We start from the raw sequence: 57671 nt of genomic DNA on the forward strand, positions 1-57671 counted from the left end.
CCGCAATTGGGGTGGGTTTTTGTCGGCGGACAGTGCCCAGACATCGAGTTCGCCGGACGCTCGCTGACCTAGCGAAACGAGTTGGTTTTCGAGTTCCTGGTAGATCGTGTCGCCCAGATGCAGTTTGAGCAAACGGGCGAAGTCGGGGTCGCTGCTGAAGAAGTTGATGCCCCGGCTGTCGGGAATATTGGACGAGCCGTGTGCCGGCTGCGCGGTGATTTCGCTCATGCGTGTCTCCTTTGTGGAAGGAGCATAGGAGCGGCTTCGATAATCGTCTAATACAACTTATATCCGGTACGATAGACACAGATTATCGATCAAAAGAACTGGAGACAGCCGTGGACCTGAAGCAACTACGCTATTTCGTGGCGGTCGCCGAGGAATTGCATTTCGGCCGGGCGGCCAAGCGGCTGTTCATTTCGCAGCCGGCGCTCAGTTTCGACATCCGCAAGTTCGAGGACCAACTGGGTGTGCAACTGCTTGCGCGCACCAACAAGACGGTGGCGTTGACGAATGCCGGGCAGGTGCTGCTTGGCGAGGCGCGCCGCTTGTTGCTGCAGGCTGGCGAGGCCGAGCGCATTACGGTTCGATCGGCGCACGGATTGGCTGGCCGCTTGCGGATCGGTTTTGTGAATTCGATGCTGTATCGTGGCATGCCGCAGGCGGTGAGCCGTTTTGAGGCTGACTACCCGGGTGTCGAGATCGTGTTGAAGGAGATGAACACCAGTGAGCAGGTGCATGCGATCCAGCGGATGCAGATCGACATGGGTTGTGCGCATTGGGGCAATTTTCCGTCGGGTGTGATTTCCACGCCGATTTTTTCCGAGCCGTTTCTGTGTTGCCTGCCGGCGGATCATCCGTTGGCGCGCAAGCGCAAGGTCGATTTGCGGGCGTTGGCACAGGAGCCGTTTATTTTGTTTCCACGCACGGTATCGCCGCATTATCACGATTTGATTATTGCGCAGTGCGTGGGGGCGGGGTTTAGTCCGTTGATTCGCCATGAGGCGCGGTTATGGCAGACCGTTGTGACGATGGTCGGGTTTGGGATGGGGGTGGCGTTGGTGCCTTTTACCTTGCGGCAGGTGCAGGATCCAAGGGTGTGCTTTTTGCCCTTGCAGGGCGAGACGCTTTTGTCGCAGGTTTTGTTGTTGCGGCGGAGTGGCGACTCGGAGCCGGTCGCTGAGCGGTTTGTTGAGTATCTAGGGAAGTGACTTTCTTTTCGCCTGCCCGGCGGGAGGGGGCCTGCGCGGCGTTTTTTGTTGTCTGGTTCTTTGGCTTTGCTTTGTTCGTGGTCTGTTTGGGGTTGGTCTTTTGGCCTTTCCTTGCTTTGTTAATGGTCTATTAGCGTTGCCCCTGTGCGGGGCGGCACCTACTTCTCTTTGCCGCCGCAAAGAGAAGTAGGCAAGAGAAAGCGGCTCAAACCGCCAATTCTTAAGCGGGTTCCTCGCACAGCCACGGTAGTGGTGCATCTGGAATCCGTGCCCCCGCACACTCCGCGCCGTTGACAAAGGATTCATCAGCTCCCACTCCGCACTGCGTGCGTCGCGGACGGGTCTACCAGGGAAACCCCACCGATGCTTTGCATAACTGATGGTTTTTTGAACCGGGTATCGGCGCGCGCAGCGCCGCCGGAGGTATGACTGCCTTGTCACTAAAGCGGAATGTGCGAGGCGACGGATTCCAGATGCACCACTACCGTTACTGTGCGGGGGACCCGCTTAAGAATTAGCGGTTTGAGCCGCTTTCTCTTGCCTACTTCTCTTTGCGGCGGCAAAGAGAAGTAGGTGCCGCCCCGCACAGGGGCAACGCTAATAGACCGATAAGAGAGCAAGGAAAGGCCAAAAGACCAACCCCAAACAGACCACGAACAAAGCAAAGCCAAAGAGCCAGAGCAAACAACAAAAAGCGCCGCGAAGGCCCCCTCCTGCCGGGCAGGCAAAACCAAAACCTTTAACCCTCCCCCCGATACCCCACCAGCACTTTATGTGCAACCATATCCACTGCAGGCTTCACCAACCCATTCTTGTCAGTCCAAACCTTGGGCGTCAACGCCCCACTAAGCGCCACACTATCCGCATCACCCAGCGCCAGCAACGCCCCCTGCACTTCATCATCAAACGCAATCACATTGACGAAAATCGTATCGCCATCATTGGTGGTTGCCCGGACCTTGCAGGTCACAAACCGCTTGCCATTCTGCCCCGTGCGAATCTGCGCCTCACCGTACAAGCGCCCACCCACCAGCCCATCGATCATCGCCCTGCTCCTCTTATCCCATACCGTGCAACAAGCAATCCCGCTCAGCACGGCCCGTATGATCCCACGATACGCAGCGCATTACGCAAAACCATCAACCACTCGCGCAATAGCGCCATTGACCGCTCGCCTGTACCAACCCACGCGCTTGCCGCTAACCCGCTCCCGCCGCCTCAAAAATATCCCGCAACCACTGCGCAAAAACTCGCACCCGCGACGACAACTGGCGATTGTGCGGATACAGCACTGAAACCGGCATCAGCGGCGGTGGAAAGTCCGCAAGAATGATCTTCAGCCTCCCCGCCGCCAACTCACCCGCAACACGGTATTGCGGCACTTGCACAATGCCAAGACCCGCCACCGCCGAGCCCGTGTATAGATCGGCGCCCGTCACCGATACCGACGACGGCAAGTACATCGCCGTATCGCGGCCATCGACTCTGAATTCGAGCGGCACCGCCTTGCCAGTCGCGCTAGACAGATAATTGACCGCACGGTGCGCTGACAACGCCGCCGGATCGGCCGGTTCTCCGTATGCCGCCAGATAAGCCGGACTCGCCACCGTCACCTGCGGCAAATGCGCCACGCGCCGCCCCACCATCGACGAATCCTGCAGATTGCCCGCCCGCAACACGCAATCGATCCCCTCCCGCACCAGATCGACCAGCCGGTCGTCCTCGCCGATCATCAATTCGATGTCGGGAAACCGCGCAAGAAACGCGGGTAACGCCGGCACAACGAAATGCCGGGCCAGCGTGCCCTGCAAATTCACGCGCAAAAGGCCCTTCGGCGCGAGGTTGGAAAAAGAACCCTCCGCCTCCTCCATGTCGGCAATCAAGCGCACGCAGCGACGGTAATACGCCTCGCCGTCGTGCGTCAGGCGTACCGAGCGCGTGGTGCGCTCGAGAAGCCGCGCGCCAAGCCGCTGCTCCATGCGCTTCATCAGATTGGTAACGGTGGCGCGCGGAATCTGCAGGTCGTCCGAAGCGCGCGTAAAGCTTTGCCGCTCGGCAATCCGGATGAACACGCGCATTTCCTCGAAACGATCCATGGTCAATGCCTTTGTGCCGGGCCGGCGATCCGGCTGGCTGCCAGCCGTCGCCCATAGCCTGCCAATCAATTGTTAAAGCAAATGGAATGATTATGGCAAGTCTAACCCGATTATCTCAGTGACGAAAGCGACCATGATTCGTTTCACCAACCCACCACCCAGAAGGAAACGAATCATGAACACGATCAAAAACGCTCGAGTCGCCATCGTTACCGGTGCATCCCGTGGCATCGGCGCAGCCGTTGCACAACGCCTCGCCAACGACGGCTTCGCGGTCGCCGTCAACTACGCATCGAGCTCATCGGAGGCCGATGCGCTGGTCGCGCAACTCACGGCGGCGGGCACCAGGGCCACCGCGGTGAAGGCCGACGTGGCGAACGCCGACGACGTACGCCGCATGTTCGAGATCACCGAACAGCAACTCGGCAAAGTGGACGTACTGATCAACAACGCCGGCGTACTCAAGACCCTGCCGCTCGCCGACACCAGCGACACGCTCTACGACCAGACGTTCGACATCAACGTACGCGGCACCTTCAATACCCTGCGCGAAGCGGCCGCGCGGATGAATAACGGCGGACGCATCGTCAACTTCTCAAGCACGACGCTGGCGCTGAACATGCCGGGCTACGCGATCTACAACGGCACCAAAGCCGCCGTCGAAGCCTTCACACACGTGTTCGCCAAGGAATTGCGCGGCCGCAACATCACCGTCAACGCAGTGGCGCCCGGCCCGATCGCGACCTCGCTGTTCCTCGACGGCAAGACCGAAGAACAGATCCAGACCTTCGCGAAGATGCCGCCGCTGCAACGCCTCGGCCAGCCTGACGACATCGCCTCGGTAGTGTCGTTTCTCGCCGGTCCGGATGCAGGCTGGGTCAATGGCCAGATCCTGCGCGCCAATGGCGGTGTGGCCTAACCCCGCCTGAAAACGCGTAAAGCGCGTAAAGCGCCGTGCTCACAGCACGTTTAAACGCCATATCACTTTCACGAACGAATCGGAGAGGATCATGCAAAAGAACATCATTCTGGTGACGGGCGCCGGCACGGGCATCGGCAAACTCACTGCGCAATCGTTGGCCGAAGCCGGCCATATCGTCTACGCAACGATGCGCGATGTCGAAGGACGCAACAAGCCGCGCGCCGACGAAATGCGCACGCTCGCCAAAGCGAAGAACATCCAGTTGCATCCGCTCGAACTCGATGTGCTGTCGCAAGAATCCGCCGATGCCGCCGCAGCGACAATCATCCGTGAACACGGACGGCTCGACGTCGTGATGCAAAACGCGGGACATCTGGTGGTCGGTCCGAGTGAAGCATTCACGCCCGAAGAAATGGTGAAGGTGTTCGACACCAACCTGTTTGGCGCGCAACGTGTGAACCGCGCGGTGCTGCCGTATCTGCGCCAGCAGGAAGCCGGTCTGATGTTATGGATCAGCAGCACGACCACCAAGGGCGGCTTTCCTCCGTTCCTCGGCCCTTACGGGGCGGCAAAAGCCGCGATGGATTCTCTCGCGGTCACTCTAGCCTACGAAATCGCGCGCTTCGGTATCGAAACCTCGATCGTGGTGCCGGGCGCATTCACGCGCGGCACCGCACACTTTCCGAACGCCGGGAAACCCGCCGATACGCAACGCGCCGCCGCGTATGCACGCTATGACGGCGTGATGGATCAGATCGGCGAACGTCTGTCCTATCTCACACCGGACAACGCCGATCCGCAAGCCGTAGCCGATGAAATCGTGCGAATCGTCGCCTTGCCTTCGGGGCAGCGGCCGATGCGCTCGGTAATCGATTTCGTCGGTGACGGTGCGCGTGAAGTGCTCGAAGTCTCGGAGCGCGTGCGCATCGAGTTCGCCAGGCGGATCGGCATGGGCGATCTGCTCGAAGCGAACATCAAGCGTTAATCAGGCATGACCGCGCGGAACGCCAAGGGCCGTTGAACCGGCCTGGCGTCCCGCCGCGCCTCTTTCGTTTTTAACCCCACACGCTCATGAAACCCTCAATCCTGGTCGCCTGCGCCGTGTTGCTGCCGTTTCTGATCGCCGCCTGCGATGCAAAACCACCGTCGCCGGACGCACCCGCCGCCACGTGGAGTACGAATATGAAACCCTCTGTGACATACCTTCATTTATTGAAGCACACGCCCTTTTTCACAAGCCTGACGACCGAACAACTGCGCTGGGTGATTGCTCATTCGCATGAATGGGAAGCGCGATCCGGCACGCTAGTCACACAGTGCGACGGCAATGCACACGGTGCCGCAAGTGACCACGGCATGTGGATTCTTCTGGACGGCGGTTGGCAAATCGAATATCGCCAGCAGTCGTATCCGGCCGGTCATGCGAGCGCAGGGAAATGGTTCAGCGCGACAGTGACCGATCAACCTTGCCGCCTCGTCACGACCGAACACAGCTATGTGATGAAGATCGAACGCGCCGACTTCGACGCCATGCTCGAACAAGGTTTCGCATTCGACTCGCATCTCGATGCGGGGTGCCGCTATTACAGCGAACTGTTCACTGCTCCGGCCGACCTCGTTAAGTAGAGGGCGAACCGGAGCGGGTTGTTACTCTGTCTATGCTGCGCAAACCCCAACGAAGCGCACTTAAACCGCCGTCGGATTACGCTCCGCAAATCCTTCCTGATGCCAGTACGGATACGCCGGACGCACAGCGCTGGCAGCATCGAGTTTCGCCACCTGTTCGGGTGTCAGATTCCAGCCCACTGCGCCCAGGTTCTGCCGCAACTGCTCTTCGTTGCGCGCGCCGATCAGCACCGTCGATACGGTAGGCCGCTGCAGCAGCCAGTTCAACGCAATTTGCGGCACGGTCTTGCCGGTTTCGGCCGCAATCTCGTCGATTGCATCGAGCACGCGGAACAGATATTCGTTCGGCACCGGTGGCCCCATGTCGGCAGTTTTATGCAGGCGGCTCGTTTCCGGCAACGGTTGGCCGCGTTTGATCTTGCCGGTGAGACGCCCCCAGCCTAGCGGACTCCACACCACCGCGCCCACGCCCTGATCGACGCCGAGCGGCATCAACTCCCATTCGTAATCGCGGCCGATCAGCGAATAATAAGTCTGATTCGCGACATAGCGCGGATAGCCATAACGGTCCGCGGTGTCCTGCGACTTCATCAGATGCCAGCCGGAGAAATTCGACACCCCGGTGTAGCGGATCTTGCCGGCGCGCACGAGATCGTCGAGCGTCGACATGACTTCGACAATCGGCGTCTTCGCGTCGAAACCGTGCAACTGGAACAGATCGATGTAATCGGTTTGCAGGCGTTTGAGCGCAGCGTCTACCGCCTGAATCAGATGAAAGCGCGACGAGCCGACATTGTTCGGACCGTCGTCGAAACGGAAGGTCGCCTTGGTCGAGATGATCGCTTTGTCGCGCTTGCCCTTGAGTGCTTCACCGAGCACCGCTTCGGAAGCGCCGCTCGAATAGATGTCCGCGCTGTCGAACATCGTGACGCCCGCATCGAAACAGATGTCGATCAGGCGACGCGCTTCGGCCACGTCTGTGGCGCCCCACGCCTGAAAAAATTCACCCTTGCCGCCGAATGTGCCGGTGCCGAAACTCAGGACCGGCACCTTGAAACCGGATGCACCCAGATGTCTGTATTCCATTGCTGAATCTCCGTGACCTAGCCGTCGATAAAGGGACATTCAGTCTACGCGTGTCTGGGAAAACGCGTCAGCTAGCGCTCAACCCGACCAGCGCGTCACGCACGTTTCGAATCACGCTGTCCCAATCACCCAGTGCCGGTTGCCGGAACAATTTCGCTTGCGCATACCAGGGCGTATCGGTGCGCTCCAGCATCCAGCGCCAGCATGTGTCGAAGCGGTTCAGAATCCATACCGGCTTATCCAGCGCACCGGCCAGATGCGCGGTAGACGTATCCACCGATATCACCAGATCGAGGTTTGCCACCAGCGCCGCCGTGTCGGCGAAGTCGTCGAGTTCCTCGGTGTAATCGATCACGTTGAGGTGCGAGTCGTCGTGTTGCAATTGCCGCGCCGCCGGTCCTTTTTGCAGACTGAAGAACCGCACGTTCGGCACATCGAGAATCGGTGCGAGCCGTTCGAACGTAATCGAACGCCGCGCGTCGTTCTTGCGGAGCTCGGCGACATGCGGCCGGTTTCCGCCAGCCCAGACGAGCCCTACTTTCAGGCACTTTTGCGCCGGCGCGGCGATACGTTCATGCCACTCGCGGCTTGCTTGCGGGTCGGCGAACAGATAAGGCGTCTTCGACGGAATACTCGCGAGATCGGTCTTGCACGCGAGCGGCAAACTCAGCAGAGGACAGTGGCAATCGAACGGCGGCAATGCGTGGCCCGCTTCGATCAGCTGGTCCACACCGTCGAGCGTGGACATGAGCCGCATCAACTCGCGCGGTACTTCCAGCACGACCTTTGCGCCGAGCTTCGACACCGTTTCGGCATAGCGGCAAAACTGCAGCGTGTCGCCCAGACCTTGCTCGGCGTGCAGCAGAATGGTTTTTCCGTCGATGGAAAAATCGCCGAGCCACAGCGGTTGTGCAAAGGTGCGCCGGCTTGCCTTGATCCGGCTACGCTCCCAGCGCCATTCGTACTCTGCCCACCCTGCTTTCAGTTGTCCTAGTTGCAGCAGACACAACGACCGGTTCCAATGGGTCTCGGCAGCGGCCGAATTCACGGCCAGTGCGCGCTCATAGCTCTGCAGCGCTTGCGCGTGCTCATTGAGATCGACCTGAGTCAGGCCGAGGTTATTCCACGCGTCGGCAAACGTCGGGGCGAGTTCGAGCGCGCGCTGATAGCTTGCCCGTGCTTCGTGCGGCTGGTTGAGATCGCTCAACGCATTACCGCGATTGCTCCATGCGTCGGGATAGCCCGGCTGCAAGGCGAGCGCGTGATCGCAACTCGCGAGGGCATCGGCGGCCCGGCCCAGATCGCGCAGCACGCAGGCGCGATTGTTCCAGGCGGGTGCGAAATCCGGCGCCAACGCGAGCGCGCGATCAAAGCTGTTGAGTGCTTCGAGCGGCAAATTCAGACCGGCTTGCGCATTACCGCGATTGTTGAGTGCGTCCGGGAATCCGGACTGCAAGGCAAGCGCGCGATCGGCACTCGCCAGTGCTTCGTCGAAACGTTGCAACACATTGAGCGCATAGGCGAGATTCGAATGAAGGGGCGCTTGCTTCGCATTGACGGCGAGCGCCTTTTTCAGGAATTCGATGCCCTCTTGTACACGCCCCGCTTGCAGCGCGAGCGAACCCAATAATTGCAGCGCGTCGAAATGGCGTGGCCTGAGTTCAAGGATCTCACGATAGAGTTCTTCGGCCTCGGTCAATGCGCCGTTCTGCTGTAGCGCGACGGCTTGCCGAAGCATATGGTCCAACTGTTGCGGAAGATTGGCAGGCTTGCCCATGCGGTGAGCTTTGATTGAATGCGCGTGAAATCGGGAAATTGCTGTCGATCTGACTGAGTCATGCCGGGAGGCACGCAGCCTGAGCGAAAGAACGAAGCCGATTATCGCCGAAAAGAACGCATTCGGCCTGCTGCGCGCGTCACGCCGCAACGTGACGCGCGTTTGATGCCGCAAACTATGCGGGGTTGTGACCGGCGTGCGGCTTACTGGGCGAAATGTTTGCGTTTGGCGAGATCCTGGGCCATCGCGTAGTGCTCCTGGATGGTCGGCAGTGCCTTCTTCGCTACGTCCTTCAGCTGTTCGTCACGGCCGGAGGCGATTTCAGCCTGGAATGCCGACAGTGCTTTCTGTTCGCCGGCGAGCGCGACCTGCTCGATGTAGGTCTTGTCGAAGTCGGCGCCACGCAGGTTGTTGATGCTCGCGAGCACCGCTGCATTCGGATCGTTCTTCGGCACGTCGACGCCACGCGGGCTTGCGGCGCGCAGCGCGTCCGAGATTTTCGCGTTGTCGTTCGACACGCGTTCGGCGAATGCCTTCACGTCGCGGTCGGTGGAGCGCGAGGTGGCGATGCGTGCGGCATCGCGCTGCGTGGAGACCGCCGCGGTGGCGTCGGTAATGAAGGCCTGATCGGCGGCATGAATACGCGCGGTGTCCGGCGCTGCCGGCGCGGTCTGTGCATGGGCTGCGGTAGCGACGATCATAAGACTGGCCATGCAGGCGCTGGTGAGGGTGGCGAGAGGCAAGCGGATCATACGTTCTCCTTGTAGTGGAAGCGAAACGACGGCGATACGCGTGCGCCTCGGCCATTGCGTGCGATTGCATTGCTAGCTTGCAAGTCGCTTGCGATTGACTAACGGCGCCGCGCTCTTATCGCTGTGCATTCTAGGAGGCGCATTACCGGGCATGTGCAACCACGCTGTCGCTTCTGTAACGTTAGGTAACCTTCATACAAATTACCTGGCTTTGCCGTAAGGCCGCGGCTCCCTTCCGGTTCCGAAGATCGACCGGGTGTTAACCAGAACGCATCGGTAAACCGCCTGAATTCACTGAATTTTCCTGTCGGTGCGCCGATAACGAAAAGATAGGGCACGCGCCAGGGCCGAACCGACGGTATGCATGGCGCACCACTCGCACCGCAATCCCCGGAGAGTTTCAATGGCAGTCGATCACCGCGTGAACAACGAACGCAGCAACCTGACGAGTTCCAACAAGTTCGAGTTGTTGCTGTACCGGCTGGGCTCTGTTCCTGGCAGCGACGCACATGAGCTTTACGGCATCAACGTCTTCAAGGTGCGTGAAATATCGACGATGCCACCGGTGACGCCGATTGCGGGGTCGTCGCCGTATGTCATGGGGGCGGTGGATATCCGCGGGCAGATTATTCCCGTGATCGATTTGCCGCGCCTGATGGGGTGTGAGCCGACGCGCGGCTTGAACATCTTGCTGGTGACGGAATTCGCGCGTTCGACGCAGGCATTTGCGGTCGAGGAAGTGGATGACATTGTGCGGCTCGAGTGGAATCAGGTGTTGTCTGCCGAAGGCGCGGCCGGTGGCAATCTGGTGACGAGCATTGCGCGGATTGACGGCAACACGGGCGACTCACGACTTGCCCAGGTGATCGACGTGGAGCAGGTATTGCGCGACGTGTTTCCGTCACAGCATCCGAGCGTCGACCCGACCTCTGTGGGCGAAGCGCTTGGCATCCGCCGGGGCGCGAAGATTCTCGCCGCTGACGATTCCGGTTTTGCGCGCAAGCTGATTGAGCAGGCGTTGAGCGCGATCGGCGCGGACTATGTGATGACCAAGACTGGCGAAGAGGCGTGGCATACCTTGCAGCAGGTTGCGCGTGAAGCGCAGGCTACCGGTGCGAGGGCGAAGGACAGTATTGCGCTGGTGTTGACCGATCTCGAGATGCCGGAGATGGATGGGTTTATGTTGACTCGTCAGATCAAGGCTGACGAGCGGACCCGGGATATTCCGGTGATTATTCATTCGTCTTTGACAGGCGCGGCTAATGAGGCGCATGTGAAGAATGCTGGCGCGAATGGGTATGTGGCGAAGTTTGCAGCCGCTGAGCTGGCTGATGCTATTCGTAATGCGTTGGGGGGGGTGCCTGCGGCGGAGGGGGTTGTTGGTTAAGGCGGTTTTTGCCTGCCTCGGCGGAGGGGCCTTCGCGGCGCTTTTTTGTTGTTTGGTCTGGGTCTTTGGCGTTGTCTTGCTGTGTGTTCTTGGTCTGGTCTGGGGTTGGTCTTTTGGCCTTTCCTTGCTTTCTTATCGGTCTATTAGCGTTGCCCCTGTGCGGGGCGGCACCTACTTCTCTTTGCCGCCGCAAAGAGAAGTAGGCAAGAGAAAGCGGCTCAAACCGCTAATTCTTAAGCGGGTCCCCTGGCTTGGAGGGGGTAGCGGTGCATCTGGAATCTGTCGCCTCGCACATTCGGCGCTAGTGACAAGGCAGTCATACCTCCGGCGGCGCTGCGCGCGCCGGTGCCCCGATCCAAAAAACGATCAGTCATGCAAAGCATCAGCCAGGTTTCCCAGGCAGACCCGTCCGCGACGCACGTAGTGCGGAGTGGGAGCTGATGAGTCCTTTGTCAACGGTGCGGAGTGTGCGGGGGCACGGATTCCAGATGCACCACTACCGTGGCTGTGCGGGGGGCCCGCTTAAGAATTAGCGGTTTGAGCCGCTTTCTTTTGCCTACTTTTCTTTGCGGCAGGCAAAGAAAAGTAGGTGCCCCCCCGCACAGGGGGAACGCTAATAGACCACTAACAAAACAAGGAAAGGCCAAAAGACCAACACCAGAAACAGACCACGAACACAGCCAGGCAACGCCAAAAAGAACCAGACCAACAAAAAGCGCCGCGAAGGCCCCCACCTGCCGGGCAGGCAAAAACCCAATTTCTATGTGACCATACCCAAACCCAACCCTGCACGGAGTGCAAACAAGAAAATGCTACAACCTGACCCACTCCACCCCCTGCGCCCCTTCCTGAAAAACTACGTGTGGGAACACGGCCACATCGGCACTCGCTACCTGAACTGCGCCACCGGCGAAATCAGCTTCGATGACGGCAAAAAATCCCGCTTCGCAGCAGAAAAATACCTCTACATCCCGCTAGATAAAAACGCCCCCGACGACCCGCTGGCCACCGGTCCATCAACCCAGGACGCGGCCCTCGCCCGCTTCCTCCGCGCAGCGCAACTCGGCAAACCCGAAGAGGCCGGCTCCGCCGCGGAAGTCCAACGCGCCGTTCACGATTGCGTCGACCTGGCAATCTTCAGCGCCTATCAGCACGACGCGCTGCAAGCAGTCGACCATTACACCCAGGAAGCCATGTTCGACGACGAAATCCGCGCGGCGCTCGTCAGCGATATTCGAAAGGTCTATGGGCCCATGCGCGAACAACTCGCTCTCTACGACTTCACCGTGCTGCATGGCCTGCCCACCCCGCTTCTCTTCAGCGACACACCTTTCATCGACTGGCGCATACGCGTCAAGCCAGCCATGCCGTTCGTCTCGCTGCCCCTCGGACCCTACGCATTGCTGGTCGGCACACCATCTGGCAGAACCAGCCGCGCGGCGCCCGTCGCGTGGAAAACCGCCGTGTCGATGGGCGCGCTAAAGGATCACAATCGCCTGATGGTCGAACGCGCCCGTCTGTGGATCGTCGCCACCAGCGACGATCAACTGGTGTCCATACAGGATCGCTTCAAGAAAGACGACGCATAAGCAGCGTCGTCCTCCCAGCCCTCACGACCCTCACGCCTCGCGGCGTGCATGCGCTGCGAGGTCAAACGAAAATGCCAGATGGCCGATTTCGATGCCCATGGTGTTGAACATCGGCGGCGCATGGAACGCGCTCAATTGCGCACGCTGTTCAGCGCTGCCGATATCGAGCCGCGCAAGCAGTTCGGCAACGGTCGCATACAACACGCCGATGTTGCCGTCCTCCACTTTCACCGCGATACCGAGCGCACCGTCTGCGCCAAGCCGCGCTGTCTGCCGCGAAGCCCGCACACCGATCGCATAGCTGCCGTCGGCGCCGACCTTGCCGATCAGCGCGCCGTCGAATGTCCGCATCAACGTGGTGCAGAAGCGCCCCTCGCCGCCCACCCACTCCGGATGCGCCGCCATCGCCCGGTAGATGCGCGCGAGCGCAACGGTGCGTGGCGAAATCGCAGAAGGGGTGCCCGCAGAAGCGGCGGCGGACGCCGATATCTCATCCTCCGCGGCCGCAAGCTTCGCGAACAGCCGGGCAAGACGGTCAAGGGCAAATGCCGGCGTCGGCAGATTGCAACCGTCGATCGACCATTGCACCCCGTCGTCCGGCAAGTCGCACACCTCGGCGACGGTGTGCTTCACGCGCACCTGCAACGGATGCTCCGGCAGTTCATAACCCGCTATCGCCGCGCCGATCGAACGCGCGCCGGCCAGCATGCCGGCGTGCTTGCCCGAACAGTTGCTGCACACAGCGTCCGGTTTGAAGTCGCGCTTTAACCAGTCGACATACACGGCGTCGGACAACGGGGGATGGCCGCCGCAACGCAGGTCGGCTTCGCTAACCTGCACCTTGGCCAGCATCTGCCGCGTGCGTTCGATGTGCCGCGGCTCGCTGCTATGCGACGCACACATGAGCGCAAGATCGGCTTCGTCGAAGCCGAAGCGTTCGAGCGCGCCGGTTTCCAGCACCGCCAGAGCCTGGGCGGGCTTTGCCGCGGAGCGCACCAGCGTGATGCGCGACGGGTCGCCAAATGAATACAGCAGACGGCCGTCGGCCTGAACCACCGCAACATGGACGATATGGGTGTTCTCGATCGCTTCGCCACGATAGACAGTCGCCGCGATCGGCCCGGTTTCACGCAAGCTCATGTTCGTTCTCCTCCTGATCGCCTCTGTTGTTGCGATCGCTATGAATGGTGTTATGAAGCTTCGTGTAATTGCGCGACAAGGTAATCGATCAGCACTCTCACCTTCGGCGGCAAGAAACGGTTCGGCGGATATAGCAGCCACACCGACCCTACGTAAGCGCGTGCTTCGAGATTCCAGTCTGGCAGCACCTGCACGAGTTCGCCGCTTTGCAGTGCCTCGGTGGCCGCAAACTCAGGCAGATTGGCAATGCCGAAATCCTGCTGCGCGGCCTCGAGCCTTGCGCCGGCATGATTGGCAATGTAGCGCCCTTTCACGTCCACAGTTTGCGTCTCCGTGCCGCGACGAAAACGCCAGCGGTTGTCGTCGGCAGTTTCGCCCAGATAGATGCAATCGTGCTTGAGAAGATCGCGCGGTTGCACCGGCGTGCCGCGCTCACGCACGTAAGCCGGCGATGCAACCAGCAGCCAGCGCACCCTGCCCAGCCTGCGCCCCGCGAGCCCTTGCGGTGGATGCCCGGTCAAACGGATCACCAGATCGACGTCGTCGGCAAGCGGATCGACATCGTGGTCGGTGAAAAGCAGTTGCAGATCGACTTCGCCATAGGCGCGCAGAAAGCCGGGAATCAACGGGTGAATCACCGTCTTCGCAAACGCGGTCGGCGCGCTCACGCGCACCTTGCCTTGCGGTCGGTCGGCCAGTTGCCCCGCGGCATCCACCGCGCCCGATGCCGCGCTCACCATGTCCCGGCAAAAACGCGCCACCTGGGCACCCGATTCGGTGACCCGTACCGTGCGCGTGGACCGTTCCAGCAGGCGTGTCGCCAGGGCGTCTTCGAGGCGCTTGATCTGACGGCTGACCGTGGACGGCGTGCTGCCGAGCTGACGCGCGGCCACTGAAAAGTTGCCGGCATCGACAACGCGCGCGAAAACCGCCATATCCGGCAGCAAAGCGAAAAGGTCGGTTGGGTTCATTGTCGGACGCTCGCGGCTTGAGCCTATTTATGCATCTTCAACACAAATGATATGCACAGCAACCCGATTATCGCTTTCTATACAAAGTTCGACAATACGCGTTCATCTGTCCGAGGTCCGCCATGTCGAAACAAGAACGTCTGCTTCTGCTCTCCGATCTGATGCTGCTCGCGGTCGCAGTGGTCTGGGGCACCAGTTACGGCGTCGTCAAAAGCGCCCTGGTGTTCTACCCGGTGCTGGGCTTGCTGGCGATGCGCTTCGGCATCACTTTCGTGATCCTGTCGCCCACCTTGCGTCACTTACGCGCTGCCGATGCCCGCACGCTGCGCGGCGTGCTGATCGCGGGCGCCCTGCTGCTCGGCATCTTTCTGTGCGAGACCTTCGGCATTCTGCTCACGCGTGCGGCCAATGCGGCGTTTCTGATCAGCCTGTGCGTGGTGCTGACGCCGCTCGTCGAATGGTGGATGCTCAAGCGCACGCCGAGCCGCATCGAATGGGGGGCGGTCGGGCTGTCGCTGCTGGGTGCCTGGTTGCTGGCGGGGGAGGGGGCACTGAGTTTCAATCCCGGCGACGCGCTGATTCTGCTCGCCGCGCTGCTGCGCGCGCTGAATGTGTGCGTGACCAAGCGCGTGATGCGCGACTCGGCGTTACCGCCTTTGTCGGTGACGGCGGTTCAGTCGGGCGTGGTCGCGTTCGGCAGCGCGGCGGTTGCGCTGTTGTTTGCGCCGCAACAGTGGCAACCGGTGCCGTCGCTCGCCGGGCATGCGGTGTTCTGGGGCTACATCGGCTATCTGGTGATAGCGTGCACACTGTTCGCGTTCTTCGCGCAAAACTTCGCGATCAAACGCAGCAGCCCGACGCGCGTGTCCTTGCTGATGGGGAGCGAACCCGCGTTCGGTGCGCTGTTCGCGTGCCTCTGGCTAGGTGAACGGATTTCAACGGCAGCGTGGATCGGCGGTGCCTTGATCGTCGTGGCGTCGATTCTTGCCACGGTGCGATGGACGGCGCTGCGGGTGAGCGCCGCCTAAGCTCAAATCATGCGCGCGATGCCGCCCGTAATCGCGCGATTTCGGCTTCCAGCGTCTCGATGCGCCGGTCCCGTTCCGCCAGCGCGGCAGCCACGTCCGCGGCTTCGAACCGCTGCGGAATATGTTGCGGACAGTTCATATCCCACGCGCTGACGGTCATCACGATCACCCGTTCGCCGCGCGCTTTATAGCCCTGTGGCATCAGTCTGGCCAGCAGCTCCGGATCGTCTTCGACCACGCGCGCGTTGCCCCATAGCTTGATGCGGCGCCGGCGCGCATAGTCGATCAGGAAGAGATACGCCTTCGGGTTGTCGGCGAGATTGCCCAGCGTGATGTACTGGCGATTGCCGGCGAAATCGGCGAACGCGATTGTGTGGTCGTCGAGTACGCGCAGAAAACCCGCAGGGCCGCCGCGATGCTGAATATAGGGCTGGCCTTCTTCATTCGCGGTGGCAAAAAATACGCTCGTCTGCTGCTCGATGAAGCCTGCGACATCCGGCGTGATGCGCGTTTCCCAGCCGCGTTCGCTTTCCATGCGCGCATACGCATCACGCGAACCATGGCGTGCCTGGATCGCCTTCACCGTCGGCGTGAAGGCGATGTCGCTCGGGTACGGGTGTGTGTAGTTCATTGAACGGCTCCTGTCTCGCGGATCAGCCCGCAGGTTGCACGTTCAAAGTTACCGGCTTCCATCTTTAAAGAGAACCCGGTGAAATCGGAAACCAGACTTTCAAAAATCGAGAAGATGACACGGCGTCCCGTTGAAAGCGAAACGCCGTGCACCTCTGTCAATGGCTCGGCACCAAAGCCTCCTCCTCCCGTTCAAGCGAGCGGGTTCGCTTGAGTTCCGGAAAGAATCGCATCCACAACAAGGCGACGGCGATCGTTGCGATGCCGCCTACCAGAACGGCCGGCTGCGCGCCCCACCACCCTGCCGTCACACCCGATTCGAATTCGCCAAGTTGATTCGACGTCCCTATGAAAAGCGAGTTGACCGCGCTGACACGGCCCAGCATTTCGTCCGGCGTACGCAGTTGCACGAGCGACAGGCGCACCACGACGCTGATCGTGTCCGACGCACCCAGCACCATCAGCGCGAAGAATGACAGGAAGAACTGGTGCGACAGACCGAATACGATCGTGGCGGCGCCAAACGCAATCACGCCGCCGAACATCGCAGCGCCGGGCCGGTTGCGCAGCGGGAAATGTGCGAGCCAGATGGTGCCCGCGAGTGCGCCGATCGCGGTGCCCGAGCGCAACAGGCCGAGACCAAGCGGTCCGGCATGCAGGATGTCGCGAGCGAAGACCGGCAACAGCGCCGTCGCGCCGCCGAACAGGACCGCGAACAGATCGAGCGACAGTGCGCCGAGGATTACGGGTTCTTTGCGAATAAAAGCGATACCCGAGAACACCGACTCGAGCGTCACCGGCGCGCGGCTTGCCAACTTCGCCTGCAATGGGATGGCCCACACCGAGGCAGCGGCGGCCGCGAACGACAGCGTGCATGCAAGGTAAGCCGCACCGGGGCCGATGCCGTAAAGCAGACCGCCCAATGCCGGACCCGCGATCTGCGCGGACTGGTTGGCGGAAGTGGCCCATGCCGTCGCTTTGGGCAATTGCGCGCGCGGCACGACGCCTGGCAACAGCGAAGCGACCGCGGGGGACTCGAAGGCGCGAGCCGCACCCACGCATGCGGCCAGTACATAGATAACCGGCGCGCTGATCCAGCCGCCGAAGGTGCCGACGGCGAACAACAATGCAGCGACGCTTTCAAGGCTTTGACAGATGGCGGCGATCCGGCGACGGTCGTAGCGATCGGCAACATGGCCGACCACGAGCGTCAGCACGAACATCGGCAGGAATTGGGCGAGGCCGACGAGGCCCAGTGCGAAGGCGCTATGCGTTAGCGCGTAGATATGCCAGCCCATTGCGACGGCGAGCATCTGGAACGACAGCGACGAGAGGATACGGGTACACCAGAAACGCTGAAACGGAGGATGCTTTGGCAAACTGAAACTAGAGTCGCCGACGGAATCGGCCGGAGGTCGGGGCATGGGTTGCTTGCTCTCTACTAAGCTGGCTGGGGCGGCAGCTAGTTTAGAGCAAGTTTATTTATTTTGTTTTTACACTTACGCAGTGCTTTCTTTTTGTAAGGCCGAGGGGTCGGCCTTAGCCCGATACGGTTCACCGATTCTGGCTGTCAGGCCTCCATCCCACCTTGCGAAGCGCAGAAAGTAAACGTTCGGAGCCGATCGCCTCCACGCGGGCGCCGCGTGTGCTCATATCCGTCGCGGCTAGCAGCGCATTGACGATGGCTTCTTCAACGGCTTCTGCCGCGGCCGAAAACAACGCGGACATGTGATCGTTATTCACCATCTCCACGGCCGTGGTGGGCTTGCCGACGCGCCCGTAGCTCGCCGCCGGCAGATTCGAATTCCCGACTGAGAAGGCCACGAATATATCGCCGCTGGAATCTTCCGTGCCCCCACCCATGCGCGCAATTCCTACGCTCGCCCGCTGCGCGAGGCGCGTGCACTGATGCGGCAGCAAAGGCGCATCCGTTGCGAGCGTCACGGCAATCGAGCCCATGCCCGGCTCCCCGGTGCGCCCTCCTTCGGTTTGCCTGAAAGGCGAATGTACCTCCCCGAGCACTTCGCCCACCGGATACCCCGCCACCCGCAGCGCGTCGCGCCGGCCATAGTTCGCCTGCACCAGCGCCCCAACAGTCCAGCCTCCTTCGGCGGGTTTCAACACCCGCGATGCCGTGCCGATCCCCCCTTTGAACTCGTGGCAGATCATCCCCGTGCCACCGCCTACGTTCCCCTCCCTCACCTCGCCCGTGCGCGCCTCGGCTCGCGCTCGCTGCACGTGGTCCGCGGTGACATGCTGCCCCCAGACATCATTGAGCAGTCCGTCGTAGGTCTCGAGCACGACCGGCATGCACCAGTACACGTCGCCGTTGGTTTCATTCCGCTCCGCCGCGACCAGCGCGTCGCGCACCACGCCAACACTATGCGTGTTGGTGTACGCGATCGGTGTCGTCAGCAGACCCGCCTCGCGTATCCACTCGAGGCCGGTTGCGTCGCCATTACCGTTCAGAATGTGACATCCCGCAAAGCACGGCGCCATGCGCGCACTGCCCGCGCGTGGTTCGATGATGGTCACGCCGGTGTGGGTCGACGCCTCTCCCGCTTCCACATTCAACGTGTGATGCCCGACACGAACGCCGGCGACATCGGTAATCGCATTGAAACGCCCTGGTGTGCCGCGTCCGATACGGATGCCGAGTTCCCTTGTACGCATTGCCTGTTTTCCTTAGATTCAAAGTTCGCGAAACGTCACGCTATGACGTGCCCACGCCGCATACATCGCGAGCGCCAACACCAACAATCCACCAATGATGTACAGATCCGTCGGCTTGGCCGCGCTCTGCATTGTCGTATACAACGTGTAGGTTGCGCCGACGATCGCCACCAGCGGCGGCAGCGGCCACAACGGCATCCGGTAGTGATGCTCGACATCGCGCCGCACCACGCGGCTCGCCAGCGCCGCCACCGCGATCACGATGTAGATCACCAGCAGCAGGTCGACCGTGAACGCGGTCAGTTCATCCAGGCTCGATACGAAAAGCAGCAGCGCGGACGGAATCGCCAGCGTCAACGTGGCGAGCCAGGGCGAATCGAAGCGCGGATGAATGCGCGTGAAGGCGTGGTTGCAACCGCGCACCCACAGTGCGTGGCGGCCACTGCTATACAGCAGACGTCCCACCTGAATCACGATGGCGATAATCGCGTTGAATACCGACAGGAAAATCCCCGCGCTCACCACGCGCATGATGACCGGGCTGCTGAGTTCGCGGACCACGTAACCAATCGGATCCGCGCTCTTCGACATATCGATCAGTGAGGGCGCGCCGAGCACGATCGCCGTCAACGGGATCAATTCGATCAGCAGGATGACCAGCAACGAGTACATGACGGCTTTCGCGACACTGCGATTGCCCCCTTCGAGGTCCTCAGCGAGAAACACCGCGGCGCCGAAACCGTTGTAGCAAAAGATCGCTGTGCCCACTGCCGGGATGATCGCGGCGGCAGTCGCGGCAATCAGCGTGCCATTGCTCGCGACCTGAGGATGAACCAACGCGCCAAAGGCACGATGCGGCTCTGAAAACCCCAGATAGGCAATCAGGAGAAGCACCAGCACTTCGACCGTCAGGAACGCGCCGGTGATCCACGCGTTGGTCTTGATGTTGAGAATGCCGAGCACGTAACTGAGTACGACGATCGCGAGCGCGACGGACTGATTGCTGAAGCTCGTGCCGAGGGCATTGTTCAGATATGGCGCCGCGCCGCTCGCCAGCACGGCAGGGATGAACACACTGACAGCCAGCACCGCGATGAAGGTCAGATAGCCCGGCAGCGCACCGAACACCCGTTTCGCCATCACGTACTCGCCACCGGCGCTGCGATGCGCCGCGCTCAATTCCGCATAGCACAACGCGAAAGCCAGCGCGAGCACGCCGCCTAACAGGAACGACAATACCGCCCCGCTGCCCGCCTGCTGGATCGCAAACGGCGCGATCACGAAGATGGAACTGGCGGGCGTCACCCCCGATACGGTAATCATCACCACATCCCGCACGCTGAGCGACTGCTTCAGCGCGCTGGACGTGCCCAGCCCCGCGGAGACGGCCTGCGCCGCAACCGATGTTTCCGTGATCGCCATCTTCATCTCCTTTGCAATGTTTTTTTCAACGTCCATACTTGAGCACCGTTCGGCGGAGTGTAAGAAGTCAATTTACGTAACGCTATTACCGCTTAGGGTTACGCCAATTAGGTGGAGACGCATGGATCGACTGTTCACGGAAGTAGCAATGCATCAGGCCCTGGCGCGTGTGATCGACCAGTTGGGTGGGTCCCGGTTCTGGCGGAATCTGATTCTTCTGCTGAACGAAATGGTGCCGTTTGACAATGCGCTGGCGGTGCTCGTCGGTCAGGATGGGGTGCCCGGCGTGTTGGAAGAGTTCGATGCCGGAGGTACGGACAAGCCGTCGCCGGTGCCGCTTTACCTGAACGGACTGTATCTACTGGATCCCTTTCTGCAGGCCGCACATGACGGGTTAGCCGACGGGCTCTATCGGCTTGAAGAGGTGGCGCCGGATCTGTTCCGGCAAAGCGAATACTTCCTGAGTTACTTCCGCGATGCGGTTGGGGTGGATGAACTGCAACTGATTCTCAAAGTTGCGCCTGCGGGCGGCGTGGTGTCGTTGTCGCTGGGAGCGAAGGCGCGATTCGATGTGGAGACGCTTGGGCGGCTTTCCGTTTGCGCGCCCTGGCTGATCGCGACGATACGCCAGCATGTGGCGCGTCTCGCCACCGAACCCGGCAAGAGCGTGGAGAGCGGCGATCTATCCGGACGGGTCGAGCGCGCGTTAGCCGGGTTTGGGGCGGAGTTGCTGTCGGAGCGGGAAATGGCGATTGCGCGCCTGGTGTTGCGCGGCAACTCTTCCAAAGCGATTGCCGAACGGCTGGCTATTTCACCGGAGACAGTGAAGGTACACCGGCGGAATCTTTATAACAAGCTCGGCATTTCGACGCAGCCGGAACTATTTTCGTTGTTTATTCAGGCGTTGGGGCATGAGGCGGCGTAGTGTGTCCGGGTGTGCTTCAGGTCGCTTGAGATCCACGCTTCAATGCACCCTCGTGAATCCCATCAACACGCCGCTTGCCTTCAACATACCCGGCTTCACGAGCCGCTTCTTCACTGGGAAAAGTGGCGACCAGCTCTTCAAAACGAAAGCTCTGCCCAGCGATGTGGGCATGGGCGCCGTGCTGACAGATGTACGCCGAGTAATGCCACAAGGTGTCTGGCGCCGGCGGCCCGTACGCCAGCATCGGAAGAACCCAGACCTCATATCCGTTGTGCTCGATCTTGTCCCACATGACACTCTCCATCCGGAATCTGAAGGAAGCTTATTCAGGTGCCGCGGCATGAAAGTCGAATGTCCACGACCCTGCCGGTTGCTTCGTTAAACGTGCGGAAGATCGTCGATGGACTTTTCGACACTGCCGTCAGGCTCCTCCGTGTCGATTCCATCAGGGCCGTTGGTGTGCGGGACGATCTTTATTTTCGGCCCCAGAAATCTCACGCCGCCGAGGGTAAAGAGTGACCAGCCTACGTCCCCCGCGCGGATCGCTTTAACCACCTCCGCCACCTCGACGATCGCAGTTGGAGACAGGCAGTCATGTGTCCTCTGGTCGATGAGCGACCAGCGCACGTGCGTGACACGATCAGTTGCAGGGTTAATGCGCACGCCGTCAATAGCAAACGCAGCCATATCAACCTCCATCATTCCGACCAGGGAATCCTCGTATTATGCCCCGCTTCATTCCCGCTTTTTTCCAGGCTCTCCGACCCGTTGCGGGGCGGGATCATCTGCGTCGGGTGCAAATCGCTGTGAACGAGATTCGACCATCACAGCGCGAACAAACGACCCAATTGAGGTTCGCAATCCTCCACGCCTGCGAGGCGCAACGCATGCCACGCCATCGCGAAGTTGCTCGATATCACGGGCTTGCCGATCCTTGCCTCGAGTTCTGGAATGAGCCCGGCAATCCGCAGACTCGTGCAGGACACGAAAACAGCGTCCACGTCGGCGCTCTGTGCGAGATGCCCGACGGCGGCTTCTAAAGACGCGGCGTCGATTCGCGCCACTTCGTTGTCGTTCGCATGCTCGAACGAGGCCATACGCGTGACGCCGACACCGCGCGCTTCGATGTAGTCGCGCATCGTGTTGTTGATCGGACGCACATAGGGTGTCAACAATGCGACGCGCTGCGTGCCGAGCGCACGCAACGCCGCGAGCGCGGCGGTGATCGGCGTGGTGCACGCGACGCCGGGACGCGCTTCGTGGATGCGCTCGAACACCTTCTCCTCGCCGATCACCATCGATGCCGACGTGCAGCCAAACGCCACGACATCGATCCGCTCGCCAGGTCGAATCAGCGCCACCGCCGCCGCAATACGGGATTCCATTTCCATCAGCCGTTCAGGCGTGATTTCCGCCGAGTTGTACACGCGGCTTTCGTAGAACGCCACGCCATCCTGCGTCAGCAGCTTGCGCCATTCGTGCTCGATCGTATGGTCGGTCGCGAGCACCACGAGACCAATGGCGGCACGCCGGCAGATGCCGTCGTCCAGCACGAAATCGAGTTTTGCATAAGCGTCGTCGTGCGGTGCATTCATGCTCATTTCAGTGTCATCCCTGTCATGTCGATCTCGGGTTGGCGACCAGCCATGACGTCGGCCAGCAGTTTCGCGGTGCCGCACGACATGGTCCATCCCATGTGCCCGTGCCCGGTGTTCAGGTACAGGTTCCTGTGACGCGTGCGGCCGATCAAGGGCGTCCCCTCCGGCGTCATCGGCCGCAAACCGGCCCAGTAGGACGGGTTGTCATAGTCGGCGCCATCGGGAAACAGTTCGCGTGCTGCCTGCAGCATGGTCGTGAAGTCTGCGGGTGTATGGCGGGTGTCATAACCGGCGAATTCCGCGGTTGCGGTAAAACGCAGCCGCTCGCCAAAACGCGCCCACGCCACGAGGTTGTTCTCATCGACACCGCCAAGGTCCGGCGGACGGTGACCCGGTCGAACCGGGAAGGTGGCCGAGTAGCCCTTTACCGGATACACCGGTAGCCGATAGCCGAGGCGACGCGCAACAATCGGCGACCAGGAACCGAGCGCCAGCACGAACTCGTCACCCCCCACGAGTCCTCCTGGCGTACGCACGCCGATTATCTGGTCGCCCGAAGCCTCGATTGCGCTGATCGGCGTGTCGAATTCGAAACGCACACCAAGGCGTTCGCACGCCGCTTTCAACGCGCGAGTAAAAAGGTGCGCGTCGCCGCTTTCGTCGGTGGGGCAATAGATCGCCCCGGCAATCCTGTCACGCGCCGCGCTCAGCGCCGGTTCCCGTGCGACAACCTGGGCTGCATCGAGCGTGCGGAGCGGCAGGCCGTTGTCCTTGAGGATCGACATGTTCCGCGTGCCGCGCGCGAGGGACGCTTCGTCGCGATAGAGATACAACAGGCCACGGCTAAGGCGGTCGTATTGCAGATGCTCGGCGGCCGTCAACTGTTGCAGTTGCGTCTGTGCGTAGCGGCAAAGCGCGACCTTGCGCGTCGTGTTCCGGCGCGAGCGTTCCGCGGTGCAGTTTCGCAGGAACTGGAGGCACCAGATCCACATGTGCGGGTCTGCGTTGAGCTTGAGCCGTAGCGCCTGCCCGTCGACGAAGAGCGACTTCAGCAGGATTTTCGGTGCACGGGGGGACGCCCATGTATAGGAGTGGCCCGGCGCGACCAACCCGGCGTTGGCGAAACTGGTCTCGAGCGCAACGCCCGGCCGGCGGTCGATCACCGTCACCTCGCGCCCCTCTTTCGCGAGGTACCAGGCCGCCGTGACGCCTGCGATCCCGCCACCCAGAATGACGCTTTTCATGCACGACTCCCATTCCGATCGTTCAAATATAGTGCCGCGCACGCGTTGGATGGAGGTTTATACGCGGATACCCTAGCCCGCCCATTCGGCAGCGAGACCTATCATGAAAGGAGCACTTTCGTAACGGCGCCGCGATAAGCCTGACGGCCAGTCCATCGGGCTGGCGGATCACGCATGGCATGCGAACGCACGTTTTCGTCCGTTTTCTGATGTCACCGGTCTATCCGTGTGGCGGATCGCTTCGATCCCTTTCACGATAAGGAGTCACTAACATGATTGCTCAGAAGAATGGCACGGCCGATGCAGTGAGCGTTTTGCGGCGCACAACAATCGCGACCATGGCCGCGCTCGCCGTGCTCGCCGGCACCGTCCCCGGTTCGGCGCGCAGCCAGGGCGCGACGATCAAGATCGGCGTGCCAGTGCCGCTGTCGGGCAGTAGCGCCAACGCGGGCCAGGACATCGTCAACGGCGCCAAACTCGCCGCCGCCAAAATCAACGCGGCCGGCGGCGTGCTCGGCAAGCAGATCGAACTGGTGCCGGAAGACGACGCCTGCGATGCACAGACAGCGGTACAGGCAGCGCAGAAACTCGTCGATGCGGGCGTCGTGGCGGTGGCTGGCGGCTACTGCTCCAGCGCGGCGCTGCCGGAGTTGACAACCTTTCACCGAGCCGGCATTCCTTACGTAATGGACGCGTCGACCAATCCCAAGCTGACCGAGATGGGCTACGACAACGTGTTCCGCACGATCGGCCGTGATGACGAGCAAGGCCCGTTTGCCGCCAACTTCATGAAGAACTTCCTGCACGCAAAACGGGCGGCGGTCATCAACGACAACACGACTTATTCCAAGGGTCTCGCCGATAACACGGTGGACGCCCTGAAGAAGGACGGCGTCGATGTGGTCTACGACGACGCGATCACGCCCGGCCAGATGGACTATTCGCCGACGCTGACCCACGTTGCGGCACTGAAGCCGGACGTCATCTATTACACCGGCTATTTCGCCGAAGCGGGCCTGCTGGTGAAGGAAGCGCGGCAACTAGGCATGAAAATGACGCTGATGGGCGGCGACGCCACCAACGACCCCACGCTGATGAAAACAGCCGGCCCCGCCGCCGACGACATGCTCATCACCACGGCGCCGCTGGCGCAATTCCTGAGCGCCGCGCACGGCTACGTCGACGACTATACGAAGGCTTACGGGCAAGGCCCCGGCCCCTATTCCGTCTACGAATACGATGCCGTCGGAGTCACGGCAAAAGCGATCGCGAACGCAAAATCGACGACGCCCGCGGCGATCACTGCTGCCCTGCACAAAATCTCGGGCTATCAAGGCGTGACGGGAGCCATCAGCTTCAATGCCAAAGGTGATCGCAGCAACGCGGTGTATATCGTCATCACCGTGCGCGGCGGCAATTTCACGCCGTATCAGCGGCTCGATTCCGGCGGACACTGGGTGGCGATGAAGTAGGCCCTGGCGCGCACCGGGCCACGCCATGAGCACCTTTTTCCAGTTCGTCATCGAAGGGCTGACGACGGGCTCTTTCTATGCCCTCGTCGCCCTCGGCTACACGATGGTCTACGGGATTATCAGGCTGATCAACTTCGCTCACGGCGACCTGTTCATGGTCGGTGCGTTCGTCGGCTGGACCGCTTTGACGGCACTCGCCGCGGTGCACCTGCCGCTTGCTCTCGCGCTGCTGATTGCGCTCGTTGCTTCGATGGCCGTCACCGGCGCCCTGGGTCTTGCCATCGAGCGCCTCGCATATCAGCCGCTGTTGCGCGCGCCGCGGTTGTCGATCCTGATCACCGCGCTCGGCGTTTCGCTCGCGCTGGAGAACGGCGTGCTGCTGCTCTACGGGGCCGGTTTCGACACCTACCCGCATGTGCTCAGCCAGGCAGGACTCGACCTGCTCGGCGTGCGAGTCAGCTTCACGCAGATCGGCATCATCGTGGCGAGCCTCGCGCTGATGCTGGCGCTTTACTTCTTCGTCCATCACACCTTCCTCGGCACGGCCATGCGCGCGCTGGCGATCGATCAGGACGCGGCACGTCTGATGGGCGTCAATGTCGAGCGGCTGATCCAACTGACCTTTCTGCTTGGTTCGGTATTGGCCGCCGTCGCCGGCGTCATGGAAGGGCTCTACTACACGCAGATCAATTTCTTCATGGGCTTCGTGCTGGGCTTGCGTGCATTCACCGCCGCCGTTCTCGGCGGCATCGGCAACATTCCGGGCGCGATGGCCGGCGGTATTCTGATCGGCCTGCTCGAAGCATTCGGCGCCGGCTATGTTTCGTCGCAGTGGACCGATGTGCTGGTGTTCGGTGTACTGATCGGTGTGCTCGTGATCAAGCCGACGGGCTTGTTCGGCGAACGCGTCGTCGAGAGAATGTAGGCCATGGGCGCGACGTCAGCCTCAGCGCGTTGGCGCCGCCCCGCGGCAGGCGGCGCTCTGCTGCTCGCCGCCGTGGCGTTGCCGGCAGTCGCCAGCAGCTATATCGTCGACGTCGGCCTGACGATCGCCACCTATTCGATCCTCGGGCTCGGGCTGAATATTGTTGTCGGATATGCGGGGCTGCTGGATCTGGGCTATGCGGCCTTCTTCGCCATCGGTGCGTACACGACGGCGCTGCTGGAAACACTGCTGCACTTCTCGTTCTGGGAAACGCTGCCGTTCAGCCTCGCGTTTGCCGGTGTTTCCGGCATCGTCATCGGCTACCCCACTTTGCGCCTGCGCAGCGACTACCTGGCGATCGTCACGCTTGGGTTCGGCGAGATCACGCGCATCGTTGCCACCAATCTGCGGATTACGGGCGGCCCGAACGGTATCTACGGTATCGATAGTCCCAGCCTGTTCGGCTACGAAATCAGTTCGCCCCGCGCGGTGTACGAACTGGGCATTGCGTTCTTCCTGATAGTGCTCGTGTTCGCGATCCGGCTCGGCCAGTCACGGCTCGGGCGCGCCTGGACCAGCATCCGCGAGGACGAGGCGGCGGCCGAAGCCGTGGGCGTACCGACGCTGCGCGTCAAACTGCTTGCTTACGTGATGGGCGCGTTGATCGGCGGTTTTGGCGGCAGCCTGTTTGCTGCGCGCTTCGGGACGATCGACCCGACCGGCTTCACCTATCTGCAGTCCGTCACGATCCTCATCATTGTGGTGCTGGGCGGCCGAGGCAGTATTCCTGGCGTGATACTCGGCGCCATCATTGTTGCCGGGCTGCCCGAGGTGCTGCGTTTCCTCAACCTGTGGCGCATTTTCGGCTTCGCGATCGGGCTGGTGATTCTGATGCTGCTCCGCCCGCAAGGCCTGTGGCCCGCGCCGCTGCGCCGCGTGGCGCCGCCACGCGAAGGCGACAGCGTAGCAAAGCCCGCGCACCGGGAGATCGTCGCCGATGACATCCTGCTCGATGTGCGCGACATGCAGCGCCGCTTTGGCGGGGTGCGGGCGGTCGGCGGCGTCAGCTTCACGGTGCGCGGCGGCGAGATTCTCAGCCTGATCGGCCCGAACGGCGCCGGCAAGACCACGGTGTTCAATTGCCTCACCGGCGTGACCCGTCTGAGCGGCGGCCAGGTTCTCTGGCGCGGCGCCTCGCTGGCTGGCGGAGCACCGCATCGCATCGTTCATCGCGGCATGGCGCGCACTTTCCAGGGCATCCGTCTGTTCGCCAATATGACTGCGTTCGAAAACGTGCTGATCGGCATGGACCATCGGCTCCACACCTCGTTAATCGCCGAATTGCTTGCGCTCCCCTCCGCCCGCTCCGAAGCGGCCGATCACGCGGCAGAGGGCCTCGGCTGGCTCAGCTTCGTCGGCCTCTGTGCCCGGGCAGGCGAACGCGCGGCCGATCTGCCTTATGGCGACCAACGCCGGCTGGAGATTGCTCGCGCGCTCGCCAGCAACCCGTATCTCCTGCTATTGGACGAACCGGCTGCCGGGATGAATCCGACCGAGAAGCATGCGCTGATGGAATTGATCCGGCGTATCCGGGACCTTGGCGTGACGGTGTTGCTGATTGAACACGACATGATGCTGGTGATGGGCGTGTCGGACCGGATCATCGTCATGGATCATGGCGTCATCATCGCCGAAGGTTCGCCGGGCGAGATCCAGGCCGACCCGCGTGTGATCGATGCCTATCTCGGTACAGCAGAAGAAACGGCCGACGATGCCGCCGGGGAGAAATCGCTGTGGGACTCCTAGAAATCCGCGATCTGCATGTGAGCTATGGGAACGTCGAAGTTCTGCACGGCATATCGCTCGATGTCGCCGAAGGTGAGATCGTGGCCTTGCTGGGCAGCAACGGCGCTGGCAAGACCACGACGCTGCGCAGCATTTCCGGCCTGCTTCGCCCGCGTGCGGGACAGATCGCGATGGCCGGAGAGCCGCTCACCGGACTGCGGGCCCACCAGATCGTGGCGCGAGGTCTCGGCCATGTGCCGGAAGGGCGCCGCATGTTCGGAGCGTTGACGGTCGAGGAAAATCTGCGGCTCGGCGGTTATCTGATCCGGGCCGACGGCGCGTTGCTGGAACAGCGCATGGCCGAGGTCTATCAAACTTTCTCGCGGCTCGGCGAACGGCGCAGCCAGTTGGCGGGGACGCTTAGCGGCGGCGAACAGCAGATGCTGGCCATCGCTCGCGCGCTGATGCTGCGACCTCGCGTCGTTCTGCTGGACGAGCCGTCCATGGGATTGGCGCCGAAGCTGGTCCGGGTGATCTTCGGCATGATTGCGAATATCTGCAACGAAGGCACCTCGATTCTTCTGGTCGAGCAGAATGCGCGTCAGGCCCTGCGTATCGCGCATCGGGCCTACGTGCTGGAAAGCGGCCGCATCGCACTAGCCGGCCCCGCCAGGGAACTGGCGCAGGATAGCCGGGTTCGCGCCGCGTATCTGGGTGGGAGTGCTATCGCGACGGAGTGATGCTGGGGCGGCTGGATGGCGTGTCGGACCGGGGCAGGTACTTATTGCTGGATGCGTGCATCTTTCAGCAGTCCTGCCACCAGATTTGCGGCCGCTTTTTCCAGCGCCACCGCCTGCAATTGCTGACGGATCGCCGCCTTTGCCTGATCGAACGCAGGGATCTCCGTCGGCCGCTTTGCATCCAGCTTGATAAGCACGCGTGCATTATCGACAACGATCGGCACAGGCGTAACGCCGCCGGGAGGCAGTTGCACCAACGCCTGTGCTATCGGCAACGGCATACCCTGTGTCTGTCCGTCCACAAGTGGCATTCTGAGGCTGACCCAAGCCAACTCGCCTCCGGCTGACTTGCTCGGCGCAATGCTGTACTCCCTGGCGAGCTGGTCGAATGCCACGCCGGATTTCAGCTTTCCAAGCACGAGAGCGGCCGCTGCATCGTCCGCGACCAGAATGATGCGAGGCTTGTATTCGTCCTTGCCGAGCGACGCAACGATCCGATCGTACTGAGCTTTTACCTGCAAATCTGTTACCGGCTCAGCGCGGACGTTTTCTTTCAGGAAGAGCGCCGTTTCGGTGTTCGCCTTCGCCGCGTCCATCGCCTGCTTCACCTCGAGCTTCGTCCCATAGTGCTGTTTCTCAGCCTCCTGCCGGAACAACTCAAGCGCTATCAGTTGTGATGTCAGCGTCTTGCGCAGTTGCGGAGTATCGGGCTGGCGCGACAGGAGCACGGCTTCGTCCAGCTTCGCCTGCGGGATCGCCACGTTATTGACGATCGCCACCGTGCCAGTCGGCATCGGCATCGGCATCGGGGTCTGGGTTGCAGTCGTCGCGGAATCAGCGATCGCTTGAGCCGAAACCGTTGCTGATGTCACGAGGCAAAAGCCGAACACTGCACGAATCACCGTCCGCGACGTAAAAGAGAAGTTTCGTTTCATGCCTAGTAATTCCAATTGAGTGTTGCAAGGACAAGTGTGGCTTTCGGCCCAAGCGCCGCCGGCTGTGTGAGCGCCCGCCCGACCAGCGCTTCGGCCGATAGCATCTGCCGATGCCATAACCACTGCGCGCGCAGCCCGGCGCCAGCACCAGCCAGTGTCGGAAACCCTGGGAGCGCAATGAGGCTCGCTTTTCCTGCATCGACAAAGATGTACGGCTCGATCCGCCCGTCGTGCCATGCGGGCGCATTCACCCATGCGATCTCGTTGCGCGAATACAAACCCCGGTCGCCTGATATCTCACCAGAGCGGAAACCGCGAACCGTATCCATGCCACCAAGATATAGCTGCTCGGAACCATACAGCGCGACATTCGTGAACTGACCGCTCAGAACGCCGCGATAAGCGAACATGGCGCGGCCTGCCTTCGGAAGTGGCACGGTGAACGATGCCGTCGCGTCGAGTTTGGTGAACTGGCTATGGGCGTCGTCACGGCCTATTCCATGCGCGTCATGATCCGCTTCTAACCAGGGCAATCCCTGCGAGACACCGGCGTCGAACGTGACATTGCCAGGAGCGTCGTTCAGCACGAATTTGCGTAACCAGTTACCTCCGACGCGAAGTACCGCAATATGCTGCGGGTTCAACTCGATGTCGTTGATTTCGCGGTCGGTGCGTCGCCATGACAACGTCGCATCGATGTTTGCAATGCCGGACTGGGTGCGATCCAGCGTGTAGTTCCAACCGAGAATATGACTCAGCGTGCGCCCGTACATCAGCGCGCTCGTTCCAACTAACTGCTGGTATTCCGAATCGGAGAACGTATAGCTGAATGTGTGACGGCCATACGGCATCGCGAACGAACCGACGAACGCATTGCTGTCCTCGCTGTCGAGGAAATTCAGACTGATCGACTCCTGCAAACCGATCAGGTTGTCCGCTTCCACACCCGCCCGGTAGCGGGTTATTCCAGTCGCGGCACTGCCGTAATTGTCGACACCTAGCGTGTAGTAAAGGCGGTCGCCGGGCCGGTTGTTGATCGCGACAATGGAATCCCCCGGCGATTGGCCAGGCAGAATCTGGATTTCGGCCTGATTGCGCCGCAGCCGGTTGATCTGGGACACCCCCTGATCGATGTCGCCAAGGTTGAGCGCATCGCCAGGCGCCGCCGGGAATGCCCACTCCGATCCCGCGTCTGTCAGGAGTCCACCACCGGCCGACTGTTCGTCCTTTTTAAGCCGCTGGCCCAACGGCTTGCCGTTCAATGTATAGCCCGCGATGCGGCCTGCCTGAACTCTGATTTTCAGCACTCCCGACTCGAGATTCTGCGGACCCAGAAACGCACGCGTTGTGATATAGCCGGACGACACGAACGCGTCAGTCAATCGCTTGAGCAGCACGTTCAGGCGATGCGACCCGAGCGCGTGCCCGACGAACGGCGCCACGATTGCGTCGATGCGCTTTTGCGCAAGCACCGTATTACCGTCCACAGTGATACGGTTGATCGCGAAGGCGGGGCCCGTCTCGACGATCTGATCGACCGGAGTGTCGGGAGGAACGTCGAGCGAACCCTGCGAAGCCGGTTCCGGCAGTGCGATGGATGCGGGCGGCTGATTCAGTTGCCGCTGTGTCGCCTGTTCGCGCTGCTGGTCGATGATCAACTGGGCGGGGTCCTGAATCGGACGTGCTAACGGCAGAGGTTGAGCGGGCGGCGGTGGCGTCTGCGCGTGGACGGCGACGCTATGCACGAAGACGAGTGCAACTGCGCGCACTATCCCCGCGCACTTCAGGCGCGGGCTGGTCGATACGAACTGCATCAATGCCACCACCACGTCGTCATGCCGAGATGCTGACCGATCTGGACAGGTGTCGTCGCGGGCGCGCGGACTGTCTTTATGCCACCGCTTGCCGAGACGCCGTTGCTACCCGTGATATAACCGCCATCGATAACGGCGCTGCCGACTAACGAAACCGAGCCGTTGGCCGTGAAGCCTCCGCCAACATCGCTCGCGATAATCTGCGCCCAGGTGCTGCCGAAAAATGCCTTGAAACCGCGGTCCTGATTGATCGCTGAGTAACCGGTTACGCCTTGTGCGTATGTCACCGGCGCCGACACGTTGAGGTTGCCGGCTGCAAAAACGTTACCCCCGATGTTACGCGCGACGGTCCCCGCGGAAATTGCAATGTCCGCACCGGACTGGATGGTGCCGCCATTAGGCATCACATTGCTCGATGCGCTCGCATGACAGAATATCCAGCAACTACGCGAATAGCTGGCCTGTCCCGAGAACACCGCGGCGTTGGTAAAGGCCTGCTGCGCAGTTATCGATATGTTGCCCTTATCCGACTGGATCAAGCCGCCTGTGTTGGTGACATTCTTCCCCGAAATCGAGACTGCTCCACCGGTCGACGCGATGTAGGCCAATTGGGCCGGTTGCGCGACGCTGCCGTAGTCGACGTTGAAGCCGCTGGTGTTATGCGTGAAGAACACGAAGCTGCCACCCGTATGCGAGTACGCGACCGGCTGACCGCTGTTCGTGCCGTCGGTGTGATCGATGATGTTCGAAACGTCGCCTTGCGCGGTCACGGTCGTTTTGTCGTTCGCGAGGATGCGGGCGTTCTCGTTGGTGATGTTGCCTTGCGCGCTTAGCGACGTTTGCCCATTCGCCGCGAAGACGACGCCCAGATTCGCTGTGCTCGAACGATTCAGAATGTTGCCTGTGGCGCTCAAGGTCACGTCGCCGCCGACCGCTGCGCCGCTCGCGTCGATCGCGCCGGCCTGGATCAGGCTGCCGGTGCTGGAGATGTCGCCGGTACTGGTCAGCTTGACCGCGCCGTTTTGCGCGCTGAGCGTCGAGGCGCCAGTGGCATCGTCGACTAACGTGATGCCGCTCGCACTGAGCGTCGCGCCGTTTGCGGCGGACATCTGCGCGCCCTGCAACGAGAACGCACCGGGCGTGGCGACCTGGATATTGTTTTCGGCCTTGATCGATCCATCGATTACGCCGATGTCGCCGAGCGACGACACGACGACGTCCCCCGCGCTTGCGTAGATCGCGCCGAGATTGCGAACGCCCGCGCCTTTGTCCGTGACGATGAGTTGGACACGGCCTCCGGTCAGCCCGCCGAGTGCGGTGATATCGACGGCCAATGCCGGGTTCGTCGTGCCGGGCGACGTCGTGCTGACTAGCCAGTCGTGGTTGTTGTCGCTGGGGGATAGGCTCGTGTCGTAGGTATTCGTGCTGTCGCCGATGATCGCTCGCACGCCGCCAGTAGAGGTCGTGAAATCGTTCTTCACCGGACCATTCACCGAGAGCTGTTTGGCGATCAGGTCGAGATTGACGAGTGTGCCGCTCAGGCCGCCGGGACCGATTGCAATCGCGCCACGGTTGGTGGTCAGCACAACATTGCGTTGGGTCACGCCGGGTGCCGGCACGAGATCGTTGAAACTCACCTGACCCGTCGAGAGCACGACGTGGCCCGTGTTGACGAAGCTGCCGCCGTCGATCGTGATGCCGTTCGGATTGGCGAGGATTACGTTCGCGCGCGGGCCCAGTACGTTGATGTCGCCCTGGATTAGCGAGGGATTCGTGCTGGTTACCTGATTAACGATCGTGCGTGCGTTGATGCCGACGTTGTTCAGATCGGCTCCGGCCTTCGATACGTTGAATGAGCCGTAAGTGTTGTTCGAGACGCCGCCGATTGTGGGGGCCAAGTTGACCGTTTGGCGACCAGTTGGAGACGTGGTGACGGTCGTGGCCGTGCCGCCGTCGGGGACGATGCCGGTCGCGTGAGCCGCGGACGTTGCGATGGCGAAGGTCGCGTCAACGGCGATAACGAACAGCAAGCGTGATAAACGCTTTGTTCCTCGAATACTAGTGTTCAAGTACTTCCCCGATTTTTGATTTTTATGTCCACTGAGCGGATCTTTTCGTCGCTCTATGGCGCTGCACAAGAAACGCCAGAGTGCGCGTCGTCGCATGCCAGGCATTCCACACGAGCTGGTTTGCCACTGAACGGTTTGCGTTGTCAGCCAACGGCGCTCGTAGATGGCAGATTCGTCGAAACAACTTCCGATGAGGTTGGCAGCGACACTGCGCGTTCGACTGAGCACCTCGCCGCAGCCGCCAATCCGTCGTGTTTGTGGCAACACCGTCCCGTCGCTGGACTTAGCTAAGATCATCCCCGCTGCAAGCGTTCTGCCACTTGTCTACCGATTGCTTTGCGGCAAAGAACCTTTGAAGTTGAACAGGATCACGCTCGAGAATTCCGACGTAATGATGATAGTCACTAACTAGGGCGTCATAGCCGACAAGCGCGGTGATACCAAACGCTTCCAGCAACCTCTGATAGTCACGAACCTGTCCCGTCACACATGCGTGAGTCGGATCGATCGCACCCAGCAACAGTGGCGACAGCACCGCACTCGTCGCCCCGCCAATGGCACCATCCGAGCAGACGATCAAGCGACGTCTTCATGGGCTTTCGTGGCTAGGTATTTCAAGCCAATCCACAAGCCACGCAAAGGGCCCCCACTGCTGCAGCAACGCCTGTCTTTTCGTCAAATAAACGGTCGTCCCGTGATTGTTATAAGGAATAATATTTCCAGTCGTCACATTGGGTGAATGTGGGGCAGTCAAAACATCTCGGTTATATGTTTCGACATTATAAATTAAGCAAACGGCCCCAATGGCTGCGGATAACCAGTAAATCAGACGTCGGAATTTTTCTTTACGCATCAATTTTTCACGCTTCCGATCGGATGAACTGTTGTACTAGGGCGGGTAACCGATCCCCCGCCTCCGAGCCCAAGACCGAACGTAACGCCGCCTCCATAGCTAGATGGATTCCAAGGGGCCTTGGTCGGGTCTTGATACACATCGAAACCGCCATATGGCCCTAATCCGACTCCAAAACTTGCCGTATTGAACGGGCCGCCTAGATCCATAATGGTACCCGCACCGGGATACGACCCCGCGCTAATGCCGATTGAACCAGATCCTCCAAACCCTACGCCAGGTATGTTTTTTTGATTGAACGCCGTGTACCACCCGAAGTTTCCATTGCCGTCTGCCGCCACACCCACCCCGCCTGAGTAGGTAAGGCCGCCCAAAGTCACGCTGCCGGATAATCCAACGTGCACCGCCCAGTTATTTAACGTTTCATTCTGCGCGGCCGTCACCGCGCCCTGCACATTGAACCCGAGCGCGCCCGCCACGCTGCCGCTCACCAATGTTTCAATGCCAGCAAGAGCTGCGGGAGGGATATTGCCGTTTGCGTCGATGACCGGATTCAGCCCAGCCGAGACCGCCCCGCCAATGGCACCGCCACCGCATCCGGTTCCTTCCGCCGCACTGGCCGCACAGCCTAAAGCCGCGTGCGCCAGCCAGTAACCTGGTGTGCCTCGAGCCAGAATCGACGTACTGTCCATCCCGGCATTACCGATCGCATACGCCCCCGCCGCAGCCAAATCGCTAACGGCACTGTTACGCAAGTTCGTCAGGAAGCTGCCGCCTCCAATCGCCGTCTGTAAAACCCCTGACACGGCCCGCGCTTGCAATGACCCGCAACCCTAGACGCCATAAGGCTTTGCAACAGCAAACATCCTGACGCGATCCCACTTCACAAGTTTTTTGCCCCGACGCACTTTTCAGCCGCGCAGCGAAGTCGCTTAAAGAACGATGCGCCGCAGTCTCCCGCGCGCGAGTGCACGAATTCTAACCGTACCGCGACGGCCAGACTATCAAGATTTGTGAAGCCGGTTGACGGCTAAAGGAGAGGCGCCAGGTAGGCGTTTCTCCCGCTCAGGGAGAAACGAGGAAGTGGGCTTGGGGGTAAGACTGGAGGGGTACGCGGCTGGCCTACTCGCCGCTTTCTTCGCCTGCCTCGTCATCGGGTGCAGCCAGCAGGTCGGCCGCCGTGGCCGGTGGCCCGTCTTCGCCGTCGATGGATTTCGTGACGCTGCGCACGAACCGCGCTGGGTGCGTGGCCGTGTGGATATCCTTCAGCGCCCGGATACTGACCCGCGTATAGACCTGCGTCGTCTTGATGTCCGCGTGCCCCAGCATCGCCTGGATGTACCGCACGTCCGCTCCGTTCTCCAGCATCTGCGTGGCCATCGCGTGCCGGAACATGTGGCAGCTGCCAATCGGCCCCAGTCCCGCCGCGCGCACGTAGTCCCGCACCATCCGCGTCATCCGGTTGTCCGAGAACAACTCGCCCGCCACCGTCAGGAACAGCGTGCCGTCATCACCCGCCAAGGCCAGCTCCGGGCGAACCTCATCCCGGTACCTCGCGATCCACGCCAGTGCCCGCTCCCCGATCGGCACCATCCGGTCTTTCCTGCCTTTACCCTGCCGGATCATCAGTGTGCCGCGCTCGTAGTCCACCTCGCGCTGTTGCAGCCCAATCACCTCCATGCGACGCATCCCCGTGCTGTACAGCGTCTCCAGGATCGCCCGGTCCCGGACCCCTGTCGGCGTATCAAGGTTCGGCATGCCCAGCACCCGCTCCATCTCGCCAGGCGTCGGCACGTATTTCGGCAACCGCTCTTCCTTGCGCGGCAGGTCCAGATCCGCTGCCGGGTTGTACAGCAGCCGGTTATTGCGCGTAAGCCACCGGAACCACTTCTGCACCGGCACCGTCTGCCCCGCCTGGTGCGTCGCCGACAGCGGCGCGCCGTTCGCCTTGCGTTTCAGGAACAGGTGCCGCTGGTAGCGCTCGAGGATTGGCCGCGTGATCTCCGTGGGTCGCGTCAGTCCACGCTCATCGCACCACGTCACGAAGTACCGCAGATACCGTTCCCACGTCAGCACCGAGCGCGGCGAGTAGTTCTTTTCCGCAAGCCACTCAAGATAGTCCTTCATCTGCCGGTACAGGCTCTGCGGATCATGCGCCGGGCCAATCGGCGCAAACGGCTCGCGGCGGCCAAGGTTCGGCATCGCCTAACCCTGAACACCGGCAGCTAAAGGAGAAGCGCCGTTTGCATGGTTCGCGTGGTTAAGCGCATTTCGCGCAAACCCGACCGGTTCCGCCGCTTCACCTTGATGGGCATGGCTTTGTGCCGTGTTTTCAAGGTCCGACTGCACGCCGACTACGACCCGACCAGACCCCGACCGCCCGCTCTCTGACCCCGACCAGGATTCCGTATTGGTGAGGTCGCCCGTGCTGCCGGTGAGCTTTTCCGGGTCCAGCAGACCGCACAGGTGTGGGCGGCCATCATCCTCGCCGCTGTACAGCAACTCGTATTCGAACGTGCCGTTGCGCCCGCGATGCGCGATCACGTATTCCAGTTCAACGAGCCGGGCAAGATGGATTTTCAGCTGCGTGTCGCCCCAGCTCGTCGCCGCCCTCACGTCGCGACGCGTGAAGCGGAACGCCGCGCGCGTCTCGTCGCGTATCGTGCATTGCGCCATCACCCAATCGGCCAGCAGCGTCAGCAGGCGCCGCGTCTGCGGCGGCAGCTCATCGAGCGTGCGCCCCAGCACGTCATGCGCAATCCGGTTCGCCAGCGCAATATCGTCGCGCGTGACCTCGATGTATTCGAGCGTCTGGCCACGATGCTGCACGCGTTTCACTTCGCGCTGGTGCTGGTGCAGCAGCGCAATCGAGCGGATCAGCGTCAGGTATTTCACGTGGTCCCGGCGCATGCGCGTCTTGTCGTCCAGGAACGTCAGCAGGTGAGCAAACGGGTTCACAACATGGACCGGCTTCAGCAGTCGCTGCGCGTTGCGGTGCAGCGCCGTGATCGCCTCGCGATCCGCCCCGGCCAGCAGCCCTTCGAGCGTCTGCGCGACACGCTGGCGTGCGTGGATCGCCCGCGTCTGCTCGCGCGTCTCGTTGATCGTCAGCACCAGACAGCGATTTAATAATTCCTCGTCGACGTCGATCGCGGTCGTCGTCAGCATCAGCATCACCGGCCCCTTGACGCGGTACTGCTTCGTCACCAGATTGCCCGTCGCCTCGTCCTTGCCCGTCGAGGCAATCGTCAGCTCGCCGTCCGATTGCAACAGCTTGAGCGCATACGCGGCCTGCCGCACCCCTTCCTCTTCGGCGATCGCCAGGATCTTGTGCTGCAAATCCGTCTCGCCGAGATAGAACAGGCTCTGCCCGGTCATCGCGCTATATTGAATCCGCTCCTCGTCGGGCATCAGGTTCAGCACCGCATCCATCAGTGAGCTTTTACCCGCCGCGCTTGTGGACTGGATCAGGATCGCCAGCGGCGCATCGAGCTTGCGGCTCACCGCCGCGAGATAGCCCGCCAGCAGGTTTGCGGACTCGCCGACGATCCCGCAGCGGTCCATGTCAGCAACGATACGCTCCACGAGATCCGGCGACTTCAGCAGATCCATCGCGCTGCGCTGCTGTGCCTCATCAATCGACGGCGCGGTGTCCTTCGGCGCGAGCGCCGCCGTGATCGCCGCGTCCTGCAACGTCTCGAGCTTCAGCAGCACACGCCCGAGATCGCGCTTCACCGTGTCGTCCTGCGCGCCGAGTTCGGCCGCAGCCTGCCGGATGAACGCGGCACGCTGCTTCGCGCTGTACACGTCGAGCGTATCGACGTGATACCCGGCATCATTGCGCACCTGCACGTTCACCCGCATCTGGTCCGGCCCGAGGTTTTTCTGCCAGCCGCGAATCCGCCAGTGACGCTCGCCAAACGCAAGCAGCAGCTCGCCCGCCGCGCCTTCGCTTGCGACCGGTTCCGCTGGCGGCGTCGCCGGCGTGCTGGCCGGCACGGGCGGCAATTCGCGTGGCAACGCAGGTTCGAGTTCAGCATGGGCGGCTAACAGAGGAGCGGTGTTCGCCGGTTCCGGCGCATGCGCAACGGCAGGCGCTGGCAGCAGCGGCGCGACTGGTTCGACCGGCACCGCTTCTTCTCTAGCTGCCAGTCCGGGCGCCGGGTGGACCACTGCGGCCACACCCGGCCGCTGGCCCTTGCCCAGCCACTCGGACTGTTGCAGCAGCAGGCCCAGGCTCTTTTGTGCAGGCTGAACCTTGCGCGCATACTCGTTCGCATCCATCCCCTTCGGGAACAGCACGCGGAAGCATTCGATGCCCGACTCCAGCAGCTCCGTCGAGAGCTTCTGTGCCGCCGCGTTGCCCGCGTCATCGCGGTCATACGCAATCAGCACCCGCTGCGTACCGTGGCGTTTCAGCGCAGCCCGGTGATCACCGGTGAAGCCGTTCACGCCGTACGCCGCGATCACATTGCGATACCCCGCACACCAGAACGTCATCGCGTCGATCAGCGAACCATCACGACCAATTGCGTCCAGCGAGCGAACCGGCCAACCTGCAGCACGACGCACATCGCGTTATTGCCGACGAGTGGCTACAGCGTGCGATCGCCGGAATTCAGCAAATGCATTGGGACGAAGTTGCCCGCAGGGAAGTCGCGCAAAGGCTGTTTTAGCTCCCGCACGCTGAACGCTCGGCCAGCGACGGATTGCACCAATCGAACGACAGCGCCCTCACGCTCGCCGACGCCATAACGCACAAACCCGGCGCTCGGGCCGGGTTCGGGTCTCTGCGGCTGTCCGGATAAAAACCGGCGCAAGGCGGCTATCCTGCAAGATCAAAGGATGAGAACCGATTCACATTGAAGGAAGAAACAGATGCCCATGCTCTAGCTCCTGTTTTAATGAATTCTTCGGTATATCATCGGGCACTTTCATTGATGAATTCACATATAGTGCCCTGTCTAGAAACGGACCTGCATCAGCGTGCAGGTCCAATGCAGAGCGAGACGCGATGATAGCCCAGTCCGGATTCCACGCTTGAGCCAAGGCGGTTGCTACTTGTCGGACTTGATCGAATGAAGTTGTATCAAAGCGTGACGGAAGCTTAAGAACGATCGCATTAGACAATCCAGCTACGGCTGAGTACAGCCCACACTTCATCGTCAAAGACGATGCTTCTTCATCGCCCCCACCGTTCCAAACGGAAATGCGATATCCCAACTCGTCAATAACTTCGCCGCCGACGTCCCTTCGATTACGCCCCTTCATGAACAATTCGGCGAGTGCATCCGTTGACAGATCAATGGGCACCGCCTGCGTCGCTTCGGAACGACTACGGCCTAGCGGACGCCAACCTTTCAGATATTCGGAGACCTGCGAAAGCGAAATGAAGAACTGACCTGCACGGCAGGCACAAGCATCGACTGGCTCACGCCGTGGGCCCCAGTAAGCAGCAGCAAGGTAGGTTTCCAAAAGCGTCGTCCTTTACTTTGGGGGCTGGTAAATAACAGAAACTCCTTTAATGCCTTCGTCACTCAGCAGGTTCTTGATCGCCGTGGCGGCTGATGGCTCAGCCACACTCCATTGGATCGATTGGCCCTGAGCTGCAGCAACCTGACGTTCTGCTTGGTCAATGAGGCTATATTGACCAGCAAACCAAGGTTGGAATTCGCCATTGCTTCCAACGAAATTCGCGTATCCCGGTCCCTTGGCATCGAGTAAAGTCCCGTCAGCACTTATGCCGTCGAATTTTACTCCGTTGACAACGTACGCCTGTCCCGTAACGCCAGTGATCTGCGTTTGGTAAGCCTGTGCTTGTGGTGACATTGACTCATTGACAGGTGTCCAATTACCGCCTGCATTGCTGGTGCTCTGTCCGGTCGTGCTGTTGCCCGAGCCACTACTGCCCTCGCCGTTCGACAGAATCGCATTGCTCGGCATATACCCCGGCATTCCCGGCGCAGCAACCGGAGGTGTTACGACACACCCGGCTGGCCCGCAAGCCACCAACGGCGGCGTCACCACCGCTCCGCCTGTAGCAGGCGGATTGCCACCGTTGTTCGCACCAGCGATCTGGTTGTTCGGATCTGCGGGCGGCGTCTGCCCGCTGTTCGCGTTCATCAGACCGATGAACTGGTTGCCCATGTTCACCGCGCCCCGCCCTGCACTCGCAAGCTGACCGCCAATCCAGTCCGTCGCATCGTTTGCTGCGCCAACAGCAGCCTGGATATGGAGCAGTGAAGCTAGGTCGTTGTTCAATGCCTCGTTCTGCGCCCATGTCGCGCCCGACGCCGCGTTCTGCCCGAGCGCCCCGGCCACGCCTCCGCCCGCAAGCATGGCGATGGCCGCGATCGCTGCTGTCTGTCCAGCGTCCGGTGCAGTTCCATTCGGATCGATACCGGCCAGCGCGAACGGTGTCACCACCGCACTCGTCGCAGCCCCCAGGGCTCCACCCGCGCATCCGTTGCCTTCGGCGGCGCTTGCTGCACATCCGAGAACTGCATGTTCCGCAACGTTCGCAAACGTCAGCGGATCAGTCCCACTACCGATCGCGTAGGCACCCGCTGCCGCAACATCGCTGACCGCATCGTTTTTCAGATTCGTCAGGAAGCTGCCGCCACCGATCGCAGTCTGCACGCCAGCCTGAATCGTCGCTTCGCCCGCAATCCCCGCGCCTTGCGCGAATACCGTGCTCGCCGTCACCTGCCCAGCTTGCGGCACCAGCGCATTGCCGACACTCTGTACGCCCGCCAGCGACGCAAGGCTGTCAGGTGACGCGGTCCACGTCCATCCCGGGGTGCCGTCACTCACCGTAATGCCGTTGGTCAGCCCTGCAGTCAGGAATGCCGTAGCACCACTTTCAAGCATCGAGTTCAGACTGAACGAGCCATTCGCTGCTTGTCCTAATGCGCTGCTCGCCATCCCCGCGATGCCCGCCGACAATGCAATATTCCCCAATCCCGCAGCGACCGCCGGCATCGCCACGCCTTCGGTCGTCGTCGTGGCGGCGGCACCCGCCGCGAATGTGCTGCCTGCGTCAGCACCCGCCCCTATAGCGGCCGACGCAGCCCCCGCCGTCATAACCGACGCGACCACCATTACAGCCAGCATCCCGATCGTCTGGAACATCCCCTCGCTGTCCGCCAGCGACGTCACATCAGTATGCAGATCGTTCTGCACCGTCGACTGCGTAAAGCTGCTGCCCAACTGCGCCTTCAGCGCAGCCAGTTGCTGCTGCGTCCCCGCCGCGTCAACCGTGCCATCCGCGTTGAGCTTCTGCAGTACGCCACCAATCTGGTTCACCGCATCGACATTCAACTGGTAGTTGCCAGCCGACATGAAACCGCCCTGCTGCGCGACGGTGCCCGTGGTCGTGATCAACTCATAGAGATCGGGGACGTAGGTGCTTTGCGTCCCGATGTCCGTCGAACGCTGCTGGTTCGTCAACGAACCCGCGTTGACCGTCAACGTATCCGTCGCCGTGATCGAACCCGTATTCGTGATCGCTCCACCGTTCGACGCCGTCAGCGTGACGCTCTGCCCGCTGATCGTCCCGTCGTGCTGAACTACTGCATAGTTCTGCGGCAGATACACCTGCGGCATCAGCGCATCAACCGTCGGGCAGCTCGCCGTCCCGGTGGCGGTACATCCCGGCTCAGGCACGCTCTCTTCGACATACCAGAGCATCGGCTTGTCGAGTGCGGCAATCTGGCCCTGCGTCAGTGCTGTGCCAAGCGCAATGTTGTTCGCCTCGGCATACTGGATCGCGTTACCGTACAGCGCTTTCTTTTCCTGGTCCGTGACGGACGACTGCTTCGTGTTGTCATAAGACAGCCCACTCACGAAACTCGCCTGCCCCGTCTGCGCCAACGCAGCCTGCTGCAACAGTTGATTTTCCGAGAACGGGTCGTAGTAGAACTGTGTGGTGTTCGGTTGCAGGCTCGCCGGCAGATTGGCCAGCAACTGGTTCGGCCCGATGTTGCCAATCACCAGTGAAGCCGGACTGTTGACCAGATAGTTGATGTTGGGGGCGCCGCTAGTGGCAGAAGCGCCCGTCGCTACCGTGATACCGGGCGACACGGGCGGCGGCGGAGAACCCAACTCAAGGGCCGGGGCGGTGATCGACCCTGCTGCGTTGCCCGGAGCAGTGACGCCTGTGGACGTGCTGCCCGCTGTGCCCAGCGATCCGCTGGAGTTGGCCGCAATACCTCCCGCAACGCCTGATGCGCCGGCCAGGCCGCTTCCGATGGTCACGATACCGCCAGCCAGAATCGCCGCGTTTGACGCAACGACCGGGGTACCCACCGGCCCGAGCGGAACGAGCTGACTCGAGCCGGTCGGTTGCGGCGTATAAACAGCCGGCGACGTCAGGCCATTAACGAGCGTTGCACCCGTCAACGCCACCTGCTGTCCCAACACGTTGCCGGAGTTCTGCAACTGGCCGCCAGCAGTCACCGATAACGACGGGGCCTGGATCGTGCCCGACAGGCTCTTATATGGCGTAGGCGGCTGAACGCTGTCGCCACCGTGATACGCGCTGCCAAACAGCGTCGAACAGTTTGCCGCGGTTCCACAACCGAAGTTGTCCGGCGGTTTCGAGCCGCCGATCACAATGCCGTAGAAAGCATCGTGCCAATAGGCGTTCAGCGTCTGGTCCTGGTTCGTCACCGTCGACGTCGCCGCGATAGACGCTTGTGCGCCCGCCGTAATCAGGCTGCCCGTGTTGACCAGCGTGCCCACGCTGAACGACAGGTTACGGTTGGCCGTGATCGTCGATGCATCGCCCGACTGCTGGTCGGTGAAGGCGTCGCAATAGTGCAAATTGGCGCCGCTACAACCGGCCACGGCCGTCTTGCCGAAGTTCTGATATATCTGAACGGCCGCTGATAACGTGTTGGTCAACGCAGCGGTACTGATCGCGATATCGCGACCCGCCTGAATATTGCCCGACGTATTCGTCACACTCGCCGACTGCGTGAGATTGGTCTGCGGATTGCCCGGATCGCTGTTGCCGCGCGTAGTGCCCGCACCGCCCATCACCACATCGCGGCCGGCGAGCAGATTGCCGTACGTGTTGCTCACGGTCGGCGCCGCGATGATGAGGTCGCGCCCGGCGAACACCGTGTTGTTCGTCTGCGTGTAGCTGTAGCTTTGCGTGACGGTCTGGTCGCCGTAGATATTCGCGGCATCGTTGCCCGGACCATACGTCGCGTAGAAGTGCAGGAGCGCCGCGTAGAATTCGGCGTTCGTCATTGCGTCGGTAAAATCCTGCCCCGGGCGCTGATAGTTGATGATTTGGTCCGGGTACGAGATCACCGTTCCCAGGTAACCGCATTGCCCTACGGAGACGCCGGCCGCACAGCCTGTCTTTGACGTCACGGAATCAGTGTGATAGCCCTGATTCGTGAAGCTGCTCGCGGTGACGCGCATGTCCTCCACCGCGTACAGCCCCCCAGCGTTCGTCAGCCCGCCCGCGGTTCCTGTCAGAGACAGATCCTTGCCGGCAACAATCTGCCCGGCGTTCTGGTTCGTATAGACGGTGACCGTGGAGGTCTGCGCTGCCGGCGGGGCGCTCGTCGTGAGGATATTCGCGGAGGTCGCGGTATAGTTGCCGGGTGCCGGGTTGCCCTGATCGTCGATGGGTTGAAGCATTGGGGCCAGCGTCCCCGCTGTATAGGCCGCCTTAAGCTGCGTCAGGAAAGTTGCGTACGCAGCGCTATCTATACTGTCCGTAATCGTTGAGGTTGCCGCGTCGCCGCCGTTATCGAGCGACGCCACGTTCAACGTGATGTTGTTCCCGGCGGAGATGGTGCTGCCGTGGTTGTTCAACGCGCCGGTAGTGATCGACAGGTCGTGTCCGGCGGCAATCACGCCGGCCTGCCCGGTGGGCTGGGTCGTCGTCGTGGTCTGCGTGACCAGGGGCAGCGCGATACCGTTGAACGTCCCTCCGCTCAGATCGGCCGCCGTAACATCCGTCGCCGAAGCTGGCTGAAAATCGCCGATGCGCCCGGTGAGCGAACCCGAGTAGGTGTTGGTCGAACCGTCTATCGGGTTTGTCGTGGAACCCGAGAAGGTCAGCGATCCGATCGCCGTCGATAGAAACGCCGATCCCATTCCCGCCGCAGCAATGGTCGTACTCGATGTCGTCGTGGTCGTCGTGTTCGCGCCGGCCCTGCTATTGTTCACATCTGCGGCATTGATCGTAATGTCGTTCTGCGCGGTGATCTTGCCACCGACATTCGTCAGATCCCCCGACAGATTCGCAGTCAGATTACGCCCTGCCCCTGTCGACGCCCCACTGTTGTCGTAACTGCTGCCGTTGAGGTTGACGTCGCGCACGGCGCTGACCGTCCCCTGATTGGTCGTCGCGCCGTTGAGATTGATGTCCTCATTCGCATGGATCGTTGCGCCCGCCTGATTGACGATCGTGCCGGACAGGTTGACGTCATTGCCTGCGCTAATCGTGCCGCTATTGATCAACGTGCCGTTGGTCGACAGTGTGATGTCGCCCGCTTTACTGATCGTGCCGCTGTTGCTGAAGCCCTGCGTCGCGCTGATGGCTACACTATTGCCGGGCATGGCCCACGTGCCGGAATTGTTGAGTTGCAGCGTGTTGATCGTCAGCGCGTTGCCGAGATTGAACGTGCCGCTCGATGCCGCGGAAGGATCGAACGCCTGGTTCAGCAGGTTCAGCGTCAGATTGTGCTGAGCGAGAATCTGACCACCGGCATTGTTGAATGTGCCGTTGCCGCCCGTCACGGTGACCGTCGCGTCGCCCGGCGTGCCAGGGCTCGCAGCACTGGTACTGCCTGCAAAGATCACGCCGTTATTGTTGCCTGCCAGACTGCCGGTCGTCACGTTCAGCGAATTCGTCCCGATGATCGCGCCGCCGTTGTTCGTGAGCGCGCCATTTGCCGTAACTGCTGTCGTCAAGCCGGCAATCGATCCCTGGTTGTTCAGGTTCGTCGCATTGACGGTCGTCGCTGCGGTAGAAATCAGGCTGGCGTTGGCCGCATTCGTTACGTTCGCGCCGCCAACCGTCAGTGCGCCGCCCGCAAGCACGCTGCCCGTGTTCACGACCGCGCTCACACCAGACAACGTGGCCGAGCCTTGAACGAGCGTCTTGGCGCCAGCCGTCGTCAACTGATTCGACGCGTTCGCACTCAGATTCCCGCCGATCAGCGCGTTGCCCGTCGTCACGTTGACACCGGATAGCGTAGCGTTTTTCACTACGTTCAGTTGCCCGGCGGACAGGTCAAGACCGTTCTGCGCGGTCGCCACGAGGTTGCCCGAAACGGTGGTCGTGCCTCCCGTGCTGACGTTTGAACCGGTCAGGGTCGCGTCGCCACCAACCTGCGTCGTGCCTGTCACCGCGAGATTGTGGGCTGCTGCCAATGTTGCGTTGCTCGCGGAATTGAGACCGCCCTGTGCGGTGAGATTGCCGCCTTGGGCCGTCAGCGCGGTGGTCCCGAGACTGGTCACACTCCCTGTCACGGTGAGATTGCCCGTGGCCTGCGCATTGAGGTTGCCACCGCTCAGGACCGCGCCGCTAACCGCGGCGTCCCCGCCATTGGCTTTGAGCGAGGCATTGCCCACTGCGGTTGCTGCACCCACTGTCAGGCTGGTGCCCGCAGTCGCGCTCAGATTGCCGCCCGTTTGCAACGATCCGGACAAACTGATCGCCTGCCCCGCGCTCAAGGTTGCATCCGATCCAAAGCCTGCCGTGCCGCCACCCGACAGATTGCGTCCCGCGCTCAGATTGCCTGTGCCATTGCCGGTGATCGCGCCTGAGACGATTGCGTCCGTGGCGGCATTCACCGCTGTGTTGCCACCGGTAGCGAGCGCTCCGTCGACTGTCACAGCACCGCTCGTTGCAGTCAGCGTCGTATTGCCCACCACGCCCGCGCCGCCCACGGTCGCATTGTTGCCAGCCGTAACAGAGAAATTACCGCCAGCTTTTACCGCTGCGGCAAGGTCAGCGTTGCGGCCCGCAGTGACGATCGCGTCCTGCCCAAAAGTCACGGTCCCGCTCGATGACACATCGCGACCGCCGCTCAGCTTGCCTGCCTTGTTACCCGCAATGCTGCCGGCAACGGCCACGTCTGTTGCGGCACTAACGGCGGTGTTTCCGCCGCTGAGGATTGCACCGTTGATCGTTGCAGCGCCACCGCTAGCTGCGAGCGTCGTATCGCCTGCTGCGGCCGCAGAACCCACGGTCAAGTTATTGCCCGCGGTCACATTCAAGTTTCCGCCTGCCGTCACGGCGCCGGGCAGGCTAACGTTCTGGCCGGCAGTAAGGGTCGCATTCTGGCCGAAGCTCACGGCGCCGTTCGCCGTGAGATTGCCGCCCGCGCCCAACACACCCGTACCATTACCTGCCAGGGTGCCGGAGACATCAAGATCGGCACCGGCGTTTAGCGCCGTGTTGCCGTTTGCCGCAACGTTGCCGCCAAGCGCCATCGTCTGACCGGCAGTGGCGCTGAGGTTCCCGCTCGTCTGCACGTCTCCTGCGGTCGTTACGTTGCCGCTTTGACCGACCAGTGTGAGGTCGCTCGCCGACGACACGCGACCATTGACCGTCGCGCTGCGCTGCGCGAGAACCTGCACGGTGCCGCCACCTGAGACAGCGCCGTTCACAGTTGCATCGCGAGCAGCGCTCAGCGCGATCACGCCGGGCGCAGACACGGCGCCGCCGATGGTCATGTCACCATTGCCGGTGCTGCCGGTCGTCGTCATCGACAGGCTATTGCCTGTCTGCACCGATCCGACCGACATGTCGGCACCGGCCCGAAGGTTGATGCTTCCATTGGACTGCGCCGTGCCGACGTTCAAGCCACCGCCCGCAGTCATGTTCAGGTCCTGCACCGACTGCACGGACGCTGTCGCTGCGGCGATATCCCCGGTTGCGCTGACGGTGTATTGATTCGCAAGGTTGCTGCCGGACATGGACACTTTGCCGGCGCCACTCAGACTTGCCGCCTGTTGCGCATAAGTTGCGTTCACCGCGATGTCACCGTTCGACGTAACGGTGAGATTGCCTGCTGTCGCCGTCAACGCGCCCTGCGTATTCACGCCCATGCCAGCGGCCGTCGAGACGATATAGATCTGGCCGCTCGTCACCGATCCGTACTGGTTGGCGTCGATGGCTGTTGCGTTGTTTCCGATCGCGGCCGCCGTATTGACCGCGCCGTTGGATGCCGTGCCGTAGTTCGTGCCCGATACATCAGATGTCGTCGGGCTCACGAGCTGATTACCCGCGACCAGGTTAATGCGCTGATCCGCCCGCAATGGTGCCTTCAGACTGATCGTCTGCGCGATCACGTCGATATTGCCAACTGTGCCCTCGATGCCGGCCCCTGGACCGTTTACTCCGGCAGGACCGTTGATCGACAGATTGCCGGACGTCACGTTATAGGCAAGCGAACCCGCGTGAGCAAAGTCTGTGGATGCACCTCCGACACCGGTCAGGAATTGCGGCGTGCCCGTGGTCAACACCAGGCCCGTCGCGTTCGTCAGCGAGAGCCCGTTGACGGATATTCCGTTTGGATTACTGACAATGATCGAAGCCGGACTGCCGAATACCTCAAGAGGACCAACCAGCGTCGAAGCGGGTCCGGTCGTCGTGACCTGGTTGACGATCACGCTCGCGGCACGGCCGGTGAGATTCGGGTTGGCACCAAGCGTGCCGCCCAGCAGGGGCGTCCCCGATGTGAGACTGTTGTTGAGTACCAGCCCGTTGCTGTCGATATTGAATGACTGGTAGCTATTGACGCTAATACCGTTGGCGTTCGGCGCGGCGATATTGACCGCCGGAATACCGGTACTCGTCTGGGTAATGGCAGGTTGAAACGGAATAGGTGCGCGCGGGTCGACGATCGGCGCTGCATGTGCGACCTCGTCCAGCATCAGCACACCGGGCAGCAGATAGGTCACCACCGCCATGACACATGCGGTCGCCTTCATCCATAGCGGTCGCGACTGCGCCGCCACACTGCTTGACGTTACACCAAAAATTTTTGCCTGCCGCGCCGCCTCTATCTGGGCGAGTCGCTGCCTGCTCTCACGAGCACCCCGTAGCATTATTTTCTTATCCGAATTTATTTTTTCGGATCGAATCTTACCGAATCTTCCGACGAATGAAGATCAGTAAATGCTTGGCTGTCTTTTTCAAGACACAGATTTACGATGCATTAATTCCAGATGCATAGCCTTACATTTGTATTTCAATTTTAATTTAAATTTCAAAGATGAAGTTTGAAGCCGGCATATCGATTGGACTTAACAGTGAGCGCAAAGTCAGCACAACGCGAAAGTGGGTTCGCGAGCAAACACCACTTCTGCCAATAATTTTGCCTACTTCTGATGATTGCCCCTGCTGTCGCACATGGCCCAGACAGCGCAGCGGCATCTTCCACGGCTACGGTGTCCGTCGATACAGGACTCGTTACCGTCCTCAAGGGCGCAATCTGGGTCGGTAGCCTATTCATTGCTATTTTTACCTTTATCTGGATCGTATTTTCTCGGCATGAATGTGCGCAAGGCGCGCACGACGCTACTGGATGCCCAAAAAGAAACCGGGAAATGCTCGCGGAACTGAAAGTGATTTAGAGGCGTTGAAGGGACCAAAGGCAAGCTGACGCAGTTGGGAGCACAGCTTGAAGAAGCGAGGAGACTTGACCTGACAGGTAGTCGGCAAGCGAATTAACAAAGCCGTTTCGTGAGCCAAAAAACAAAAAGCCGTTGAATCCTTTACGATTCAACGGCTTATCATTCATTTCTGGCGGAGAGACGGGGATTCGAACCCCGGATAGGTTATTAACCTATACACGCTTTCCAGGCGTGCGACTTAAACCGCTCATCCATCTCTCCGGCGGGGAGCCGAATTATAGCAAACTTCGCGCCCTGCGCCACACCCATGCGCAAACCCGCTTAAGGATGCCGGATGTAGTCCACCAGCGCCCTCGTATAAGCGTCCGGTTTCCGGTCGATCAGACTCACACCAATCGCCACCAGAAACCCTGCCGGCACGCCGAACACGCCGGAGCTGATCGGCTCGATCCCAAACCACCGCGCGCCGGCAAAGCCAGTCATCTGCGTAAAGAACGGATACGTCGAGACGATGTAGTAAATGCACACCACCAGCCCCGCCACCATGCCCGCCACGGCCCCAAGCCGCGTGGTGCGTTTCCAGAACACGCCCAGCACCAGCACCGGAAACAGACTCGAAGCCGCCAGCGAAAACGCCGCGCCCACCAGAAACAGAATATTCCCCGTATTCAGCGAAGCCACATACGACGCGAATAGCGCCACGCCCAGCAACAGAATCTTCGAGATGGTCACGCGCCGCTGGCTCGATGCCGTCGGATCGATCATGTGATAGTAGACATCGTGCGACAACGCGTTGGCGATCGTCAGCAGCAACCCATCAGCGGTCGAAAGCGCCGCGGCCAGCGCGCCGGCCGCGATCAGCCCCGACATCACATATGGCAGCCCAGCGATCTCGGGCGCGGCGAGCACCACCATATCCGGCTGCATCTGAATCTCGCTCCAGCGCACAATGCCGTCGCCATTCGTATCGGCCAGGCTGATCAGACTCGGTTCGACCTTGCGCCACTGCGTAAGCCACTGCGGCAAATCGGCAAAGTGATGGCCTACCAGATTAGTCAATATCTCGTACTTGATCAGCACGGCCAGCACAGGCACCGTCAGATAAAACAGCGCGACGAAGAACAACGTCCAGCCGACCGAGCGTCGCGCGGAAGCCACCGAAGTCGTGGTGTTGTAGCGCGTCAGGATGTGCGGCAAGCTCGCCGTGCCAAGCGACAGGCACAGCAGCAGCGACAGGAAATTGCGCTCATGGGTGCGCCGGTCCTCTTCGCTCGTAGCGGGAAACGGCTCGTGCATCGGCACCGGTGCGGCCGCGCGCGTCAGCATCTCGTCGCGGCGCTGGGTCCACACGATCTGCGCGGCGGCGGCGTCGCGTGGAAATTGCTCGAGCGATCTTTCGCGCTCCTTGATCTCTCGTAATGGACCATTGTGGCGACGCAAGTCCGCGACTTCCTGCATGAGGCGCAGTTTCTCGTCAACGAACGATTGCGGCAGCGTATCGAGCCGCATCTGCATCAGATCGGCACGCCGCCGATAGTCGTCGCGTACGGTCTGCTCGAGCGGCGCCTCGCGCACCTGCTTCTCGAGACCTTCGACGCGCTCCATCAAGCGTCCGTAGTTGAACTGCGGCACCCAGCCAAGGCCATCCTTATGCGCGATCATCGACACGGGAATCAGAATCGCCGCGATCAGGATGATGTATTGCGCGACCTGAGTCCACGTCACGGCACGCATGCCACCCAGAAACGAGCACACGAGAATCCCCGCGAGCCCGCAGAAAATGCCGACCGCGAAATCCACGCCGATAAAACGCGTCGCAATCAGGCCGACACCCTGAATCTGCGCAACCAGGTAAACGAACGAGCACAGGATCGCCGCTAACGCAGCGAGTCCGCGCACCGCGTTGCTCGAAAAGCGCGTGCCGAGAAAGTCGGGAATCGTGTAGCGTGCGAGCTTGCGCACGTACGGTGCGAGCAGAAATGCAACGAGGCAATAGCCGCCGGTCCAACCCATCAGGTACGCGAGACCGTCGTAGCCGGTCGCATAGATGGACCCGGCAAGGCCAATGAACGACGCCGCGGATAACCAGTCAGCCGCAGTCGCCATGCCGTTGAAGAAGGACGGCACGCGCCGCCCGGCCACGTAGTATTCAACAAGGTCGGACGTGCGCGACAGCAAGCCGATCACCGCATACACCGCGATCGGCACGAACAGGAACACATAGCCGATCCATACGCCAGGCCCGGTGGTCCGCTCGATACGCCACATCACGTAGATGAAAAGCAGGAAGCCGAGCGTATAAAGCGCGTAGGAGCGGATCAGACGGTTCGTGAGCTTCATCGGCTCAGCTTCCGCGCGCGGTGGGCGCACGGGAATCGGCACCGGTGCTGCTTAGGCTGCTGACACTCGCATCCGCATCGAAAGCGCGTTGCAGACGGCGATCGGCGCGCTGCATGAGCACGATATAAACCACGATCAACGCGACGTAGAGCAGAATCGCCCCTTGCGCACCGAAGTAGAACGGCAACCTGAAGCCGATAAAGCGCACCTGATCCAACGCCGGCGCCACCAGCGGCAAAACGAACGACACCACGAAGCCCACCGTCATCAACGCCGCGATCAACGCAAGATTGAAGCGCCAGTACTTCTGATGCGCGCGCGCCATCGCAGCCGAGACCGCAGGCGGTTCGGGCACGGGATTGATCGTAGCGTGAGAGGTGTGGTGCGGCGCGGCCATGCGCCTATGTATCAAAAAGCCACCGGGCAGGCAATCGGGATTGTCCGCGCAGTGGCTTTAACGGCCTGACGTGAGTGGTCGATACCCGGGTTCAGACAAGGGCGCATCGTTCGACACACCCTTGCTGCAAACCCAGGCAAACCCAAGCTCAGAGCGACTCGCCGAGCTGATCGAGAATCGCCGGGTTCTCCAGCGTCGAGACGTCCTGGGTGATTTCCTCGCCCTTCGCAAGCGAGCGCAACAGGCGGCGCATGATCTTGCCCGAACGCGTCTTCGGCAGGTTCTCGCCGAAGCGGATGTCCTTCGGCTTGGCGATCGGACCGATTTCCCTGGCAACCCAGGCACGCAGTTCGTTGGCGAGCTTCACCGCTTCCTCGCCTTCAGGACGCGCGCGCTTGAGCACCACGAAGGCACACACGGCTTCGCCGGTAGTCGCATCGGGACGGCCCACCACGGCCGCTTCCGCCACCATCGGGTTCGACACCAGCGCCGATTCGATCTCCATCGTGCCGAGACGGTGGCCGGACACGTTGAGCACATCGTCGATGCGGCCCATGATCGTGAAGTAGCCGGTGTCCTTGTCGCGCACCGCGCCATCGCCGGCGAGATACAGCGTGCCGCCGAGTTCCTCGGGGAAGTAGCTCTTTCTGTAACGATCCGGATCGCCCCACACGTTGCGCAGCATTGCGGGCCACGGACGCTTCACCACCAGAATGCCACCCTGCCCGTTCGGTACGTCCTGGCCGGTTTCATCGACCACCGCCGCCATGATGCCCGGCAGCGGCAGCGTGCACGAACCCGGCACCAAAGGCGTCGCGCCCGGCAGCGGCGTAATCATGTGGCCGCCGGTTTCGGTTTGCCACCACGTATCGACGATCGGGCAACGGCCGCCGCCGACGTTCTCGTGATACCACACCCATGCTTCCGGATTGATCGGCTCGCCGACCGTGCCGATAATGCGCAGCGTCGACAGATCGTAGCTCTTCGGATGCACTTTCGCGTCTGCTTCGGCGGCCTTGATCAGGGAGCGGATCGCTGTGGGCGCGGTATAGAACAGCGTGACCTTGTGCTTCGCGATCATGTCCCAGAAGCGGCCGGCGTTCGGATAGGTCGGCACGCCTTCGAACACGACCTGAGTGCCGCCGAGCGTCAACGGTCCATACGTGATGTAGCTGTGGCCAGTAATCCAGCCGATGTCGGCGGTACACCAGAACACGTCCGTGGGCTTCCAGTCGAACGTCCACTTCATGGTCTGCGCGGCCCACAGCAGATAGCCGCCGGTGCTGTGCTGCACGCCCTTCGGCTTGCCGGTCGAGCCCGACGTATACAGAATGAAAAGCGGATGCTCGGCGCCGACCCATTCAGGCGCGCATTGATCCGATTCGGCCTGCGTGAGTTCGTGCATCCACAGATCGCGGCTGTCGTCCCACGCGATCTTGCCGCCGGTGCGCTTGTAGACGATCACGCTCTTCACCGCATCGCAACCGCCCATGGCGATGGCTTCGTCGGCGATGTTTTTCAGCGGCAAGGCTTTGCCGCCGCGCATCTGTTCGTCGGACGTGACGAGCGCGACGGCGCCCACATCCACCAGCCGCTCATTGAGCGACTTCGACGAGAAGCCGCCGAACACCACCGAATGCGTCGCGCCGATCCGTGCGCAGGCCTGCATCGCGACAATGCCTTCGATCGACATCGGCATATAGATCACGACGCGATCGCCCTTCTTCACGCCGCGCTTCTTCAACGCGTTCGCAAAACGCGACACGCGTTGCAGCAGATCGTTATAGGTGACGTTGGTGACAGTGCCGTCGTCGGCTTCGAAGACGATCGCAACGCGCTCGCCATTGCCGGCTTCGACGTGACGGTCGATGCTGTTATACGACGCGTTCAACTGGCCGTCTTCGAACCAGGTATAGAAAGGCGCCTTCGATTCGTCGAGCACCTTGCTGAAGGGCTTATTCCAGCTTAGCGTCTCGCGAGCGAGGCGCCCCCAGAAACCCTCGTAATCGCGTTCCGCTTCGGCGGCCAGCGCCCGGTACGCATCCATGCCGGAGATCGTCGCACCAGCCACTGCTTCAGCGGAGGGCGGGAAAACACGGCGTTCCTGAAGAACCGATTCAATCGCAGACATCGACAACCCCTTGGTGAAGATGAAACGTAAAACCTGTGCCGGCGCGCCCGTGGCGCGCCATAGTCGCTCAACGATATGCCCGCGGTCTCGCGCATTTGTCTCGCGTGCCCGGTACGGACCGACGATGAGATGGCAAATGCCGCACCGCATCATGCGCGACTGGATGCTGATCTCCGTCCAGGATAAATGCGTCAACTTACCCGTCACTTACGGCGAGCGTTGATCACACCTGGCGTTTGCACTAGTCATGTGCGTTAGCGCCGATGCCGCCATGTTAGCTGAAGCGCCTGGGCACTGTCATCGAAGTCGCCACGCGAATAGCCATGAACCGGCAATGCGCGAATGCGATACCAGGGTAATACCGGAGGCGGGTCGAATCCAGGCAAGCCTCGGACGAACGTTCACGTCTGGCCAATCAGATGGCGTTGCTCGCGCCTCTGGTCGATGCCGCACATGCGCCACCTACGACCCCTCACTCGCATTTACCGCTCCCGCTGTCCTCAGGTCCGGCTCCGGAAACAATATTTTCGATCCTATACATAAGTAGCTCGATTCACATTTCGAACTCCCTACTATTTCATCAGCGGAGTCGCTCCCCAATACGTCGGCAACGCGGCTCCGGCTCACCGGTCAAGCCGACTCTTTTAATTCAGGAAATCATCGACATGCAAGCAGCAATGCAAATCAATGCCTCGTTCAATCCGCACGTTGCCAACGCGGCCGCTACGACGCGCAACGCGCACTGGCAGCAGCCGGCCGCCACGCCGTTCAACAACGGACGCAATGCCTTGGGCCAGATGTCGAATATGGCAAGCGGCTTCTCGAAGGCGTCGTTCTCGGTATACGGTCAAAGCACTGGCAACGGCCAGACGAGCAGCTTCTACGCGCAAGCGCATTTCAGCAATCCCGGCCGCTCCGCCAACCAGCAGCCGGCGAGCCGCGGCGGCTACAACAACCAACCGGTCAACCGTTATGACACCGGCTCGCGCGGCAACACCAGCGCGCCGCCGCGCAACAACTGCCCGGACCGCACGCCGCCGCGCAACGATTGCGGCTGCCCGTCGAAAGGCCGCACGGAACAAACTCAATGGACCGCCACGCCGGTCACTAACAACAAGGCGAGCATCGATCTGGGCAACTACAAGCTCGACTTCAACAAGTCCGATTCGTCGATGACGATGACCAGCAAGAGCTCCGGCGACACCACCAAGGTATGGGGCGATCCGCACCTCACCCAGCACGCCAATGGCGCCAACTCGAGTACGGCGATGTTCAACGGTCCGATGACGTTCCAATTGCCGGACAACACCAAGGTCACGGTCGGCACGCAGGCGGACAAGAACAACAAATCCGTCTCGTACGCGGACTCGGTGACGATCACCCACGGCAACAACGCCTATCAGGTCACCGGCCTGAGCCAGCAGAACAGCACCAGCCTCTCGGTGCAGAAGAGCCACGACGGCCGCGCACTCGACGCCGCCACGCCAGACGGTTACACGCTGGTCGCCAACCGCAACGGCAGTGGCTTCGTCGATCCGAAGACAGGCAAGCAGCCGACTGAGGACGAAATCAGGAAAGCGAACACCTGAGCAAGCCGCACGACACGGGGACAGAGGCGCCGTCCGTTTGTCCCCCGTGGATGTCGCACACACGCCTGACGAGGGTGTGTGCGACATCGAGCCAGCCCTCATCGATGGCCCAACAGTCTTGCGTCGGACCTGTCCGTGAATCCACTGCCTGCTTCCGCGCCACGGAAACAGGTCAGCCGGATGAACGGTCGCTGCACCGGCCTCGACCGGCGCCGAAACGAGATGGTCCGCATTAATGAACGCGCGGCCTGGAACGCCGCACCAACCAGGAAAATCAGATGACAAGCACAATCGTCGGCAATTCTTCGAGTTACGCCACTCAAACCCAGACCGTCGACACGAACGGCACCAACCAGCTCGCGCCCCCCCCGCCGCCGGAACGCAAGCCGCCGGTGAGTTACGACACGTCACGCGACAACCGTGACGCGCTAGCCGCCCACTTCGCGCTCGCCAACCTCGCGCTGCAAACCGTGGCCGCGTCGGCCGCGTCGACCACTTCAACCGTGACGACCACGGCAACCACGTCGAAGACCTCACCCGCCCCATCCAGCGCCAGCCTGCAGCAGATCGCCGACCGCTACGACGGCGGTCCGGGTGTCCAGCGCAACTACACGGCGGACCAGCAGAACGGCGCACGTCTGCGCGATATGTTCGAGTCGTCGCTGGCCGGCTATCCGCCTGACTACCGGAAAAACTACGGCGATCTGATCGGGCTCGCCCCCGACCTGGCCCAGTTGGACAGTGGCGCGCAGCAGAAGTACGCGGCGCGCGCGAAGCAGGTCCTGCAGGCGCCGCTGGAGCAGCAGCGCCCCGTGATCGATTCGCTACAACTCGATGTCTCACAGGATCGGCAAAAAGCCATGCAGGATCCGGCTCGACGTCTCGCCGGGATCTTCCATGCGCCGGTCGGTAGCGAATTGTTGCCCGACGGCGGCAAGGCGGGGCAAGCGCAGTTGGGCGAACGGTACAAGCGCGTGGTGGCCCCCGACACCAGCCCCGCAGAGCGCGACAAAGCCTTGCAGGATACGTCGCAAATCAAGACGAAGATGCAGGCGGATATTGCCGCCCGCCTCGACAGTGAGTTGCAGAAACAGGAGAAACTGCACACGGCGTCCATGCAGCGGATCAACAATTTCATGGACAAGGCCGAAAACCTGAACGGACACGAATTTGCCCTGCGTCGTAATAGCGAGGATGCCGACTGGAACGACGAGGCGCGCTCCCTCTCCGCGAAAGCGCATCCGCTCGAGGCGTTAGCGGAGCAACTCGTGTCGGAGGATGGCCGTTCACAACAGGAACGCGAGACGACCCCTGGCGCGATCCAGCCGACGATGCGCACGCCGGAAGAAATGCAGCGCGATCTGCTGAATTTCCAGGATGGTATGAACACGCCAAATTCCGACATCTACAAACGGGTTCAGGCAATGGAGAAACAGGCGACCGACACGCTCACGCACAACGACCGGCCCAACTTTTACAACGTCGGCGCGCCGTCGACCTTTACTTCCATCACGAACAACCTGCCTGATCCCGGCGGCAATTACACGCAGAAGCTCGCCAACAAATACGTGGATCTTGCCCAGGACAATCACGACAAGATTCTGGACATGGTAGGGCAGAAACCGGGGCTGGGCGAGCAGATAATCTACGGTGCGCGCAGATTCATCGCCGGTCAGATGCCGCCAGGACTGAGCGACTTTATGAATGGGCTAAACGACGCAGAATATCCGGACCACGCCGGTCTTACACAGGATCAGATCAAAGACATCGATCTGGGGGATGCGCTGAGCGGCCTTCTCCCGGGCGGGCGGGAAAGGGCCCCCCATCTGGAGGAAGGCATTCCAGCGGAGCGCGGCGCGGCACCACGCGAAGGCAAACCGCCCGAGGCCAATCCCACCGGGGCGCCGATGCTAACGGGCGCGAGCGGTACGCTG

42 protein-coding genes and 1 tRNA gene (2 of these 43 only partly in view) are annotated in these 57671 nt (G+C 61.4%); 14 read left to right on the forward strand and 29 right to left on the reverse strand.

Going from position 1 to position 57671, the window contains the following annotated elements:
* On the reverse strand, positions 1–228 hold the 5' end (the start) of the coding sequence (locus GH665_RS14360) for an acyl-CoA dehydrogenase family protein (protein ID WP_153136416.1). It extends 1539 nt beyond the left edge of the window; 228 of the gene's 1767 nt are visible here — the first part of the coding sequence; its start codon is at positions 226–228; its stop codon lies beyond the left edge, outside the window.
* 110 nt (positions 229–338) lie between these two features.
* Here GH665_RS14360 and GH665_RS14365 point away from each other — a divergent pair, with 110 nt between their 5' ends.
* On the forward strand, positions 339–1211 hold the full coding sequence (locus GH665_RS14365) for a LysR family transcriptional regulator (RefSeq protein WP_153138470.1): 873 nt from the start codon (positions 339–341) through the stop codon (positions 1209–1211).
* 739 nt (positions 1212–1950) lie between these two features.
* Here the strand turns inward: GH665_RS14365 and GH665_RS14370 are convergent.
* Together GH665_RS14370 and GH665_RS14375 are read right to left on the reverse strand one after the other, a co-directional pair.
* Positions 1951–2256, reverse strand: coding sequence for a single-stranded DNA-binding protein (locus tag GH665_RS14370; RefSeq protein ID WP_120348749.1), 306 nt, complete (start codon positions 2254–2256; stop codon positions 1951–1953).
* A 154-nt stretch (positions 2257–2410) separates the two neighbouring features.
* Positions 2411–3307: a LysR family transcriptional regulator gene (locus tag GH665_RS14375; RefSeq protein ID WP_153136417.1), complete on the reverse strand. Its 897-nt coding sequence runs from the start codon at positions 3305–3307 to the stop codon at positions 2411–2413.
* 175 nt (positions 3308–3482) lie between these two features.
* Here GH665_RS14375 and GH665_RS14380 point away from each other — a divergent pair, with 175 nt between their 5' ends.
* From GH665_RS14380 to GH665_RS14390, 3 genes are all read left to right on the forward strand, one after another.
* Positions 3483–4226 (forward strand): SDR family oxidoreductase, encoded by a 744-nt coding sequence (locus tag GH665_RS14380; protein ID WP_153136418.1) that lies wholly within the window; start codon positions 3483–3485, stop codon positions 4224–4226.
* A gap of 91 nt (positions 4227–4317) precedes the next feature.
* Complete coding sequence (locus tag GH665_RS14385) at positions 4318–5214, forward strand: SDR family oxidoreductase (RefSeq protein ID WP_153136419.1); 897 nt, start codon at positions 4318–4320, stop codon at positions 5212–5214.
* An 86-nt stretch (positions 5215–5300) separates the two neighbouring features.
* Complete coding sequence (locus GH665_RS14390) at positions 5301–5855, forward strand: cyclic nucleotide-binding domain-containing protein (RefSeq protein WP_153136420.1); 555 nt, start codon at positions 5301–5303, stop codon at positions 5853–5855.
* 60 nt (positions 5856–5915) lie between these two features.
* Here GH665_RS14390 and GH665_RS14395 read toward each other — a convergent pair whose 3' ends face one another.
* From GH665_RS14395 to GH665_RS14405, 3 genes are all read right to left on the reverse strand, one after another.
* Positions 5916–6941: an aldo/keto reductase gene (locus GH665_RS14395; protein WP_153136421.1), complete on the reverse strand. Its 1026-nt coding sequence runs from the start codon at positions 6939–6941 to the stop codon at positions 5916–5918.
* Between the two features lie 67 nt (positions 6942–7008).
* Entirely contained in the window at positions 7009–8718 is a 1710-nt protein-coding gene (locus GH665_RS14400) for a tetratricopeptide repeat protein (protein ID WP_153136422.1), read from the reverse strand.
* 203 nt (positions 8719–8921) lie between these two features.
* Positions 8922–9470 (reverse strand): DUF4142 domain-containing protein, encoded by a 549-nt coding sequence (locus GH665_RS14405; RefSeq protein WP_153136423.1) that lies wholly within the window; start codon positions 9468–9470, stop codon positions 8922–8924.
* 403 nt (positions 9471–9873) lie between these two features.
* Between GH665_RS14405 and GH665_RS14410 the strand changes: the two genes are divergently transcribed.
* Together GH665_RS14410 and GH665_RS14415 are read left to right on the forward strand one after the other, a co-directional pair.
* Positions 9874–10857: a chemotaxis protein CheV gene (locus tag GH665_RS14410; RefSeq protein WP_153136424.1), complete on the forward strand. Its 984-nt coding sequence runs from the start codon at positions 9874–9876 to the stop codon at positions 10855–10857.
* 809 nt (positions 10858–11666) lie between these two features.
* Positions 11667–12446: a hypothetical protein gene (locus tag GH665_RS14415; RefSeq protein ID WP_153136425.1), complete on the forward strand. Its 780-nt coding sequence runs from the start codon at positions 11667–11669 to the stop codon at positions 12444–12446.
* Positions 12447–12476: 30 nt separating this feature from the next.
* Here the strand turns inward: GH665_RS14415 and GH665_RS14420 are convergent, their stop codons facing one another.
* Positions 12477–13586, reverse strand: coding sequence for an asparaginase (locus GH665_RS14420; RefSeq protein ID WP_153136426.1), 1110 nt, complete (start codon positions 13584–13586; stop codon positions 12477–12479).
* Between the two features lie 50 nt (positions 13587–13636).
* A complete protein-coding gene (locus tag GH665_RS14425; RefSeq protein ID WP_153136427.1) occupies positions 13637–14557 on the reverse strand; it encodes a LysR family transcriptional regulator in 921 nt (306 codons plus the stop codon).
* 122 nt (positions 14558–14679) lie between these two features.
* Between GH665_RS14425 and GH665_RS14430 the strand changes: the two genes are divergently transcribed.
* A complete protein-coding gene (locus GH665_RS14430; RefSeq protein WP_153136428.1) occupies positions 14680–15585 on the forward strand; it encodes a DMT family transporter in 906 nt (301 codons plus the stop codon).
* Positions 15586–15592: 7 nt separating this feature from the next.
* Here GH665_RS14430 and GH665_RS14435 read toward each other — a convergent pair whose 3' ends face one another.
* The 4 genes from GH665_RS14435 to GH665_RS14450 all read right to left on the reverse strand — a co-directional run bounded on the left by GH665_RS14435 (position 15593) and on the right by GH665_RS14450 (position 20346).
* Positions 15593–16216 (reverse strand): pyridoxamine 5'-phosphate oxidase family protein, encoded by a 624-nt coding sequence (locus tag GH665_RS14435; protein ID WP_144195642.1) that lies wholly within the window; start codon positions 16214–16216, stop codon positions 15593–15595.
* A gap of 157 nt (positions 16217–16373) precedes the next feature.
* Positions 16374–17639, reverse strand: a complete 1266-nt coding sequence (locus GH665_RS14440) for an MFS transporter (protein WP_153136429.1) — start codon at positions 17637–17639, stop codon at positions 16374–16376.
* Positions 17640–17769: 130 nt separating this feature from the next.
* Complete coding sequence (locus GH665_RS14445; RefSeq protein ID WP_153136430.1) at positions 17770–18888, reverse strand: DmpA family aminopeptidase; 1119 nt, start codon at positions 18886–18888, stop codon at positions 17770–17772.
* 18 nt (positions 18889–18906) lie between these two features.
* On the reverse strand, positions 18907–20346 hold the full coding sequence (locus GH665_RS14450) for an APC family permease (RefSeq protein WP_425496037.1): 1440 nt from the start codon (positions 20344–20346) through the stop codon (positions 18907–18909).
* A gap of 85 nt (positions 20347–20431) precedes the next feature.
* Between GH665_RS14450 and GH665_RS14455 the strand changes: the two genes are divergently transcribed.
* Positions 20432–21235 (forward strand): helix-turn-helix transcriptional regulator, encoded by an 804-nt coding sequence (locus tag GH665_RS14455; RefSeq protein ID WP_153138472.1) that lies wholly within the window; start codon positions 20432–20434, stop codon positions 21233–21235.
* A 16-nt stretch (positions 21236–21251) separates the two neighbouring features.
* On the opposite strand, the gene GH665_RS14460 is transcribed toward GH665_RS14455, so the two are convergent.
* From GH665_RS14460 to GH665_RS14475, 4 genes are all read right to left on the reverse strand, one after another.
* Positions 21252–21527, reverse strand: a complete 276-nt coding sequence (locus GH665_RS14460; RefSeq protein WP_153136432.1) for a hypothetical protein — start codon at positions 21525–21527, stop codon at positions 21252–21254.
* A gap of 86 nt (positions 21528–21613) precedes the next feature.
* Complete coding sequence (locus GH665_RS14465; protein WP_153136433.1) at positions 21614–21922, reverse strand: hypothetical protein; 309 nt, start codon at positions 21920–21922, stop codon at positions 21614–21616.
* A gap of 137 nt (positions 21923–22059) precedes the next feature.
* Positions 22060–22836, reverse strand: a complete 777-nt coding sequence (locus tag GH665_RS14470; protein ID WP_153136434.1) for a maleate cis-trans isomerase family protein — start codon at positions 22834–22836, stop codon at positions 22060–22062.
* Entirely contained in the window at positions 22833–24077 is a 1245-nt protein-coding gene (locus GH665_RS14475) for a D-amino acid dehydrogenase (protein WP_153136435.1), read from the reverse strand. Before GH665_RS14475 ends, GH665_RS14470 begins: the two co-directional genes overlap by 4 nt.
* Positions 24078–24415: 338 nt before the next feature.
* Here GH665_RS14475 and GH665_RS14480 point away from each other — a divergent pair, with 338 nt between their 5' ends.
* The 4 genes from GH665_RS14480 to GH665_RS14495 are packed head-to-tail and all read left to right on the forward strand — an operon-like array spanning position 24416 to position 28999.
* Positions 24416–25549 (forward strand): branched-chain amino acid ABC transporter substrate-binding protein, encoded by a 1134-nt coding sequence (locus GH665_RS14480; RefSeq protein WP_246216214.1) that lies wholly within the window; start codon positions 24416–24418, stop codon positions 25547–25549.
* Between the two features lie 25 nt (positions 25550–25574).
* On the forward strand, positions 25575–26474 hold the full coding sequence (locus GH665_RS14485) for a branched-chain amino acid ABC transporter permease (RefSeq protein WP_028200580.1): 900 nt from the start codon (positions 25575–25577) through the stop codon (positions 26472–26474).
* 3 nt (positions 26475–26477) lie between these two features.
* On the forward strand, positions 26478–28280 hold the full coding sequence (locus tag GH665_RS14490) for a branched-chain amino acid ABC transporter ATP-binding protein/permease (protein ID WP_153136437.1): 1803 nt from the start codon (positions 26478–26480) through the stop codon (positions 28278–28280).
* Positions 28268–28999 (forward strand): ABC transporter ATP-binding protein, encoded by a 732-nt coding sequence (locus GH665_RS14495; protein ID WP_153136438.1) that lies wholly within the window; start codon positions 28268–28270, stop codon positions 28997–28999. Before GH665_RS14490 ends, GH665_RS14495 begins: the two co-directional genes overlap by 13 nt.
* A gap of 41 nt (positions 29000–29040) precedes the next feature.
* On the opposite strand, the gene GH665_RS14500 is transcribed toward GH665_RS14495, so the two are convergent.
* The 13 genes from GH665_RS14500 to acs all read right to left on the reverse strand — a co-directional run bounded on the left by GH665_RS14500 (position 29041) and on the right by acs (position 54148).
* Positions 29041–29949, reverse strand: coding sequence for a peptidylprolyl isomerase (locus GH665_RS14500; RefSeq protein ID WP_246216215.1), 909 nt, complete (start codon positions 29947–29949; stop codon positions 29041–29043).
* Positions 29937–31748, reverse strand: a complete 1812-nt coding sequence (locus GH665_RS14505; protein WP_246216216.1) for a ShlB/FhaC/HecB family hemolysin secretion/activation protein — start codon at positions 31746–31748, stop codon at positions 29937–29939. The genes GH665_RS14500 and GH665_RS14505 overlap by 13 nt, the downstream gene beginning before the upstream one ends.
* Complete coding sequence (locus tag GH665_RS14510) at positions 31748–33778, reverse strand: two-partner secretion domain-containing protein (protein WP_246216296.1); 2031 nt, start codon at positions 33776–33778, stop codon at positions 31748–31750. Before GH665_RS14510 ends, GH665_RS14505 begins: the two co-directional genes overlap by 1 nt.
* A gap of 322 nt (positions 33779–34100) precedes the next feature.
* Entirely contained in the window at positions 34101–34397 is a 297-nt protein-coding gene (locus GH665_RS14515; RefSeq protein ID WP_153136440.1) for a hypothetical protein, read from the reverse strand.
* Between the two features lie 272 nt (positions 34398–34669).
* Positions 34670–35476, reverse strand: coding sequence for a DUF637 domain-containing protein (locus GH665_RS14520; protein ID WP_246216217.1), 807 nt, complete (start codon positions 35474–35476; stop codon positions 34670–34672).
* Between the two features lie 316 nt (positions 35477–35792).
* Positions 35793–36872: a site-specific tyrosine recombinase XerC gene (gene xerC / locus GH665_RS14525; RefSeq protein ID WP_153136442.1), complete on the reverse strand. Its 1080-nt coding sequence runs from the start codon at positions 36870–36872 to the stop codon at positions 35793–35795.
* A 3-nt stretch (positions 36873–36875) separates the two neighbouring features.
* Positions 36876–39242: a toprim domain-containing protein gene (locus tag GH665_RS14530; RefSeq protein ID WP_217361879.1), complete on the reverse strand. Its 2367-nt coding sequence runs from the start codon at positions 39240–39242 to the stop codon at positions 36876–36878.
* A 285-nt stretch (positions 39243–39527) separates the two neighbouring features.
* Positions 39528–40145 carry an Imm52 family immunity protein gene (locus GH665_RS14535; RefSeq protein WP_153136443.1) on the reverse strand — a complete coding sequence of 206 codons (618 nt, stop codon included), beginning with the start codon at positions 40143–40145 and terminating at the stop codon, positions 39528–39530.
* Between the two features lie 12 nt (positions 40146–40157).
* Positions 40158–48635, reverse strand: coding sequence for a two-partner secretion domain-containing protein (locus GH665_RS14540; protein WP_246216218.1), 8478 nt, complete (start codon positions 48633–48635; stop codon positions 40158–40160).
* An 815-nt stretch (positions 48636–49450) separates the two neighbouring features.
* Positions 49451–49541 (reverse strand) — tRNA-Ser (locus GH665_RS14545).
* A gap of 60 nt (positions 49542–49601) precedes the next feature.
* Positions 49602–51620: a sodium:solute symporter family protein gene (locus GH665_RS14550; protein ID WP_153136445.1), complete on the reverse strand. Its 2019-nt coding sequence runs from the start codon at positions 51618–51620 to the stop codon at positions 49602–49604.
* A 4-nt stretch (positions 51621–51624) separates the two neighbouring features.
* Positions 51625–52017, reverse strand: coding sequence for a DUF4212 domain-containing protein (locus GH665_RS14555; protein ID WP_153136446.1), 393 nt, complete (start codon positions 52015–52017; stop codon positions 51625–51627).
* Between the two features lie 148 nt (positions 52018–52165).
* Entirely contained in the window at positions 52166–54148 is a 1983-nt protein-coding gene (gene acs / locus GH665_RS14560; RefSeq protein ID WP_153136447.1) for an acetate--CoA ligase, read from the reverse strand.
* Positions 54149–54813: 665 nt separating this feature from the next.
* On the opposite strand from acs, the gene GH665_RS14565 reads away from it, so the two are divergent.
* Complete coding sequence (locus GH665_RS14565; protein WP_167530948.1) at positions 54814–55737, forward strand: DUF1521 domain-containing protein; 924 nt, start codon at positions 54814–54816, stop codon at positions 55735–55737.
* 392 nt (positions 55738–56129) lie between these two features.
* Positions 56130–57671, forward strand: partial view of a hypothetical protein gene (locus GH665_RS14570; RefSeq protein ID WP_153136449.1) — the 5' portion only. 879 nt of this gene lie beyond the right edge of the window; the window shows 1542 of its 2421 coding nt (coding positions 1–1542); the start codon lies at positions 56130–56132; its stop codon lies off the right edge, out of view.

It is taken from the genome of Paraburkholderia agricolaris (assembly GCF_009455635.1).
Taxonomy (GTDB): domain Bacteria; phylum Pseudomonadota; class Gammaproteobacteria; order Burkholderiales; family Burkholderiaceae; genus Paraburkholderia; species Paraburkholderia agricolaris.

Bases quoted from the DNA above. Each gene is read 5' to 3' on its own strand.
- GH665_RS14370 (WP_120348749.1), bottom strand. From the start codon at position 2,256: ATGATCGATGGGCTGGTGGGTGGGCGCTTGTACGGTGAGGCGCAGATT.
- GH665_RS14375 (WP_153136417.1), bottom strand. From the start codon at position 3,307: ATGGATCGTTTCGAGGAAATGCGCGTGTTCATCCGGATTGCCGAGCGG.
- GH665_RS14380 (WP_153136418.1), top strand. From the start codon at position 3,483: ATGAACACGATCAAAAACGCTCGAGTCGCCATCGTTACCGGTGCATCC.
- GH665_RS14385 (WP_153136419.1), top strand. From the start codon at position 4,318: ATGCAAAAGAACATCATTCTGGTGACGGGCGCCGGCACGGGCATCGGC.
- GH665_RS14390 (WP_153136420.1), top strand. From the start codon at position 5,301: ATGAAACCCTCAATCCTGGTCGCCTGCGCCGTGTTGCTGCCGTTTCTG.
- GH665_RS14395 (WP_153136421.1), bottom strand. From the start codon at position 6,941: ATGGAATACAGACATCTGGGTGCATCCGGTTTCAAGGTGCCGGTCCTG.
- GH665_RS14400 (WP_153136422.1), bottom strand. From the start codon at position 8,718: ATGGGCAAGCCTGCCAATCTTCCGCAACAGTTGGACCATATGCTTCGG.
- GH665_RS14405 (WP_153136423.1), bottom strand. From the start codon at position 9,470: ATGATCCGCTTGCCTCTCGCCACCCTCACCAGCGCCTGCATGGCCAGT.
- GH665_RS14410 (WP_153136424.1), top strand. From the start codon at position 9,874: ATGGCAGTCGATCACCGCGTGAACAACGAACGCAGCAACCTGACGAGT.
- GH665_RS14415 (WP_153136425.1), top strand. From the start codon at position 11,667: ATGCTACAACCTGACCCACTCCACCCCCTGCGCCCCTTCCTGAAAAAC.
- GH665_RS14420 (WP_153136426.1), bottom strand. From the start codon at position 13,586: ATGAGCTTGCGTGAAACCGGGCCGATCGCGGCGACTGTCTATCGTGGC.
- GH665_RS14425 (WP_153136427.1), bottom strand. From the start codon at position 14,557: ATGAACCCAACCGACCTTTTCGCTTTGCTGCCGGATATGGCGGTTTTC.
- GH665_RS14430 (WP_153136428.1), top strand. From the start codon at position 14,680: ATGTCGAAACAAGAACGTCTGCTTCTGCTCTCCGATCTGATGCTGCTC.
- GH665_RS14435 (WP_144195642.1), bottom strand. From the start codon at position 16,216: ATGAACTACACACACCCGTACCCGAGCGACATCGCCTTCACGCCGACG.
- GH665_RS14440 (WP_153136429.1), bottom strand. From the start codon at position 17,639: ATGCCCCGACCTCCGGCCGATTCCGTCGGCGACTCTAGTTTCAGTTTG.
- GH665_RS14445 (WP_153136430.1), bottom strand. From the start codon at position 18,888: ATGCGTACAAGGGAACTCGGCATCCGTATCGGACGCGGCACACCAGGG.
- GH665_RS14450 (WP_425496037.1), bottom strand. From the start codon at position 20,346: ATGGACGTTGAAAAAAACATTGCAAAGGAGATGAAGATGGCGATCACG.
- GH665_RS14455 (WP_153138472.1), top strand. From the start codon at position 20,432: ATGGATCGACTGTTCACGGAAGTAGCAATGCATCAGGCCCTGGCGCGT.
- GH665_RS14460 (WP_153136432.1), bottom strand. From the start codon at position 21,527: ATGTGGGACAAGATCGAGCACAACGGATATGAGGTCTGGGTTCTTCCG.
- GH665_RS14465 (WP_153136433.1), bottom strand. From the start codon at position 21,922: ATGGCTGCGTTTGCTATTGACGGCGTGCGCATTAACCCTGCAACTGAT.
- GH665_RS14470 (WP_153136434.1), bottom strand. From the start codon at position 22,836: ATGAGCATGAATGCACCGCACGACGACGCTTATGCAAAACTCGATTTC.
- GH665_RS14475 (WP_153136435.1), bottom strand. From the start codon at position 24,077: ATGAAAAGCGTCATTCTGGGTGGCGGGATCGCAGGCGTCACGGCGGCC.
- GH665_RS14480 (WP_246216214.1), top strand. From the start codon at position 24,416: ATGGCCGCGCTCGCCGTGCTCGCCGGCACCGTCCCCGGTTCGGCGCGC.
- GH665_RS14485 (WP_028200580.1), top strand. From the start codon at position 25,575: ATGAGCACCTTTTTCCAGTTCGTCATCGAAGGGCTGACGACGGGCTCT.
- GH665_RS14490 (WP_153136437.1), top strand. From the start codon at position 26,478: ATGGGCGCGACGTCAGCCTCAGCGCGTTGGCGCCGCCCCGCGGCAGGC.
- GH665_RS14505 (WP_246216216.1), bottom strand. From the start codon at position 31,748: ATGCAGTTCGTATCGACCAGCCCGCGCCTGAAGTGCGCGGGGATAGTG.
- xerC (WP_153136442.1), bottom strand. From the start codon at position 36,872: ATGCCGAACCTTGGCCGCCGCGAGCCGTTTGCGCCGATTGGCCCGGCG.
- GH665_RS14540 (WP_246216218.1), bottom strand. From the start codon at position 48,635: ATGAAGGCGACCGCATGTGTCATGGCGGTGGTGACCTATCTGCTGCCC.
- GH665_RS14550 (WP_153136445.1), bottom strand. From the start codon at position 51,620: ATGAAGCTCACGAACCGTCTGATCCGCTCCTACGCGCTTTATACGCTC.
- GH665_RS14555 (WP_153136446.1), bottom strand. From the start codon at position 52,017: ATGGCCGCGCCGCACCACACCTCTCACGCTACGATCAATCCCGTGCCC.
- acs (WP_153136447.1), bottom strand. From the start codon at position 54,148: ATGTCTGCGATTGAATCGGTTCTTCAGGAACGCCGTGTTTTCCCGCCC.
- GH665_RS14565 (WP_167530948.1), top strand. From the start codon at position 54,814: ATGCAAGCAGCAATGCAAATCAATGCCTCGTTCAATCCGCACGTTGCC.